The sequence below is a fragment of the Pseudomonas sp. B21-036 genome (assembly GCF_024748925.1).
Taxonomy (GTDB): Bacteria; Pseudomonadota; Gammaproteobacteria; order Pseudomonadales; family Pseudomonadaceae; genus Aquipseudomonas; species Aquipseudomonas palmensis.
In genome coordinates, this window is record NZ_CP087178.1 from 3,634,190 (window position 1) to 3,691,860 (window position 57,671).

38 protein-coding genes and 1 pseudogene (2 of these 39 running past the window's edge) are annotated in these 57,671 nt (G+C 66.1%); 22 read left to right on the top strand and 17 right to left on the bottom strand.

Annotated elements, in window-relative coordinates; translation table 11 throughout:
* Together treS and glcC are read right to left on the bottom strand one after the other, a co-directional pair.
* Positions 1-460 carry the start of a maltose alpha-D-glucosyltransferase gene (gene treS / locus LOY33_RS16345; protein WP_258659400.1) on the bottom strand. Its footprint begins 1,607 nt before the window's first position, so 460 of the gene's 2,067 nt are visible here — the first part of the coding sequence; its start codon is at positions 458-460; its stop codon lies off the left edge, out of view.
* A gap of 147 nt (positions 461-607) precedes the next feature.
* Complete coding sequence (glcC, locus tag LOY33_RS16350) at positions 608-1,366, bottom strand: transcriptional regulator GlcC (RefSeq protein ID WP_043861171.1); 759 nt, start codon at positions 1,364-1,366, stop codon at positions 608-610.
* A gap of 233 nt (positions 1,367-1,599) precedes the next feature.
* Here glcC and glcD point away from each other — a divergent pair, with 233 nt between their 5' ends.
* From glcD to LOY33_RS16375, 5 genes are read left to right on the top strand one after another with little or no spacing between them, the layout of a single operon-like run.
* Positions 1,600-3,099, top strand: coding sequence for a glycolate oxidase subunit GlcD (gene glcD, locus LOY33_RS16355; protein WP_043861170.1), 1,500 nt, complete (start codon positions 1,600-1,602; stop codon positions 3,097-3,099).
* Entirely contained in the window at positions 3,099-4,178 is a 1,080-nt protein-coding gene (gene glcE / locus LOY33_RS16360; RefSeq protein ID WP_258659401.1) for a glycolate oxidase subunit GlcE, read from the top strand. Before glcD ends, glcE begins: the two co-directional genes overlap by 1 nt.
* Before the next feature lie 13 nt (positions 4,179-4,191).
* On the top strand, positions 4,192-5,418 hold the full coding sequence (gene glcF, locus LOY33_RS16365) for a glycolate oxidase subunit GlcF (RefSeq protein WP_043861168.1): 1,227 nt from the start codon (positions 4,192-4,194) through the stop codon (positions 5,416-5,418).
* Positions 5,419-5,422: 4 nt separating this feature from the next.
* A complete protein-coding gene (locus LOY33_RS16370) occupies positions 5,423-5,830 on the top strand; it encodes a heme-binding protein (protein ID WP_043861167.1) in 408 nt (135 codons plus the stop codon).
* A 16-nt stretch (positions 5,831-5,846) separates the two neighbouring features.
* Positions 5,847-8,024 (top strand): malate synthase G, encoded by a 2,178-nt coding sequence (locus tag LOY33_RS16375; RefSeq protein WP_116054914.1) that lies wholly within the window; start codon positions 5,847-5,849, stop codon positions 8,022-8,024.
* Positions 8,025-8,089: 65 nt separating this feature from the next.
* Here LOY33_RS16375 and LOY33_RS16380 read toward each other — a convergent pair whose 3' ends face one another.
* Both LOY33_RS16380 and LOY33_RS16385 read right to left on the bottom strand, forming a co-directional pair.
* Complete coding sequence (locus LOY33_RS16380) at positions 8,090-8,776, bottom strand: 1-acyl-sn-glycerol-3-phosphate acyltransferase (RefSeq protein WP_210015277.1); 687 nt, start codon at positions 8,774-8,776, stop codon at positions 8,090-8,092.
* Between the two features lie 45 nt (positions 8,777-8,821).
* Complete coding sequence (locus LOY33_RS16385; RefSeq protein WP_043861164.1) at positions 8,822-9,406, bottom strand: acyl-homoserine-lactone synthase; 585 nt, start codon at positions 9,404-9,406, stop codon at positions 8,822-8,824.
* A 222-nt stretch (positions 9,407-9,628) separates the two neighbouring features.
* On the opposite strand from LOY33_RS16385, the gene LOY33_RS16390 reads away from it, so the two are divergent.
* Both LOY33_RS16390 and LOY33_RS16395 read left to right on the top strand, forming a co-directional pair.
* Complete coding sequence (locus LOY33_RS16390) at positions 9,629-10,342, top strand: LuxR family transcriptional regulator (protein WP_043861163.1); 714 nt, start codon at positions 9,629-9,631, stop codon at positions 10,340-10,342.
* Positions 10,343-10,478: 136 nt separating this feature from the next.
* Positions 10,479-12,374, top strand: a complete 1,896-nt coding sequence (locus tag LOY33_RS16395) for a sigma-54-dependent Fis family transcriptional regulator (RefSeq protein ID WP_258659402.1) — start codon at positions 10,479-10,481, stop codon at positions 12,372-12,374.
* 101 nt (positions 12,375-12,475) lie between these two features.
* Here the strand turns inward: LOY33_RS16395 and aldA are convergent, their stop codons facing one another.
* Positions 12,476-13,909 (bottom strand): aldehyde dehydrogenase, encoded by a 1,434-nt coding sequence (gene aldA / locus LOY33_RS16400; RefSeq protein WP_258659403.1) that lies wholly within the window; start codon positions 13,907-13,909, stop codon positions 12,476-12,478.
* 17 nt (positions 13,910-13,926) lie between these two features.
* Positions 13,927-16,083: a PQQ-dependent dehydrogenase, methanol/ethanol family gene (locus LOY33_RS16405; protein WP_258659404.1), complete on the bottom strand. Its 2,157-nt coding sequence runs from the start codon at positions 16,081-16,083 to the stop codon at positions 13,927-13,929.
* A 364-nt stretch (positions 16,084-16,447) separates the two neighbouring features.
* On the opposite strand from LOY33_RS16405, the gene LOY33_RS16410 reads away from it, so the two are divergent.
* On the top strand, positions 16,448-17,284 hold the full coding sequence (locus LOY33_RS16410; protein ID WP_043861160.1) for a bifunctional allantoicase/(S)-ureidoglycine aminohydrolase: 837 nt from the start codon (positions 16,448-16,450) through the stop codon (positions 17,282-17,284).
* A 66-nt stretch (positions 17,285-17,350) separates the two neighbouring features.
* Here the strand turns inward: LOY33_RS16410 and LOY33_RS16415 are convergent, their stop codons facing one another.
* The gene (locus tag LOY33_RS16415; protein ID WP_058541275.1) at positions 17,351-18,232 is read right to left on the bottom strand and encodes a LysR substrate-binding domain-containing protein; all 882 of its coding nucleotides are present in this window, start codon (positions 18,230-18,232) and stop codon (positions 17,351-17,353) included.
* Between the two features lie 281 nt (positions 18,233-18,513).
* Here LOY33_RS16415 and LOY33_RS16420 point away from each other — a divergent pair, with 281 nt between their 5' ends.
* Both LOY33_RS16420 and LOY33_RS16425 read left to right on the top strand, forming a co-directional pair.
* Positions 18,514-21,669, top strand: a complete 3,156-nt coding sequence (locus tag LOY33_RS16420; RefSeq protein ID WP_408980705.1) for a 3-keto-5-aminohexanoate cleavage protein — start codon at positions 18,514-18,516, stop codon at positions 21,667-21,669.
* 12 nt (positions 21,670-21,681) lie between these two features.
* A complete protein-coding gene (locus tag LOY33_RS16425; protein ID WP_116054926.1) occupies positions 21,682-23,115 on the top strand; it encodes an FAD/NAD(P)-binding protein in 1,434 nt (477 codons plus the stop codon).
* An 8-nt stretch (positions 23,116-23,123) separates the two neighbouring features.
* Here the strand turns inward: LOY33_RS16425 and LOY33_RS16430 are convergent, their stop codons facing one another.
* From LOY33_RS16430 to LOY33_RS16470, 9 genes are all read right to left on the bottom strand, one after another.
* Positions 23,124-23,375, bottom strand: coding sequence for a response regulator transcription factor (locus tag LOY33_RS16430; RefSeq protein WP_058541278.1), 252 nt, complete (start codon positions 23,373-23,375; stop codon positions 23,124-23,126).
* Positions 23,376-23,417: 42 nt separating this feature from the next.
* Positions 23,418-24,125: a sulfite exporter TauE/SafE family protein gene (locus tag LOY33_RS16435; protein ID WP_235593702.1), complete on the bottom strand. Its 708-nt coding sequence runs from the start codon at positions 24,123-24,125 to the stop codon at positions 23,418-23,420.
* A gap of 161 nt (positions 24,126-24,286) precedes the next feature.
* A complete protein-coding gene (locus LOY33_RS16440) occupies positions 24,287-25,234 on the bottom strand; it encodes a LysR family transcriptional regulator (RefSeq protein WP_238596472.1) in 948 nt (315 codons plus the stop codon).
* 237 nt (positions 25,235-25,471) lie between these two features.
* Positions 25,472-25,798 carry a DUF3325 domain-containing protein gene (locus tag LOY33_RS16445; RefSeq protein ID WP_116054932.1) on the bottom strand — a complete coding sequence of 109 codons (327 nt, stop codon included), beginning with the start codon at positions 25,796-25,798 and terminating at the stop codon, positions 25,472-25,474.
* Between the two features lies 1 nt (position 25,799).
* Entirely contained in the window at positions 25,800-27,323 is a 1,524-nt protein-coding gene (locus tag LOY33_RS16450) for a PepSY domain-containing protein (RefSeq protein ID WP_258659406.1), read from the bottom strand.
* Between the two features lies 1 nt (position 27,324).
* Positions 27,325-27,609 carry a hypothetical protein gene (locus LOY33_RS16455; protein WP_043861156.1) on the bottom strand — a complete coding sequence of 95 codons (285 nt, stop codon included), beginning with the start codon at positions 27,607-27,609 and terminating at the stop codon, positions 27,325-27,327.
* The gene (locus tag LOY33_RS16460) at positions 27,609-28,970 is read right to left on the bottom strand and encodes a cell wall metabolism sensor histidine kinase WalK (protein ID WP_088515198.1); all 1,362 of its coding nucleotides are present in this window, start codon (positions 28,968-28,970) and stop codon (positions 27,609-27,611) included. Before LOY33_RS16460 ends, LOY33_RS16455 begins: the two co-directional genes overlap by 1 nt.
* On the bottom strand, positions 28,967-29,677 hold the full coding sequence (locus tag LOY33_RS16465; protein ID WP_104572668.1) for a response regulator transcription factor: 711 nt from the start codon (positions 29,675-29,677) through the stop codon (positions 28,967-28,969). The genes LOY33_RS16460 and LOY33_RS16465 overlap by 4 nt, the downstream gene beginning before the upstream one ends.
* 106 nt (positions 29,678-29,783) lie before the next feature.
* Positions 29,784-32,000: a TonB-dependent siderophore receptor gene (locus LOY33_RS16470; RefSeq protein WP_058541284.1), complete on the bottom strand. Its 2,217-nt coding sequence runs from the start codon at positions 31,998-32,000 to the stop codon at positions 29,784-29,786.
* Positions 32,001-32,657: 657 nt separating this feature from the next.
* Between LOY33_RS16470 and LOY33_RS26110 the strand changes: the two are divergent.
* From LOY33_RS26110 to LOY33_RS16480, 3 genes and pseudogenes are all read left to right on the top strand, one after another.
* Positions 32,658-33,665, top strand: a pseudogene (locus LOY33_RS26110) (HAMP domain-containing protein); the annotation flags it as partial.
* A 102-nt stretch (positions 33,666-33,767) separates the two neighbouring features.
* Positions 33,768-34,523 (top strand): methyl-accepting chemotaxis protein, encoded by a 756-nt coding sequence (locus LOY33_RS26115; protein ID WP_370409154.1) that lies wholly within the window; start codon positions 33,768-33,770, stop codon positions 34,521-34,523.
* Between the two features lie 198 nt (positions 34,524-34,721).
* Positions 34,722-35,873, top strand: a complete 1,152-nt coding sequence (locus LOY33_RS16480; RefSeq protein WP_100633310.1) for a cysteine desulfurase family protein — start codon at positions 34,722-34,724, stop codon at positions 35,871-35,873.
* A gap of 105 nt (positions 35,874-35,978) precedes the next feature.
* Here the strand turns inward: LOY33_RS16480 and LOY33_RS16485 are convergent, their stop codons facing one another.
* On the bottom strand, positions 35,979-37,358 hold the full coding sequence (locus tag LOY33_RS16485) for an amino acid permease (RefSeq protein ID WP_043861150.1): 1,380 nt from the start codon (positions 37,356-37,358) through the stop codon (positions 35,979-35,981).
* A 529-nt stretch (positions 37,359-37,887) separates the two neighbouring features.
* On the opposite strand from LOY33_RS16485, the gene LOY33_RS16490 reads away from it, so the two are divergent.
* From LOY33_RS16490 to LOY33_RS16530, 9 genes are all read left to right on the top strand, one after another.
* Positions 37,888-38,292, top strand: a complete 405-nt coding sequence (locus LOY33_RS16490; RefSeq protein ID WP_043861149.1) for a hypothetical protein — start codon at positions 37,888-37,890, stop codon at positions 38,290-38,292.
* Positions 38,293-38,385: 93 nt separating this feature from the next.
* Positions 38,386-44,967 (top strand): SDR family NAD(P)-dependent oxidoreductase, encoded by a 6,582-nt coding sequence (locus LOY33_RS16495; RefSeq protein WP_258659408.1) that lies wholly within the window; start codon positions 38,386-38,388, stop codon positions 44,965-44,967.
* Positions 44,968-45,001: 34 nt separating this feature from the next.
* The gene (locus LOY33_RS16500) at positions 45,002-46,318 is read left to right on the top strand and encodes an NAD(P)/FAD-dependent oxidoreductase (RefSeq protein ID WP_258659409.1); all 1,317 of its coding nucleotides are present in this window, start codon (positions 45,002-45,004) and stop codon (positions 46,316-46,318) included.
* 28 nt (positions 46,319-46,346) lie between these two features.
* Entirely contained in the window at positions 46,347-49,886 is a 3,540-nt protein-coding gene (locus tag LOY33_RS16505; protein ID WP_258659410.1) for an alpha/beta fold hydrolase, read from the top strand.
* Positions 49,879-51,369: an NAD(P)/FAD-dependent oxidoreductase gene (locus tag LOY33_RS16510; RefSeq protein ID WP_258659411.1), complete on the top strand. Its 1,491-nt coding sequence runs from the start codon at positions 49,879-49,881 to the stop codon at positions 51,367-51,369. The genes LOY33_RS16505 and LOY33_RS16510 overlap by 8 nt, the downstream gene beginning before the upstream one ends.
* Positions 51,357-54,017, top strand: coding sequence for a beta-ketoacyl synthase N-terminal-like domain-containing protein (locus LOY33_RS16515; RefSeq protein WP_258659412.1), 2,661 nt, complete (start codon positions 51,357-51,359; stop codon positions 54,015-54,017). Before LOY33_RS16510 ends, LOY33_RS16515 begins: the two co-directional genes overlap by 13 nt.
* Entirely contained in the window at positions 54,014-55,831 is a 1,818-nt protein-coding gene (fabD, locus tag LOY33_RS16520) for an ACP S-malonyltransferase (protein ID WP_258659413.1), read from the top strand. Before LOY33_RS16515 ends, fabD begins: the two co-directional genes overlap by 4 nt.
* Positions 55,828-56,091: an acyl carrier protein gene (locus tag LOY33_RS16525; RefSeq protein WP_043860793.1), complete on the top strand. Its 264-nt coding sequence runs from the start codon at positions 55,828-55,830 to the stop codon at positions 56,089-56,091. Before fabD ends, LOY33_RS16525 begins: the two co-directional genes overlap by 4 nt.
* Positions 56,084-57,671, top strand: partial view of a fatty acyl-AMP ligase gene (locus LOY33_RS16530; protein WP_123752379.1) — the 5' portion only. Its footprint extends 143 nt past the window's final position; only the first 1,588 of its 1,731 coding nucleotides appear in the window; its start codon is at positions 56,084-56,086; its stop codon lies off the right edge, out of view. Before LOY33_RS16525 ends, LOY33_RS16530 begins: the two co-directional genes overlap by 8 nt.

Below are 57,671 nucleotides of genomic sequence, written 5' to 3' on the forward strand. Positions count from 1 at the left end.
GCGCCGGGATCGAGTCGTCGATGGTCACCGCGTTGTGCGCCGAGGCCACCTTGCTCAGGTGCACCAGCTCGGCCTCGCTGCCGTAGCGCGGGTCGATGTCGAAGCTGATGCGGTCGAAGTTGCCGTCCACGCTGGGGGTGAACTCGCGCTGGGTGATGCCGCCCGAGCGCTTCAACGGCCCGGTGTGCACGCCCTGGATGCCCAGCTCCGACAGCGCCTGCCACAGCTGCTCATGGGCCAGCGCCTGCAACACCGAACCGCCCTCCTCGACGATGATCGAGGCCGGGTACACCGTCAGCCACACCGAGGCGATGGCACTGGCGTCGCGGGCGCGGGCCTCGGCGTAAGGGTGCAGCCACATGCGCGCCTGCCCTGCATACAGCCGGGCGCGGTCGCGGGCGGCTTGCAGCATGGACTGGCCTTGCAGCCATTCGATGGTGTCCTGGCCTCGCTGGGTCATACGCTTGCTCCTTCGACGGGGGGCGTGGGGTCGTGCCCTCAAGGTGTGAGTGGGTTTGACTGCAATCGTTCGCATTTTTTGCTGCGACCAGCGGGCAGATGTGGCAGAGCTCCGCCGCACGGCGCGCCTACCCCGGCCCACACGCCCTCAAACCCACCCCTCCAGCCGCAACGTCGCGCGTACCAGCCGCTGCTCCTCCTCCTCGATCTCCTTGAGGTTCGCGCAGATGCCCTGGATATGCGCAATCGCCGCCTTGCGCGCCTGCTCCGGCATTCGCCCGGTCACGGCGTTGTACAGCCGCGCATGCTGGCGGTCGATCTGGCGCTTCTGCACATCGCGGTGGTACAGGTTGTTCACCGAGGCGAACACCGAGTTCAACAGCAGGTCGGTCAGCGAGCGCAGCGTCTGCACCAGCACCGGGTTGTGCGAGGCCTCGCAGATCGCCAGGTGAAACGCATGGTCCAGGTGCGCATGCTCCGAGGCCGTCAGTGGCTGCTCATGGGCCGCCAGCAACGCCTCGTAGCTGCGCCGTATGAGCACGAAGTCCGCCTCGGTGCCGCGCAGCGCCGCCAGGCGTGCCGACTCCCCTTCCAGCAGGCTGCGCACCTCGAACAGGTCGTACAGGGTGCGCGGCTGCGAACTGAACAGGTGCATCAATGCCGAGGTGCTGCCCTGCCCCGACAACTGCGCGACATATGAACCCTTGCCATGCGCAGTCTCGATGATGCCTTTGGCGCGCAGCAGCTTGAGCCCTTCGCGCAGGGCCGTGCGCGACACGCCGAGCTTTTCGGTCAGGCGCCGCTCCGACGGCAGCGCCTGGCCGACCTTGAGCACGCCATCGACGATCAGCCGCTCGATGCGCTCGCACACCACGTCTGCCACCTGCATTGAAAGCGCTTCGCCCATCGTCCCTCCAACTGGTATGACCAGACGCCATGGGTTTTATGACCCTTGGCAGATAAATACATAACTAACTGTATTTATTGAATATTCATGAAAAAGCCGGAAAAACCGCAGCAACAAACTGGTTCGACCAGTGATTTGAGCGATAGACACTAAGCCGCCGCCGGCCAATGATGCAAGTGAGCCGTGTTCCATCGAGCTTCCATAACAACAAGACAAGGGTCGTTAGCCTGCCCATGAATATTCTCTACGACGAACGCGTCGATGGTGCGCTGCACAGCGTCGACCGGGCCGAGTTCCTGCACACCCTGCAGAGCCGCCTGCCCGACCTGGATATCCTGCACGCCGCCGAAGACCTCAAGCCCTACGAGTGCGACGGCCTCTCGGCCTACCGCACCACGCCGATGCTGGTGGTGCTGCCGCGCCATCTGGAAGAGGTGCAGAGCGTGTTGCGCCTGTGCCACGAGCGCAAGGTGCCGGTGGTGGCACGTGGCGCCGGCACAGGTTTGTCCGGCGGCGCGCTGCCGCTGGAAAAGGGCGTGCTGCTGGTAATGGCGCGCTTCAACAAGATTCTTGAAATCGACCCGGCCGGGCGCTTTGCCCGCGTGCAGCCCGGCGTACGCAACCTGGCGATTTCCCAGGCTGCCGCGCCGCATGGGCTGTACTACGCACCCGACCCCTCCTCGCAGATCGCCTGCTCGATCGGCGGCAACGTCGCCGAGAACGCCGGTGGCGTGCACTGCCTCAAGTACGGCCTGACCGTGCACAACGTGCTCAAGGTCGAGATGCTCAGCGTCGAGGGCGAACGCATGACCCTGGGCAGTGATGCCCTGGACGCCCCCGGCTTCGACCTGCTGGCGCTGTTCACAGGTTCCGAGGGCATGCTCGGCATCATCACCGAAGTCACCGTCAAGCTGCTGCCCAAGCCGCAGGTGGCCAAGGTGCTGCTGGCCGCCTTCGACTCGGTGGAAAAGGCCGGCCGCGCCGTGGGCGACATCATCGCCGCCGGTATCATCCCCGGCGGCCTGGAGATGATGGACAACCTGGCGATTCGCGCCGCCGAAGACTTCATCCACGCCGGCTACCCGGTAGAGGCCGAGGCCATCCTGCTGTGTGAACTGGACGGCGTCGAGGCCGACGTGCACGACGACTGCGAGCGCGTGCGCGTACTGCTCGAACAGGCCGGTGCCACCGAAGTGCGCCTGGCCCGCGACGAAGCCGAGCGCGTGCGCTTCTGGGCCGGGCGCAAGAACGCCTTCCCCGCCGTGGGCAGGCTGTCGCCCGACTACTACTGCATGGACGGCACCATACCCCGGCGCGAACTGCCCCACGTGCTGGGGGCCATCGCCGACCTCTCGGCCGAGTACAACCTGCGCGTGGCCAACGTGTTCCATGCCGGCGACGGCAACATGCACCCGCTGATCCTGTTCGATGCCAACACCCCCGGCGAGCTGGAACGCGCCGAGGCGTTCGGCGGCAAGATCCTCGAGCTGTGCGTGAAGGTCGGCGGCAGCATCACCGGCGAGCACGGCGTGGGCCGCGAGAAGATCAACCAGATGTGCGCCCAGTTCAACAGCGACGAGCTGAGCCTGTTCCATGCGGTAAAGGCTGCGTTCGACCCGCTGGGCCTGCTCAACCCGGGCAAGAACATCCCCACCCTGCACCGCTGCGCCGAATTCGGCGCCATGCACGTGCACCACGGCCAACTGCCCTTCCCGGACCTGGAGCGCTTCTGATGAGCACCGTACTGTTCGACCCGGCCCACGGCAGCGACCGCAGCGCCGACCTGCTGGCCCGCGTGCAGCAGGCCATCGCCGAGCGCACCCCGCTGTTCATCCGCGGCGGTGCCAGCAAGACCTTCTACGGGCGCCCCGTCGACGCCCAGCCACTGGACCTCGCCGGGCACACCGGCATCGTCTCCTACGACCCCACCGAACTGGTGATCACCGCCCGTGCCGGCACGCCCCTGCGCGAGCTGCAGGCCGCGCTGGAGCGTGGCGGGCAGATGCTTGCCTGCGAAGTGCCGTGCTTTGGCGACAACGCCACGGTCGGCGGCATGCTCGCTGCAGGCCTGTCGGGCCCGCGTCGCCCATGGGCGGGTTCGGTACGCGACTTCGTACTGGGCACGCGCATGATCAGCGGCCTGGGCACGCACCTGCGCTTTGGCGGCGAGGTGATGAAGAACGTCGCCGGCTACGACCTGTCGCGCCTGCTGGCCGGCAGCCTGGGCTGCCTGGGGGTGATCACCGAAGCCTCGTTCAAGGTGCTGCCCAAGTACCGCTGCCGGGTCAGCCTGCGCCAGGCCATGCCGCTGCAGATGGCCCTGGACAAGCTCGGCGAATGGGGCCAGCAGCCGATCCCGCTGACCGCCGCCAGCCATGACGGCAGCACCCTGTACCTGCGCCTGGAAGGCAACGAGGGTTCGGTACGCGCCGCCGCCGAACGCCTGGGCGGCGATGCGCTGGATGACAGCTACTGGGACGACCTGCGCGAACAGCGCCTGGCGTTCTTCGACGACCCGCGCCCGCTGTGGCGCCTGTCGGTGCCGGCACTGACGGCGCCGCTGGCGATCGAGGGCGAGCAACTCGTCGACTGGGGCGGCGCGCAACGCTGGCTCAAGAGCGGCGCCGATGCCGACAGCATCCGCCAGCTCGCCGCCGCCGCCAACGGGCACGCCACCTGCTTCACCCCGGGCGTGGTGGACAGCCCCTTCCAGCCGCTGGCCGCACCGATCCTGCGGTTTCACCAGACGCTCAAGCGCAACCTGGACCCCCAGGGCATCTTCAACCCCGGCCGCCAGTACGCCGACGTCTGACCCAGGAGCCACCATGCAGACCAACCTGAGCGAAGCGGCCAAGCGCCTGCCCCACGCCGACGAAGCCGAACGCATCCTGCGCAGTTGCGTGCACTGCGGCTTCTGCAATGCCACCTGCCCCACCTACCAGGAACTGGGCGACGAGCTGGACGGCCCGCGCGGGCGCATCTACCTGATCAAGCAATTCCTCGAGCAGGACACCGTCAGCGAGAAGACCCAGCAGCACCTGGACCGCTGCCTGACCTGCCGCAACTGCGAAACCACCTGCCCGTCGGGGGTGGAGTACCACAAGCTGCTGGACATCGGTCGCGACGCCATCGAGGCCCGTGTACCCCGCCCGCTGGGCCAGCGCCTGCTGCGCAGCGGCCTGCGCGCCGTGGTGCCCCGCCCGGCCCTGTTCCAGGCGCTGGTGAGTACCGGCGAGCTGCTGCGCCCAGTGCTGCCCGAGGCATTCAGGACCCACCTGCCACGCAGCGTGGCACCGGCCCGGCAACGCCCCCAGGCCACCCATGCACGGCGCGTGCTGATGCTCGAAGGCTGCGTGCAGCGCAGCCTGTCGCCCAACACCAACGCCGCCACCGCGCGCGTGCTCGACCGCCTGGGCATCAGCATCACGCCGATTGCCCAGGCCGGCTGCTGCGGCGCGGTGGACTATCACCTCAACGCGCAGGACACCGGGCTTGAACGTGCGCGGCGCAATATCGACGCCTGGTGGCCAGCCGTGGAGGCCGGCGCCGAAGCCATCGTGCAGACCGCCAGCGGCTGCGGCGCCTTCGTCAAGGAATACGCCTACCTGCTGCGCGACGACCCGGCCTACGCGGCCAAGGCCGAGCGCATCAGCGCCCTGGCGCGGGACATCGTCGAAGTGATCCGCGCCGAACCGCTGGAGCGCTTCGAGGCCTGCTGCGACCAGACCCTGGCCTTCCACTGCCCGTGTACCCTGCAGCACGCACAAAAACTTGGCGGCGCAGTTGAAGCCGTACTCAAACGCCTGGGCTTCAACCTTACCGAGGTACCCGACAGCCACCTGTGCTGCGGTTCGGCCGGCACCTATTCGCTGACCCAGCCGGTGCTGTCCAGGCAACTGCGCGACAACAAGCTCGATGCGCTGGAAAGTGGCCACCCCGACGTGATCGCCACGGCCAACATCGGCTGCCAGACCCACCTCGACGGTGCCGGGCGAACCCCCGTGCGGCACTGGATCGAACTCGTTGACCAAGCCCTCAACCCAGGAGCCTGATTTCATGCAAAGCAAACCCGTAATGACCCTGAGCGACGTGCAGCAGATTCTCGCCGCCGCCCGTGCCGAGGCCCAGGCCAACCAGTGGGCCGTGAGCATTGCCGTGGTCGACGACGGCGGCCACCCGCTGGGCTTCGAGCGCCTGGACGGCTGCGCGCCGGTGAGTGCCTACATCGCCACCGAAAAGGCCCGCAGCGCGGCGCTGGGCCGACGTGAAACCAAGCTGTACGAAGACATGATCAATGGCGGGCGCACGGCGTTCCTGTCGGTGCCGGTGATCAGCGGCACGCTCGAAGGCGGCGTGCCGGTGATCGTCGACGGCCAGGTGGTCGGCGCGGTGGGTGTGTCGGGGGTCAAGTCCGAACAGGACGCCCAGGTGGCCAAGGCCGGCGTTGCCGCCGTTAAAGACTGATCAGGAGCAACCGAACATGAACGACCGTATTCAGCGTCAACGCCTGCAGGTCGCGAGCGCCCTGCAGCACTTCATCGAAACCGAGGCCCTGCCCGGCACCGGTGTGCCGGAGGCCAACTTCTGGCAAGGCTTCGACGCCCTGGTGCACGACCTGGCGCCGAAGAACCGCGCCCTGCTCGCCGAACGCGACCGCCTGCAGGCCGCGCTGGACACCTGGCACCGCGCCCACCCGGGCCCGGTGGCCGACATGCCGGCCTACCGCGCCTTCCTGAGCGAGATCGGCTACCTGGTGCCGGTGCCTGAACAGGTGGCGGTGAGCACCTCCAACGTCGACAGCGAGCTGTGCGAACAGGCCGGCCCGCAGTTGGTGGTGCCGGTGATGAACGCGCGCTATGCGCTCAACGCCGCAAACGCACGCTGGGGCTCGCTGTATGACGCGCTGTATGGCACCGATGCGATCAGCGACGCCGACGGCGCCGAGGCTGGCGAGGGCTACAACCCGCGCCGTGGCCAGAAGGTCATCGCCTTTGCACGCAAGGCCCTGGACCAGGCTGCACCGCTGGCCGGCGGCTCGCACGCCGAGGCCAAGGCCTACCGCATCGAGGACGGGCAACTGCGCGTCGAGCTCATCAGCGGCATGACCACCACACTCAAAGACCCCGCCAAGTTCGTCGGTTTCCAGGGCGATGCCGCCCAGCCGAACGCGGTGCTGCTGAAGAACAACGGCCTGCACCTGGAAATCCAGATCGACCCCACCAGCGCCATCGGCCAGACCGATGCGGCCGGGGTCAAGGACGTGCTGGTCGAAGCCGCCCTGAGCACCATCCTCGACTGCGAGGACTCGGTGGCCGCGGTGGATGCCGAAGACAAGACCCTGATCTACCGCAACCTGCTGGGCCTGATGAAAGGCGACCTGAGCGAAGCGATCAGCAAGGGCGGCAAGACCCGCGTGCGCCGCCTCAACCCGGACCGCGTCTACACCGCAGCCGATGGCGCAACACTGACCCTGCATGGCCGTTCGCTGCTGTTCGTGCGCAACGTCGGCCACCTGATGACCAACCCGGCAATTCTCGATGGCGATGGCGCCGAGATTCCCGAGGGCATCATGGACGCGGTGCTCACCGGCCTGATCGCCATCCACGACCTGCAGCGGCGCGGCAACTCGCGCAGCGGCAGCGTGTACATCGTCAAGCCGAAGATGCACGGCCCTGCCGAAGTGGCGTTTGCCGCCGAACTGTTCGGGCGTGTCGAAGACCTGCTGGCGCTGCCGCGCAACACCCTGAAGATGGGCATCATGGACGAGGAGCGGCGCACCTCGGTAAACCTCAAGGCGTGCATCGGCGCAGCGCACGAGCGGGTGGTGTTCATCAACACGGGCTTTCTCGACCGTACCGGCGACGAGATGCACAGCGCCATGGAAGCCGGCCCGATGCTGCGCAAGGGCGACATGAAGTCCACGCCGTGGATCACCGCCTACGAGCGCAACAACGTGCTGGTGGGGCTGGCCTGCGGGCTCAAGGGGCGCGCGCAGATCGGCAAGGGCATGTGGGCCATGCCCGACCTGATGGCCGACATGCTGGTGCAGAAGATCGGCCACCCCAAGGCCGGTGCCACCACCGCATGGGTGCCCTCGCCCACGGCCGCCACGCTGCATGCGCTGCACTATCACCAGGTGGACGTGCAGGGGGTGCAGAGCGAATTGCAGCGCATCGACCTGGCCGGCGAGCGTGACAGCCTGCTCAACGACCTGCTGACCATTCCGGTATCGCCGCGTCCGAACTGGAGCGATGCGGAAAAACTGCAGGAGCTGGAGAACAACTGCCAGGGCATTCTCGGTTACGTGGTGCGCTGGGTGGAGCAAGGAGTCGGGTGCTCCAAGGTGCCGGACATCCACAACGTCGGCCTGATGGAAGACCGTGCGACCTTGCGTATATCCAGCCAGCACATTGCCAACTGGCTGCTGCATGGCACGGTGAGTGAGGCCAAGGTACGCGAGGTGCTCGAACGCATGGCGGTGGTGGTCGACCGGCAGAATGCCGGGGATGCGGCATACCGCCCGATGGCGCCGGACTTCGCCACCTCGATGGCGTTCCAGGCCGCCAGCGACCTGGTGTTCAAGGGGCGTGAGCAGCCGAGCGGGTATACCGAGCCGCTGCTGCATGCGTGGCGCTTGAGGTTCAAGGCGGCGAACTGACGGGCCTCTTCGCCCGCAAGGCTGGCTCCTGCAGGAACCAGCCTTGCGGGCGAAGGCCCCGGCAACTACACGATGGGCAACCCATTGTTGACCACTTCCCGCGTATACGACGCCAGCTGCTTGGCATCCATGCTGGCCACCAGGTCGGCCTCGATGGGCCGGTGCGCCACGATACTCACATCGGTGCAGCCCAGGGCGTTGTGGCGGATCCGGCGCACCGCCGGGCTGATGGTCACGGGGATGATGCCGATGCCCATTTCCTTGGCGATGCGAAATGCACCGGTCTTGAACGGCAGCACGCCCTGCCCTGTGTTGCGCGTGCCCTCGGGGAAGATCCAGAGCGATGTCTTGCTGTCGGCCACGCGGGTGGCGATGCGCCGCAGGCTGGTGATCGACGCGCGCGGGTTGCTGCGGTCGATGAACAGGCTGCCGGTCAGCCAGTACAGCTGCCCGGCCAACGGCAGCCAGCGCAACGACTGCTTGCCCACGATCACCGTGCCTGGGCGCAGCGCCTGGGCCACGACAAATGCATCGTGGTTGCTCTGGTGGTTGGCCACATAGATGTAGGAGCGGTCGGGCGCGATGGCGTCGAAACCACCAACCTCGACGCGCACGCCAAAGATCCAGTTGATGGCCCTGTAGACCTTGCAGGCCAGGTAGAGGTTGTCCTGCTTGCGCGGGTTGAGCAACAGCACCAGGCACAGGAACGGAAACGTCACCACCACGAACAGCACGACCAACAGCCAACGCACACACGCAATCATTGCTTTACCACCTTCCCTCGACATGTTCACCCGTCACGCTGCCAGTTGCAGTGCGCGGGTCGTCTGGTCATCGATTTCGATCCAGAAGGCCAGCACCGGCTTGTCGTCAATCATCTGCGGACGCGCGATTCTTCGCGTGGTCACGCCCATGCGCTTGAGCAACCGCTCGTTACCCATTGCAGTAAAGGCAATCAGCCTGCGCGCCCCCTGGGCACGGGCCACATCGATCACCTTGCCGACCATCGCCACGGTATTCTGCCAAGCCTGTTCAGCCGACAGGTATTGGCCTTTGGGCGAACTCATGGCGAAGCGCGAGAGCTCCCATATGTCCTGCTGATAGGGGAGCGGCGCATCGCCAACCAGGTGCGGAAACACTTCTGCCAGCAGGTACGGGCGATGGGTGGGGATCAGGCGGGCACAACCGAAAATATTCTGTTGCTTGTCGCATGCCAGCACATACAGCGTATCGGGGCGGTCGAACTCATCCCACTCCTGACCCTCGGGACACTGCAATGGCCAGCCCAGCTCCCTTACAAACACCTGGTAGCGGTACTCGGCCAGTGCGCTCGCCATGGTGCGCGGAAAGTCTTTGATTGTCCCGGTTACAGCAGTGAACATGAAAACGCCCCAACTCAAAGAGCTGGGAGTACAACAAACCCTCCGGAGCCTATATAGCTGCCCGAAAGGGCAGGTTTATTCGTAGGAAAAACCTGAAATGCCAGCGCACTGATGGCCATTTGCTACAGAAGTTTTCCGCGAAAACTGTACCGTACGGTATAATTCGGGCCTGTTTGCACTCTCCATTGGCCGAGCACATTCCACCCATGAAAGGCACATTGCGTGAATGACTGGCGCGAGCACTTCATTGCCGTGGTGACGGGGTGCCGCAACGAAGGCGAGCTGTTCAGCGAGCTGACCCGACTTACCCGCGAGCTGGACTTCGAGTTCTGTTCCTATGGGCTGAAGAATCCGCTGCCGATCGCCGCCCCGCAGTTCATCCTGCGCTCCAACTACCCCAGCGCCTGGGAAGCCAGGTACGTGGCCGAGGACTATTTTTCCTGCGACCCGACGGTGGCCCACGGGCTGACCCGCACCACGCCCCTGCAGTGGGCCGCCGCGCAACAGCAGCACCAGCAGGCATTCTGGGAAGAGGCGCGGCACTACAGCCTGGACCACGGCTGGTGCCTGTCGGTGCAGGGCGACTACGGCACCATCGGCCTGCTGTCCCTGTCCCGCCCGGATGACCCGATCTCCACACTGGAACTGGACGCCAAGGAAGCCAAGCTCATCTGGCTGTCGCAACTGGCGCACAGTGCCATGACCGGCTTCTTTGCCCAGACCCACCTGCCCGAGGCCCAGAAGGCCCTGACCGCACGGGAGAAAGAAGTGCTCAAATGGACCGCCGTGGGCAAGACCTACAGCGAGATCAGCATCATCCTCACCATCGACAGCCGCACGGTGAAGTTCCACCTGGTCAACGCCATGCGCAAGCTGCAGGCCAGCAACAAGGCCGAGGCGACGGTGAAGGCGATTCTGCTGGGGATGCTTTTCTAGGCCAGGGCTGCATCAATAGCTGAAAATTCCCGACACAGCGACTAAGGTAGGCACAGATCGGTGCCCGCCCCTGGCCCGAGACAACAAGATGACGGTGAGCCGCCCCTGCGCGCGCCACGGTCGACGGGAGCCCAGCATGCAGCATACCCAGACCAGCCCGAGCGATCTCGCGGCCTTCGTCGACGATCACTTCCCCGAGCGCGGCATCCGCCCCGACCCTGTCATTGCGCAGTCCTGGTACCGCAGCGTGGTCGAGCATCGCCTCGACCCCGGCGCCGCCGGGCGTACCCATGTGCTGGGCGCCGACGCCATCCGCCAGCATCAACAGCAGCACCAGCAATACCTGGCCATCGCCAGCCAGGGCGTCAGCGGCCTGGCCAGGCGCGTGGTGCCGGCCGGGTTCGCGGTGCTGCTCAGCGACGAACACGGCATCACCCTCGACACCCGCCTGCCCGAAGCCAGCCACATCTATACCCAGGCCGGGCTGGTGGTGGGCGCGCGCTGGGACGAGTCGATTGCCGGCACCAACGGCATCGGCACCACCCTGGCCGCCGCGCAGCCGCTGATCATCCACCGCGAAGAGCACTTTCTGGCCTCCAACTTTCGCCTGAGCTGCTCGGTGGCGCCGATCTTCGACGCCCAGGGCCTGCTGCGCGGCTGCCTGAACGCCACTTGCCTGAACAGCAACGGGCCCAAGGAGGCGCAGTACCTGACCCTGCAACTGGTGATCCTGTATGCGCGGCTGATCGAGAACGCGCACTTTCGCGAGTGCTACCGCGACCGCCTAACCCTGTCGCTCAAGCCCATCGACGACATAGCCGACCTGGCCAACGAGCAGTTGCTGGCGCTGGACGACAACGGCCGCATCATCGGCGCCAACCGCGCCACCTTCGTTGCCCACCAGCGCGATGCGGCGCCGCTGCTGGGTGCGCGCATCGACAGCCTGCTGCCAACCTCGATGGATGAACTGCTGCACCTGACCCAGGGCGGTGCACGCGGCGTGCGCCTGCGCGGGCAGCAGGACGACGCCTTGCTGGATGTGGGCCTGCGCATACCGTCGCAGCGCCACCGCCCTGCCCCGGCCAGACCGCCGGTGCGCAGCAGCCACCCCGACCTGCAGCAGCTGGCCGGCGGCGATGCGCGCCTGCAACAGGCGGTGCAGCGGGTGCGCAAGGTGCTCGACAAGGACCTGCCGATACTGATCACCGGCGAGACCGGCACCGGCAAGGAGGCATTCGCCCGCGCCATCCACCAGGCCAGTGCGCGGCGCGCCGGGCCGTTCATCGCGCTCAATTGCGCGGCGATTCCCGAGACGCTGATCGAGAGCGAGCTGTTCGGCTACCGCGGCGGCAGCTTCACCGGGGCCGACAAGAAGGGCATGAAGGGCAAGCTGGAACTGGCCGCCGGCGGCACGCTGTTTCTGGACGAGATCGGCGACATGCCGGCGCACCTGCAAACCCGTTTGCTGCGGGTGCTGGCCGAGCGCGAGATCTTCCCGATCGGCGCCCAGGCGCCGGTGGCGCTGGACGTGCAGGTGGTGTCGGCGACCCACCAGGACCTGCACGGGATGATTGGCGACAAGCGCTTTCGCGAGGACCTCTACTACCGCCTGGGCGGCATGAGCCTGGCGTTGCCGGCCTTGCGCGAACGCAGTGACCGGGGCGCGTTGATCGAGCAGTTACTGGCGGCGCAGAGCAGCGGCGTGCGGCTGACCGAACAGGCCCGCCAGTGCCTGCATGCCCATGCGTGGCCGGGCAACATTCGTCAGTTGCTCAATGCGTTGCGCTACGCGGTGGCGTTGGCCGAGGACGGGGTGATCGACGTGGATTGCCTGCCGGCGGAGGTGGTGCAGGTGGTGCGCGACGAGCCGCTGCGCATCGACAGCCAGGACTCGGCCAGCGAGTTGCTGCAAAGGTTGCGGCGCCATCGCTGGAACATCAGTGCGGTGGCGGCTGAACTGGGGGTGGCGCGCTCGACGCTGTATCGGCAGATGAAGAAGTACGGGGTGGTGCAGCCCAATGATCGGTTGTGATGGCAGGGGTTGCTGTGCAACCCATCGCGGGTCGAGCCCGCTCCCACAGGCTGTGGGAGCGGGCTTGACCCGCGATGAGGCCCTAACAGGCTACCTGGGCCTCAGATCTGGATGTAGACCACATGGGTATGCGTGTACTCATACAACCCATGCTTGCCATCGGCCCCACCGATCCCCGACTTGCGCGTGCCGGCATGGAAGCCCTGCATGGCTTCGAAGTTCTCGCGGTTGATGTAGGTCTCGCCGAAATCCAGCGCGTTGCTGGCATGCATCGCTGCACTCAGGCTGCGCGTGTACAGCGATGAGGTCAGCCCGTATTCACTGTCGTTGGCCAGCGCAATCGCCTCGTCCAGACTCTCCACGATCTGGATCGGCAACACCGGCCCGAAGATCTCCTTGCGCATGATCTCCATGTCGGCCGAGCAGCCGGCCAGCACCGTCGGCTGGTAGTGGAAGCCCTGCCCGCGATCGGCCACCGCGCCCCCGGTCACCAGCTGCGCGCCCTGCCCGGTGGCGGTGCGCACCATCTGCCCGACCTTGTCCAGGGCGGCCTGGTTGATCAGCGGGCCCATGTCCAGGTCCGCCTCGGCCAGCGGGTCACCATAACGGGTGGCGGCCATGGCGCTGGCCAGTTTGTCGGTGAACTCATCCGCCACCTCGCGCTGCACGTACACCCGCTCGGCGCAGTTGCACACCTGCCCGGTGTTGATCACCCGCGACGCGGTGATCGACTTGACCGCCAGCTCCAGGTCCGCATCAGCCAGCACGATGGCCGGCGCCTTGCCGCCCAGCTCCAGGTTGAGCTTGGTGATGTTCGGTGCCGCCGCGGCCATGATCCGCGAGCCAGTGCCCACGCTGCCGGTGAAGCTGATCAGGTCGATGCCGGCGTGGCTGGTCAGGCGCTGGCCCACGGTCGCCCCGGTACCGCACACCACGTTGAACACGCCGCTGGGCAGGTCGGTCTCGGCCACCAGGCGGGCGAACTCGAAGCAGTTGATCGGTGTTTCCTCGCTGGGCTTGATCACGATGGTGTTGCCCGTGAGCAGGGCCGGCGCCATCTTGCGGGCGATCAGAAAGAACGGGAAGTTCCACGGCAGAATCCCGGCCACCACGCCCAGCGGCTTGCGCAGCAGAAAGATGCTTTCACCGGCGCGGTCGCTGGTGAGCACCTCGCCTTCCAGGCGTCGCGCCCACTCGGCCATGTAGTCCAGGTAGTCGGCGGTGAAGTTGACTTCGACCAGGGCCAGGCCGAGCACCTTGCCCTGCTCGGCGGTGATGATGCGCGCCAGGCGCTCGGCGTTGTCGCGCACCTTGCTGGCGATCTTGCGCAGGTAGCCGGCGCGCTCGATGGCCGGGCGCGTGGCCCAGCTCTTCTGGGCCTTGCGCGCGGCGGCAATGGCCTGCTCCACCTGCGCGTCACTGGCCTGGGGTACGCGCCCCAGCAGTTGTCCATTGGCCGGGTTGTGCACCTCGATCTGCGCGTCGCTGTCAACGAACGCATTGGCGATGTAGGTCTGGTAGATGACGTCACTCATGGGTCAATGGCTCCTTTTCAATGGGATGACTTGGCGCTGAACTGCTTCCAGGTATCGCCTTCCTGATGAAGGTCGTGGGCGCGCTTGATCAGGTACTGGTGGATCTGGTCGACCTGCTCGGGGGTGAAGGCGTCGGCGAACGACGGCATGCCATCCGGCACGCGGCCACCGAAGAGGATGCCGAGGAACATCTGGTGCTTTTCCGGGGTGAGCTTGCGCAGGTCGGGCAGCACGCCGCCGCTGACCGCGTGGATACCGTGGCACTGCGAGCAGTAACCGTCGTACAGCTTGGCGCCCGCCTCGATCGAAGCGGTGTCGTTGCTCAACGCGGGTGGTTTGGGGGTGTCCGGGCGTGGCGCCGGCTCTTGCAGCTTGGCGGTGCCGCCCAGCTTGTAGGTCAGCACCTGGGCGTACGGCTGCACGCCGGCCCGCAGCGACAGGGCCCCGGCAAAGGTGGAGAACGCACCGCCCCAGCCGGCCATGAATGTCACGTACTGCTCGCCATCCACGCTGTAGGTGACGGGCGCGGCCATCACGCCGCTTGCAGCCGGTTGCTCCCAGAGTTTTTCGCCGGTGTCGGCGGCATAGGCGATCACCCGCCCGTCGGCGCTGCCCTCGAACACCAGGTTGCCCGCGGTACTCAAGGTGCCGCCGTTGAAGATGGTCACGTAGGGCACTTCCCAGGCGGCCTGCTGCTTGACCGGGTCCCAGGCGATCAGCTTGCCCGACCAGCTCTTGGCCATCTCCAGCAGGCCTTCGGCGCCTTCGGGCATCATCCCGGTGCGCAGGCCCAGCTGGTACATGCTCTTGAACGGGTTGCGCTTGGGCGCCTCGGGGATGTGCTCGTAGTAGGCCGACATGATGTGCGCCGGGATGTACACCAGCCCGGTGTCGGGGTTGTACGACATCGGCTGCCAGTCATGCGCACCCCAGAACGCCGGGGTCACCAGGTTGCGCTTGCCGTTCTTCCAGTAGGCGGCGTTCTCTTCGTCCAGGATCGGCCGCCCGGTCTTCATGTCCATGCCCTTGGTCCAGCTCTGCGGCACGATGCCCTTGGCCGACAGCAGCTCGCCGGTGGCGCGGTCGATCACATAGAAGAAGCCGTTTTTCGGCGCCTGCATCAGCACCTTGCGCGGCTTGCCGTCGATGGGCAGCTCGGCCAGGATCATGTGCTGGGTGGCGGTGTAGTCCCAGGCATCGCCCGGGGTGGTCTGGTAGTGCCACACGTATTCGCCGGTGTCGGCATTGACCGCCACGATGGACGACAGGAACAGGTTGTCGCCCTTGGCCTGGCTACGCCATTTGGGGTCCCACAGCGAGCCGTTGCCCACGCCGATGTACAGCAGGTTCAGCTCCGGGTCGTAGGCGAACGAGTCCCAGGCGGTGCCGCCACCGCCCTGCTCCACATAGGCATCGCCGAACCAGGTCTTGGCGGCGATCTCCATGCCCTTGCCCTCGGGCGGCAGCTTGGGGTCGCCCGGCACGGTGTAGAAGCGCCACGCCTCCTTGCCGGTTTCGGCGTCGTAGGCGGTGACATAGCCCCGCACGCCGAACTCGGCGCCGCCGTTGCCGATCACCACCTTGCCGTTGACCACCCGAGGGGCGCCGGTGATGGTGTAGCTGCGCTTGTGGTCGGCGCGGGTGTCGACCGACCAGGCGCGCTGGCCGGTCTTGGCGTCGATGGCCTCCAGGCGCCCGTCGAGCACGCCCACGTAGACCTTGCCCTTCCACACCGCCACGCCACGGTTGACCGCGTCGCAACAGGCTTCGCCGGCGCGGTGGCGGTCCGATTGCGGGTCGTACTTCCAGATCAGCGTGCCGTCGCGCGCATCCAGCGCGTACACCACCGAGAACGGCCCGGTGGTGTACATCACCCCGTCGACCACGATGGGGGTGGCTTCCACGCCACGGTCCAGGTCCAGCTTGTAGCTCCAGGCCAGGCCCAGCTGGCCGACGTTCTGGTCGCTGATCTGCTTGAGCGGGCTGTAGCGCTGTTCGTCGTAGGTGCGCCCGGTGCTCATCCAGTTACCGGGCTCCTTGTCGGCGGCGATGATGCGCGCGCCATCGACGTTGGCCGGGATGTCCGCAGCCAGCGCCGGTGTACCCGCCAGGCTCAGCAGCACGGCAACGGCAAGGGATTTGAGGGGAAGCGAGGCGAGGCCAGTCTGTCTCATGGGAGTGTCCTGTTCTTATTAGTGGCGCAGTCTTCGCGCTGCGCCATCAGCTCATCGCAACCGCCATGCCAGCTGTGACATGAACCGCCACAACCGCTCTGGCACGCGGCTTTGCGCGCGCCGCACCGATGCCGCCCGCGCTGCAATCAACGCTACAGGTGTTGCATCACCCGCTACACAAGGCGCACACCTGTAGCGCAGTGCTGGCCCGGCGCACGCCACATTCACAAATCGAATGGCAGGGATTTCAACATTTAATTTGTGGATAGCTAAAGATGGTCATAACGTAGCGGTGCAATCCCTGAACGGGGCCGCCCGCCGCAGGCTGGCCCGGGGGACACAACAACAAACATCGAGACTGTCCATGTCCAGAACCACTTACTTCGCCCCCCACGGCGGGCACCCGGCTCAGACCGAGCTGCTGACAGACCGTGCCATGTTCACCGAAGCCTACGCGGTGATCCCCAAGGGCGTGATGCGTGACATCGTCACCAGCCACCTGCCCTTCTGGGACAAGATGCGCATGTGGGTCATCGCCCGCCCGCTGTCGGGTTTCGCCGAAACCTTCTCGCAGTACATCGTCGAAGTTGCCCCTGAAGGCGGCAGCGAGCGCCCGGAGCAGGACAAGAACGCCGAGGCGGTTCTGTTCGTGGTCGAAGGTGAAGTCGACATCACCCTGCAAGGCAAGCCGTACACCCTCAAGCCAGGCGGCTACGCGTTCATTCCGCCGGGCGCCGACTGGAGCCTGCGCAACAACAGCGCGGCCAACGTGACCTTCCACTGGATCCGCAAGCACTACCAGGAAGTCGAAGGCCTGGCGCACCCGGAAGCGTTCGTCACCAACGAACAGGACGTTACCCCGATCCCGATGCCGGGCACCGATGGCGCCTGGGTCACCACCCGCTTCGTCGACATGGCCGACATGCGCCACGACATGCACGTCAACATCGTGACCTTCCAGCCGGGCGGCACCATCCCGTTCGCGGAAACCCACGTGATGGAGCACGGCCTGTACGTGCTGGAAGGCAAGGCGGTGTACCGCCTGAACCAGGACTGGGTCGAAGTGGAAGCCGGCGACTTCATGTGGCTGCGCGCCTTCTGCCCGCAGGCCTGCTACTCGGGTGGCCCTGGCCCGTTCCGCTACCTGCTGTACAAGGATGTGAACCGCAACGTGAACCTGACGCTGAACCCAAAGCGTTAAGCAGGTAGCGATGCAGAAAGCCCGCCGTGACTGGCGGGCTTTTTTGTGGGGAAGTGACCCGCAGGCTCACACCGCCTGTGCTTCGAGCAGGCCGGTCAACACGCCCGCCAGCGCTCGTACCATCGGGTCGGCCGTCTGGCGATGCAGAATCAGAATCTCGTAGCTGTCGATCACCGGCAGGCCATCCGCCTCGCCGAGCACCCGGTGCTCGGCGGTGACGGCGCGTGGCGGCAGCAGGCTGATGCCCATGCCGTCGGCCACGGCGGCCTGAATGCCGCTGAGGCTGGAGCTGGTGAACGCGATGCGCCAGCGCCGGCCCAGGCTCTCCACTGCGCTGATGATTTCGTCGCGGTACAGCCCGCGTGGCGGAAAGGTCACCAGCGGGATCGGGTCCAGCGCCAGGGCCGGGTTGTGCGCGCTGTCGATCCAGCGCAATTGCTCCGGCCAGCTGGCCACCCCTTCGCGACCGTTGCGCCGCTGCTTGAGCAGCACCAGGTCGAGCTCGCCGTTGTCGTAGCTCTGGCTGAGGTCGCGACACAGGCCGCTGGTGACTTCGAGCTTGACCTGCGGGTGCTTGCGGTTGAACGCCGACAGCGCGTTGGTGGTGCGCCCGCCAACGAAGTCTTCCGGGACGCCCAGGCGCAGGGTCACGCCGACCGTGGCGCCGGCCAGGGCTTCGAGCATCTGGTCGTTGAGGGCGAGCATGTGGCGGGCATAGCCGAGCAGGGTCTGGCCGGCGTCGGTGGGCAGCACCTCGCGATTGCCGCGCTCGAGCAGGCGGTGACCGACCATCTCCTCGAGGCGCCGGACCTTCTGGCTGATGGTCGACTGGGTGGAATGCAGGCGCGTGGCCGCTGTGGTGAAACTGCCGCAGTCGGCCACCACCACGATGGCGCGCAGCAGGTCGAGGTCGAACAGAGACCTATTCGGTTTCAGACTGAGGGTCATGCGTAGATTCGATTCATGAATGGTGCAAGGGTTCTACCATGCGCCCCCCGGCGCGGCAACCAGTGACATGAACCCGCAGGCACCGGCCCTGTCGGCGAAGTGGCCGTCTATCGTCGATAGAACCAACTGTTGATTGAATAGTTTAAATACATCCAAACGTTAAACCGATTACTACCCGATCAGGTAGTTACGCAGTGCGCGCCAGTGGGATCTAATTCATGTGCGTGGAGGGCCCAACGCACATTGAACCTGTTGAACACGGAGTGTTTATGTCGACCCGCATGTTTATCACCGCCGCACCGGTGGGTGCAGTGTCTCGTTTCGTCTCACCGAAAGAGCCGAAGTTTCTCGATAACTCGGAACTCGCCGCCCAGGACGACTCACTTGAAAGTGTATTGTTGAATGCAGGTTGGAAACGCGTTGCGGCGGGCGGCCTGCGCACCCGCGTCAACCCCGGCGCCGGTACCCGGGCGCTTGTGGCTGTCAGTGCAACAACCCTCGAATGGCTCGAATCAAGGAAGACCCAGCAGGACATCGTGTTCACTCTGACCGGCAGCGGCTGGCAGCTGGATAACGACGGCGCGCTGGTTCAGCATGATCCCCTGCACCAGGGCTACCTGCCGCCAAGCCTGGTCGAAGCGCTGCGCAGCGACTCCCCCGCAGCCTATGAAACCTTGATTTCACAGGGCTGGGAGGTCTGCGCAGCCGGTTACTGGAACCCCATGCGGGCCGCGTCACCGTACCTTCCCATTACCCCGGACGCCATTATCGAAGCCAGCGTGCACGCCGCCGCCGAAGGCGCGGCGATCCTCCACCTGCACACCCGCGACCTGTCCGACAGCCTCACCCTGTCGATCCCCGGCAACACGCAGACCATCTCCCTGGGGGCCCAGCAAAACCATATCGATGTCGACCAGTACAACCAGATAGTACCGGCACTGCATCAACGTATTCCTTCGGCCATCATCAACCTCTCGACCAGTGTACGCGGCGGTCGCAACTTCGAAAGCCCGATACGCCGGGCGCACTTGCATCACTATGGCCTGAATAAACGCGGGCCAGATGTAAGTTCATTCAGCCCCGGCCCGGTTATATTCCAGGCCGGTGGCGGTTATGAAAACTCACCCCAGTTTCTTGAACAGCAACTTGAACACTTGAACACCTGCGCCATTCGCCCGGAAGTTGAAGTGTTCAACAGTTCGATACTTGATAATGCACTCGGCCCGAACCTGCGCGGGCTGTCCCAGGCAGGCAACCCGATACTGTTCATGCTGGTCGCCGGCGTGGATCAGTTCCGCCGAGCCGAAGACGGCAGTGTCAGCGACGATTCGCTGATTCCGGTAGCCGACCGGGAAGCAGTCTATGGGCTGATCAAGCAGGACACCCCGGCGTCTCTGGCGCACGCCATCGAACTGGCGTCGTCGCGCTTGCAGCCGTTTGTGCAACGCATCCGCCGTGAAGTGCCCGACGCGGTCATTTCAATCCTGGCACCCGGGCCGATGCTGAGGATACTGGCGGAGGTGGCGCTGAGCCTGCGCCTGGACGGTGTACGAGTCGGCCTGGAAGATGCGTTGCATGTACCGGATACGCTGGCGCCCGGCGGCTCGCGCAAGGCCACCACCGCCGATCAGGTGCGCTACGTGCGCAAGCGGCTCGAAGCACTGGGCGTGAGCCTGCAAGACGCCGAGCAGACCCGCGACCGGCTGAACATGCCGCTGGACCAGGTGAGACTGTTTCGCGAGGCAGCGGCAACGCTGAAAAGCCTGGAACTGGAAGGCCCCCCCACGGCGCCACGCCCCATCGCCCGGGCACTGCTCGATGCGCTCCAACCCCTGCAGCAGCGCTACCTGGAACGTGAGGCGGCGTTCATCGGACATGTATCGGCACGCCTCGCCGAAACCCTGGCCGGGCAGGCACCCGTCAGCGCAGAACGCCTGGCCGAGGTGGCGATCGAGACCATTTTCGACAGCGGCCTGTACGTGCGCTACTTCATCGAAGAGCGTGACCGTTACCGCCTGCCGCTGAACCAGTTCGGCAAGCGCCTGTATGCCGTGCAGGCGCTCAACTTCATTCGTGAATTGAACGACGAACACGGCGTGACGAACCTTGCCTGGGACCAGGCTCTGGACACCCTGGCGACGCAGGACCAGTTACCCCGCGACAGCTATCGAATCGTACCGCACCAGTACAAGGGCCAGGACCTGCGCTTTCTTGAATACCTGGCGTCGCTACCGTGTCGCTACAACAGCAGCAGAACCCTGGTGGTCAACACCGTACTGCGCACCGACCCCGACTACAGCATGACCATGGCCCTGCTGTTCGAAGGCATTCACCAACTGACCTCGCGCCTGCGCGGCGATTCGTCTGCCGAACGCAAGACACACGGCACGCGGCTTTACCACGTGCAGGCGCAGGACGTGCAGGATGTGCACGCAACTACCCTGCCCAACCCGATACGCCACTACCAATGGGCCGTACTGCCCAGCACACCCACCACCAATTACCCGCAAGGCATTGCCCTGGGCAAGGGCCTGGCTTCGACCTTCTCGAGTTTCCTGCAAGGCATCGGGCAATCGTCGGTGGCGCTGCTGGGCATTGTGCATTCGGGCCTTGATGCCCAGGACAACCCGATCATCGAATCGGCCATGCTGCACAACCGGTTCATCCTCGGCACGCAGTGGCACAGCCAGGTCGTCAGCCACTCGGCACGCCTGATCTATGAGCAGGTGATACTGCCCCGCATCATTGCGCAACCGAACGCCCTCAGGTTCTGCCCCGATGGCTTGGTGGCCCGCGATGACAACGGGTTGCCACTGGACCACGCCGGACGCCCCGCCACCCGGCTTTCCTTCCAGGGCATCGAAGACCTTCAGCGCCTGCACTTCTGTGCCCACAGCTCTGGCGCCGCCACATTGCAGCAACTGGACAATGCCATGCGCGAGGACATGCAGCGCCTGGGCTACTCCGTTCTGGAACAGGAGGAAATATTCAACCGTGCGGTGGCCATTTCGTTCGGCTCCGCCACCGACATCGACACCACCCTACAAGGCACGCCGGTCATCGATATCACCGCCTACAACGATATACGCAGCCTGGCCGGTACCACCACGCACGACTACATCCCGGCCAAGGCCTGCGCCAACACCGCGACCATCGCGCAGCTTCACGGCGGCGTGGCTGCACAGCACCGCTACGATCAGGCCAGCTGGGCGTTCTACAAGGAAGGCAAGGGACGCAAATTGCTGCGCCTCAAGGATGTGGTGCTGCGCCACGACCCGGTACGGGCCCATGACGGTCACTCGATCCGACGTTATCTGGAGGGTGCACCGGCCACCTTGCACGACCTGTTGAACCTGTTCCTCGAGGCGCCGTTGAACATCCGCGCCGACATGCTCATGCGCGAGTTCTACGCCACTCAACAGACCACCCGTCACTGAAGGGATGCCTGAATGAAAATCGCAATTGTGGGCGCTGGATGCAGCGCCGTTCTGCTCTGCAAGGAACTGGCACGCCAGGGGCATGACGCAGCGGTGTCGGAAATCACCGTGTACGAAACCACCGGCCACTTCGGCCCGGGGCTACCCTACGGCCAGGCCACCACGACACCGGAGTTCATTCTGAACATGGCCACTTCCACCCTGGGCACGGACGTCGAACATGCCTATGGGTTCCTGAAATGGCTCAAGGCCCAGCCTGGTTGCGAAACCACCGACCTGAACGACTATGTCAGCCGCCGGCAGATGGGCCAGTACCTGGCCAAGGAGCTGGAGCTTGCCCGTCACACCCTGGCCCGGTTCAACATCCGATTGCGAACCCTCGCGCAAACCGTCATCGACGTGAAGGCCGAGCACCCCGGTTACACCGTGACCACCGCACAGGGCGATGAACGCTTCGACAACGTTGTGCTGGCGGTCGGGCACTTGAAGAAGCAGACGCCCTACCCCGACCTGGCGCACTACTACGCCAACCCCTATCACGATCTGGAGCGCCTGAAGACGCAGGTCAGGCCGGGGGCCACCGTCGGCATCCTGGGCACCAAGCTGACCGCAGTGGACATGGCCCTCATGCTCAGCGGGCTGGGCGCCGGACATGTCGCGATCTACTCCAATTCGGGGCGTATCCCGCTGGTGCGCGGGGCCGTGCTCGACAACCCGGTGGGCACGCAGCGACGCTTGCCAGAGCGCGTCTCGATCAGTGGCTTCCTGAACAGCTTTCGCCGCATGCGCAGCTTCAGCGCCGAGTACAAGGGCCTGTTTGCACCGCTGGAACCGCTGGAACGCCTGCAGCGGGAGATCCAGGCGGCGGCCCATGTGCGTGACTGGCAGATCTGGCTGGACGCCACCAAGACCTGGATCGACGAGTTCTGGACACGGCTGGACAACGTGCAGAAGCGTCGCTTCCAGCGCAAGTACCAGGGCCTGTGGATGTCCTATCGCCACCCCATGCCGCTGGACAATGCACTCAAGCTCGAAGCGCTGATCAAGGCAGGCCGGATATCCATTCACCGCGGCTACAAAGCCACCCGCGCGGATGCGCAAGGCAACATCCTGATCGACCTCAGCGGGCAGACCCTGAGCGTCGACTACGCCATCGACGCCACCGGTTTTGCCGGCAACCTGGCGCGGCTGGACTCACCGCTGATAGAAAACCTGCTCGACCGCGGCCTGATCCGGCAGAACAGCCACGGCGGCATCGCGATCAACCCTACCACCCACCTGATCGATGGGCAGCGGGGGGTGTATGCGATCGGGCCATTGACCCAGGGCTCGCTGTTCTATGTGTCAGCGATCGAACGCCTGGCGGTGCATGCGCGCAACCTGGTCACTCACCTGATGACCAACAACAGCCGCGTGCAACCGTCGTTGTCGAGCCTGCAGCAATAGGCATCTGCTCACGACAGCAGGCCCAGCGCGAACGCGCGGGCCACCGCTGCCGTGCGGTTCTTGCCGCCGAGCTTGGCCACCGCATTCTTGGTGTGGAACTTGACGGTGTTGACCGAAATGCTCAGTGCCAGCGCCACCTCCTTGCAGTTCTTGCCGGCGGCATAGTGCTTCAAAGCCTCGCGCTCGCGTGCGGTCAGCCTGTCGTCGCCAGGGCTTGCAGAGGGGTCGAGGTGATCACTGTCCAGCGGGGTATGCGACATGACTCATTCTTCCTTAAAGAGTAAGTGCATCAGCAGTGCTATTCAGCCGATGAGGTTGGGTACCGAGGAAATCAGCAGCGAAATGCCGGAGACCGTGAGCAGGCTCAGCACGACGCGGCGAAACTGCACGTCGCTGATGCCGATATACAGGCGTGTGCCGAGGAACGTCGGAATCAGCATCGCCGGCGCGACAATGGCGAAGTAGGGCAGCATCTCGCGCGTGGCAATGCCGGTACTGAGGTAGGTGCCCATGGTGACCAGCAGCATGGACAGGTTGAAGTTCTGGATAATCGAGCGCTGCACGTCGCGGTCGTACCCCTTGAGGGTGCACCACAGGGTCGGCACAGTGCCGGTGAAACCGCCCAGCCCGCCCATGATGCCGCCGGCCATGCCGATCACACCGTCGGCGATCTTGCCCTCGGCAGTGATTTTCGGCAGGTTCTTGGCAAACAGCATGGCTGGGCACCAACTCACCAGCAGGGTGCCCAGAATGGCCTTGAACCAGTTCATGTCCAAGCTGGGCAGCAGCGCGACGCCGAGTGGGATGCCGGCCAGGCCGCCAAGCACGAAGGGCAGCAGGCGCTGCATGTTGAAGCCCCGGCGTACCGAAATGGCCGCCACCACCTGGCCGGTCAGCGCCCCGAACACCGCCAGTGTGGCAGCCAGCTTCGGGTCGAGTACCCAGGCCCAGAACGACATGGCCACCAGGCCGAATGCAAAACCCGAGAGCCCCTGAACAAAGCCGGCCACCACTGCTCCGACCGTTACAATCAAATAAACCGTAAGCACCTGATATCCCCCTTTCCCTGGCGCACCCTCATGGTGCGCCTGGCGGGAAGTATGGTACCGGGTCTGTAAAGTTGGAAATTTGAATCCTGTATCAGCCTATAAAACAATGTTATTGCGACACTTCAATCTGTCGTGACCAGCCACTGTTCATTGACCGGTGACGTCGATAAAACAGCAACTTTTGCGGCGCGTTTGAGTGCCCGTGCAAAGAGCGCCTGTTCGACCGCATTGGCACCATTGATACGCTGAAACAGGCTCATGGGTGACAGCCGCCAGCCAAGGCGATGGCGCACCCTGCCGACATTGCACAGGCGCACGAGCTCTTCGGCAACATCTGCCGGCACGATGGCCACGGCCTGCTCGTTGGTCGCCACCAGCTCACCGATGAACCTGGACGACAAGCTCTCGACCATGGGTGAAGGGGGGGTGATGCCGGCATTGAGGAAGAAGTCGATGAGTTGCTCGCGGATCGGCGTCTGGCGTGGGCCGAGCACCCAGTCCAGCCGAGCCAGTGCCTGCAGGTCGAGTGGCCGCTGGTTGAGGTGCGTCGCCAGGCGTTCGTGGGCAATCAGCCGGGGTTCCTGGTGATACAGCACCTCGTGTTGCAGATCGGGCACGTCCGGCAGCGCGGACGTGCGGCCGATCACGCAGTCGAGTTCGTGGGCCTGCAGGCGCTCCAGCAGGTGGGCGCTGGAGCCCTCGTGCAAGGTCACCGATATGCGCTTGCCGCAGGAGCGGGTCTGGTTGATGGCGGTGGCCAGCAGGCGCCCGGGTAGAAACGGTATGACGCCCACGTTCAAGTGTGCTGCACGACCCTGGGTCATGGCTTCGATGTCCATCGCCCAGTGATCGAGGTCGGCCAGCATCCCCCTGGAGCGGGCGACGATCAGGTTGCCCAGTTCAGTGGGCAGCATGCCGCGCGGTGAGCGTACAAAAAGGGGGGCGCTGAACAGGCTTTCGAGGTCGGCGAGGATCTGAGTGATCGCCGGTTGGCTGGTGGACAGCCGCAGCGCAACCTGGGTCAGCGAGCCATGCGCCTGAATGGCCTGAAGCACCAGCAGGTGTTTCATTTTCAGGCGGCTGGCAAGTCGTCGTGACAGTGAGGTTTCAAAGGGTAAGCGAGTCCTTTCGGTTTTCATACAATTCCATCATAAGAAAGTTATTATCCGTTCTATGCAGAACGTACACGCCCGTATGAGGTTAGTACGAAACACGCGCAATGATTGGCCGCAATTAAAACTTCCCAATTATTTAAATTGCACACTTCCCGACACTGTTTGCAGGTATAAGTTCGCCACAAAAAACCGTCAAACCAACACTACCCCTACCCCCCATATCGGTAAAACGCCCAGCAACCACACCGCCAGACGCGGCCAGTACGGCAACAGCATCGCCACCCCGAACCCGGCCAGTGAAATACCGCCAAACCAGGCTACCGGCCCCATCGCCCAGCCCCAGGCCACGCCACTGACCCACAGGCTGATGGCCAGCGCCGACCAGCCCGCCGACCGCAGGGCCACCCTCAACCAGGGTGCAGGTGCCCTGCCCCACACCTGCTTGTAGTGCCGCTCCAGCCCCAGGCACAACGCCAACATGCCCACATAGGCAAACACCACCACGCCGATCATCAGCATGTCATTGCCCCTCCACCGCTACCGTCGCACGCTTGCGCGCAGGTTTTTCTTCACGCGGCGCCACGCAGCGCCATGCCGCATACGCCAGCAACCCACCCAGCACCACGCTGGTGGCCTCCAGCACGCGGTGCGCCGGGTCGTGCTGCGCGGTCAACGCGCCCAGCACCGGCAGGCCGATGCACAGTACCGCGGTCAGCCCCAGCTGCTCGGCCCAGGCGCGCTGCGCCGGACGCAAACCGGCATGCAGCAGCGACAGCAACCACACCGCGAAGAACGCCTTGACCTCCCAGTTGGCCCGCTGCGCCAGCTCCACCGGCAGCAGGCGGTTGGCCCACAGCAAGCCTGCGCAGGCCAGCATCAGGCCGGCGACGAACGCCACGTTGAAGCTCTCGGCCACCTTGTACCAACGCTGCGCCGACACCGAGGCACTGGCGTATTTGCGCCGGCGCTTGACGCAGAACAGCACCAGCCCGGTGCCGATCATCGCGGTGCTGACCAACGCACACACGAAGTACAGCCAGCGCATCGGATAGCCGCCGAACTGCGCGAAGTGCAGCCCCGCCATCACCCGCTGGGTGAGCACGGCAGGCCGCATGTCGGGCACATCGCGCAGCAGCTCGCCGCTGACGCCGTCGAACACCATGGCCTGCCCCTTGCTCAGGGCGATGCGATAGCCCAGGGTCGGGCGCACCTCGATCCGCGCGGCCGCCGTACCGGGGTTGGAGATACCGATGCTGCTGATGGCGCCCAGCCGCTCTTGCGCGCTGGCCAGTACCGGGGCCAGGTCGACCAGCGCGGCTGGCTGCTTGAGCGCCGCGCGCGGCGTGGGCAGACGCTGCTCGCCCTGGGCCTTGTAGTACGCCTGGTTGTCACCCTCGAACAGCGCATCCACCGCCGCCGGCATGTAGATCAGCAAAAAGATCACCAGCCCGGTGTAGGTGATCATCAGGTGAAACGGCAACAGCAGCACCGCGCTGGCGTTGTGAAAATCCAGCCACGAGCGCTGGCCCTTGCCGGGGCGGAAGGTGAAGAACTCCTTGAAGATCTTCTTGTGGATCACGATGCCGCTGACCAGCCCCACCAGCATCACGATCGCCAGGGCGCCGACCACGAAGATGCCCCAGTTGCGCGGCAGGTTCAGGGTGAAGTGAAAGCGGAAGAAGAAGCTGCCGCCGGCCGTTTCGCGCACCTCGATCGGCTCGCCGGTATGCGGGTCGAGCGGGGTGCCGCCACCGCGTCGACGCTCGCCGGACGCTACCTGCAAACCGGGCGAACGCGCATCCGGCAGGCTGATGTTCCAGTTGCTGGCGCCCGGTGCATGCTGGGTCAGGTAGGCCAGCCCGCGTTGCGCGGCCTGCAACTGGGTGAGGTCGTGGCTGCGCACCTCGGGGCGCATCCAGTTGTCGATTTCGCTGTCGAACACCGCCAGCGTACCGGTGGCGAATATCGCGAACAGCAGCCAGCCGAAGATCAGGCCGGCCCAGGTGTGCAGCCACGCCATGGATTGGGTGAAGGTATTTTTCATCTCACAGGCTCCACAACTGCGGCCAGAAGCCGACCGCCGCCAACGGCACCGCCAGCGCCGCCGGCCACCACGCACGCAGGGCATCGCGACTGGCGAAGGCCCACAGGAACGCGCAGGTGTAGAACGCAAAGGACGGCAGGCTGGCCACGATCACCGCATCCACCGCAGGCATTGGCAGCACACGGGCCAGAAAAGCCGTGGCCGCATAGCTGAATGCATAGCCGCCCAGCAAGGCGGCCGCCGCGCGCGACACAATCAACAACCAGACCGGTCGGGTGTTGCTCATCAGGTTTCTCCTTGTGCTGCCGCTGGCAGGCGCAGGTTCACGCGCAGGCCCGGCTTGAGGTTCTGTGCCCATACCTGGCCGCCCTGCAATTGCACCCGGCAACGGGCGATCGTCAGGCCCAGGCCGAAGCCATCGCCGCCCGGGCGTGCGGCGTCGAGTCGGGTGAAGGGTTGGAAGATGGTCTCCAGCGCAGCCTCGGCCACGCCGGGGCCCTGGTCGTCGATCCACAGGTGCCAGCAATCGCCATCGCGCCGGCCGCCCAGGCGCACCTGCCCGTTGGCAGGCGAATGGCGGATGGCATTGCGCACGATGTTTTCCATCGCCTGGGCCAGGCCGTTGAGGTGGCCGCGCACCAGGCAGTCTTCGGTGAGCGCCATGGGCAGTTGCCCCTCGCGCCAGCCGGACTCGAAACAGGCGTTCTCGCGTACCACCTCCCACAGGGTCTGCACCTCGACCGTGTCCAGCGCCAGTTGCGGGCGCTCGGTGCCGAGCCACACCAGCTCCAGGGTGTCGTCGACCAGCTGGCGCATGCACTGCACCTCGCGGGTCAGGCGCTCGCGCAACACGTCATCGTCGGGCTCGTTTTCGGCGGCCATGTGCAGGCGCGTCAACGGCGTGCGCAACTCGTGGGACAGGTCGGCGAGCAGGCGCTGCTGCAGCGACACGGTCTTTTCGAGGCGCTCGGCCATGTGGTCGAAGGCCCGCCCCAGATCGCCCAGTTCGTCGCTACGCCGGGAAATCGCCGGGTCGACCCGGGTGTCCAGGCGGTCGGCACGCAGGGCATTGGCCTGGGCGCGCAGGTGCGCCAGCGGGCCGATCAGCACGCGGTACAGCAGAAAACCCGCCAGCAGTGCCAACAGCGCCGGCAGCAGCCCGTGGATCAGCAGTTGCACCAGCAGCGGACGCATCGACGGCATGAAGCGCTCGGGCAACTGGATCACCAGCCTGCCGGCCTGGGGCGCCTCGGGGAACGGCACGCTGATCGCCGGCAGCTCGGTGGAACGCTTGCTCATGGGCCAGTCGAGCTCGCGCATGAACGTCACGTACTTCTGCTGCTCATCGGTCAGCGTCTGGCTGCTCAACGAGCGCAGGTCGCTGCCCAGCACCAGCGCCCAGCCCGGCTCGCGGATCTTCAGGTCGGCCAGCCACCGGTCGACGCCTGGCGTACCGCCGCTGCGCCACGCCGCGTGGGCCTCCACGGCGTAGCCCTTGAGCACCTGGCGCGCCTCCTCGCTCAGGTGATAGCTCCTGCGCTCCAGGTGCGCACCGCCCGAGCGGCTGAACCAGATGATCGACAGGCACAGCACCACCAGCAGCGCGCACAGTTTCCACAGCAGCGAGTGACGTCCGGGCAAGCTCATGCCGGCACCTGTGTCAGCACGTAGCCCTTGCCCCATACCGTGGCCAGGCGGCCGGCATAGCCGATGGCGGCCAGCTTGCGGCGCACGTGGCTGACGTGCATGTCCAGCACGCGGTCCTGCTGGGAGAACGGCCTGTGCAGCACCTGCTGGTAGAGGAACGGCTTGCTCAGCACTTCCTCGGGGTGCGCCAGCAGCACTTGCATCAGGCGGTACTCGATGGGGGTGAAGCTGGCCACCGCGGCGCCCAGCTGCATGTCCTGGCGCATGTCCTTGCGCAGCGCCGCCGGCTCGCCCTGCGCGCCTTCCGGCGCGGCCCGCTCATAGGCGACCCGGCGCAGTACCGCATCGATGCGCACGTCCATCTCGTTCATGCTGAACGGCTTGGGCAGGTAGTCGTCGGCGCCCTGGCTGAAGCCGACGATGCGGTCCTGCTCGGCACCCAGTGCCGACATCAGGATCACCGGCACCATGAACCGCTCGCGCAATTCACCCAGCAGTTGCAGGCCGTCGCGACCGGGCAGGAGGATGTCCATCAGGATCAGGTCGAAGGCCGTCCAGGCCTGCAGGTCGGTGCTGTCGTCCACGCCATGACAGACGCTCACATCGAAACCGCGGCGACGCAGGTGCTGTTCCAGATGGGCCGCCAGCAGCGGATCGTCCTCGACGGCCAGAATCTTCGTGGCAGGTTGTGCTGATAGATAACTCACGCTTCACCTTGGGTAGTACGGGTGTAGAGGGCCTGAAAACACAAAAAAGCCGCCCCGGGCCGATCGATGCGCGATCGACCCGGGGCAGCCTGTAGGCAATGGCGGCTCAGAACGAGATGTTCAGTGCCGCGAACAGCGCCCGGCCCGGCTGGTTGTAGGTGTTGGCGCCCGAACTGCTGGCGTTGCCACCCCGGTGGATCTGCTTGTCGAACACGTTGTTCACGCCAAAGCGCACGTCGTAGTTCTTGGTGATCTTGTAGCCGGTGCTCACATCGACCAGGCCGTAGGCTTCGACGTCCTGCTGGGCATCCAGGTCGTAGTTCTGCTGGGTGCGGTAGTTGTAGGTCGGCGACTTCTGCTTGCCGAAATAGGTACCGGCGACCTGGAACGACAGCTTGTCGGTGGCACGCCAGTCCAGGGTGCTGTTGACCGTGTACTTGGGAATCACGCTCAGCGGCTCGCCGGTGTCGCGGTTGTCGTTGTTGAGCATCAGGGTGAGGTTGGTGTTCCAGTCCAGCGACGGGGTCAGCTCGACGAAGAAGTTGCCTTCCACCCCTTCCACCAATGCCTTGTCGGCGTTTTCCCAATGGGTCACGCGGCGACCGCTGTTGATGTCGTAGATCACGTCGGTGCCACCGATGATCTTGTTCTTGTAGTCGTTGCGAAAGTACGTCGCGCTGGTGCGCCAGGTGCCACGGTCGTAGAGCAGGCCGATTTCCTTGTTGACGCTGGTTTCGGGGTCGAGGTTGGGGTTGCCCTGCAGGTAGCAGCCACCGTTGTTGGTCTGCTGGGTGCTGCAACCGTTGCCCCGGCTGTAGAGCAGGTAGTTGGGGTTGGCCTGGTACAGGTTCGGGGTCTTGTAGGCCCGTGCGATACCGCCCTTGACGGTGAGGTCGTCGGTGAGCTTGTGCGCCACGTTCAGGCTCGGGCTGTAGTTGTCGCCGAACTCTTCGTGGTGGTCCAGGCGCAGGCCCGGGGTGATGGTGGTGTCGCCGATCACGATGTTGTCTTCGGCGAACAGGGCAAAGCTCTTGGCCGACATCTTCGAGTCGCTGCGATCGAAGCCTGCGATTTCATTGCCGGCACCACCGCTGGGGTCGAAGCTTTGCGGACGCAGCGAGCCCTTGTCGTTGAGCACTTCGTACAGGTACTCGCCACCCAGGGTCAGCACATGTTCGCTGCTGTCGAGGCTGAACGGCAGGTTCACTTCGCTGGACAGGCGCGTGTTGCGCAGGCGCGACATGTCGGCACCGGTGTCGTTGATCGAGCCTTCCGGGCCACCGGCCAGACCTTCGTTGAGGCGCCAGTTGCGCACGTATTCATACGACAGCGACGACTTGGTCGAGCCCCACTGGAAGTCGCCCAGGTGCGTGAGGTCGTAGGTGCTGCGTTGCATCACGTTGGTTTCGTGGCCGTACAGGCTGGAGATGCGCTCCACGTCACCGCCGCCGTTGCTGTTCATGGTGTCGCCGGCGTAGATATTGCCCTGGCGGCTGTAGCCGCTGCCCAGCTCCAGGCGGTGTTCATCGTTCAGGCGCCAGCTGAGCAGGCCGTTGATGTCCTTGTTGCGCACGCCTTCGCGGCCGGCCACCAGCGCGCTGTTGGCGCTCTTGGCGTTGATGTCCAGGTCATCGGCGTCGGTCTTGGCCAGGCCGCCATACACACGGAACGCCAGGTCGTCGGTGAGGCCGCCGCTGAGGCTGAAGTTGGTGCGCTTGCTGGCGCCTTCGGCGTGGTCTTCGGGCAGCGTGGTGAACAGGCTGACGTTGCCCTGCAGCTCCTGGGTGGGGCGCTTGGTGATGATGTTGACCACCCCGCCCATTGCGCCGGAGCCATAGCGTGCAGCAGCCGGGCCGCGCAGGATCTCGATGCGCTCCACCGCCTCGGCCGGTACCCAGTTGGTTTCGCCACGGGTGTCGCGGTCGCCGTTCCAGCCGTAGCGCACTGCGTTGCGGGCGCTGGAGGGCTTGCCGTCGATCAGGATCAGGGTGTTTTCCGGGCCCATGCCGCGCAGGTCGATCTGGCGGTTGTTGCCGCGCGCGCCGCTGGCGCTGTTGCCGGTGAGGTTGACCCCCGGTTCGCGACGGATGATGTCGGACAGGTCGTTGGCGGGCGGGTGACGCTTGATGTCCTCGGCGGTGATGATCGAAGAGCCCAGTGCCTGCTTGGCTTCCTGCTCGGCGGTGACCATGGTGTTCTGGATCACCAGGGTGTTCTCGCCGTTCTGCTCGTCATCGGCCTGGGCCGAGGTGGCAATCAGGGCCGGCGATGACAGCGCGACAAAGGCCCAGGCCAGGCTGTTGTGGGTACTTCTGGACTGCATTTCACGTCTCCGTCACATCAAGCACAAGGGCAGCCTGCACGGCAGGGCTGCCACAAAGAGACGCCAAATATAATGATTCTCAAATGGGTTTAAATCTTATTTACGAAATTTACACATGGTTTCGCCTGGGCTGATAACCGATCTGTCTAATTTAATAAACAAACCATCAGTCATCACCCGCGAAAAAACGGAAAAATCGGCAATTTTGCGTTTTATCTGCGAACACCCCGCCTCAAAGTGGAAATATTAATTGACACTTGTCTGTCAATTTTCTTATGGTCCGTGCCTCCTGTATGCCATCACTGCGCCACCCCTGCCGAGCACCGCCCAACGATGCCTACCCGCGATCCAGAGCGGGCCGTTGCTGCTCGACACCGTGAAATCAAGGACCTGATCATGTTGCTGCGTCGCCTGCGAATTCAATGGAAGATCACCTTGCTGGCGGGCCTGTGCCTGCTGGCCGTCGTGGTGGTGCTGATGGTGGCGACACGGGTGCAGTCCTCGCGCAGCGCCACGCTGGTGAGCAGCGCCAGCACCCAGATGCTCGACCAGAACGCGCGCCTGCGCCTGCACACCTACGCGCAGCTGCAGGCGGCGCAGATCCAGCGCTACTTTCAGAGCGCCTACCTGTACGGCAACGGTTTTGCAGACCTGGTGATGTACCTGCGCGCCCAGGGCAATGGCGACCTGCGCCAGGTCCTGACCCGCGAAACCGAACGGGCGCTGGGCAACAACCCCGAACTGCTCGGGCTGTACCTGGTGTTCCTGCCCGATGCGCTGGACGGCAAGGACGCGGCCTTCGTCAACCAGGCCGGCGCGGGCAGCAACGAGGCCGGACGGTTCTCGTTGTACTGGTCGCAGCCCAGCCCCGGCACCCTGGAGCGCGAGGCGATGCCTGAATCGATGCTCGCCGACACCAGCGTCTCGGCCAATGGCTCGGTCTCCAACCGCTGGCTGACCTGCACCCTGGAGAGCGGTGACACCTGCATGGTGGAGCCCTACTTCGACACCGTGGGCGACCGCACCCCGCTGACCACCAGCATCTCCATCCCGCTCAAGCACAACGGCAAGCTGATCGGCGTGCTGGGTGTGGACATCAGCCTGGACAACCTGCAGCTGCTGAGCCTGGAGGGGCGCAAGGACCTGTTCGACGGCAACGGGCAGGTGAGCATCGTCAGCGCGACCGGCCTGCTGGCCGGGCACAGCGAGGACAGCGGCCAGTTGAGCAAGCACTTCGAGCAGGTGTTCGGCACCGGCTCCAGGGCCCTGGCCGAACAGATGCGTGCCGGCAAGGCGGCCGAATTCAACGACAACGGCCTGCTGCAGGTGAGCCAGTCGTTCGCCCCGGTGCCCGGTGCCCAGCCGTGGAGCGTGCTGCTGGAGGTGCCCGAGCGGGTGCTGCGTGCGCCGGCCGTGGCACTCAACAATCGCCTGGACACCTACAATGCCAGCGCCAACCTCGGCAGCCTGTTGATGGCACTGGTGGCCGCGGTGGTGGGGTTGCTGGTGATCTGGCTGACCGCGCGCGGCGTGACCCGCCCGATACTGGACGTGGCGGCGATGCTCAAGGACATCGCCAGTGGCGAGGGCGACCTGACCCGGCGCCTGGAGTATGCGGGCAAGGACGAGCTGGGTGAGCTGGCGGGCTGGTTCAACCGGTTTCTCGACAAGCTGCAGCCGGTGATTGCCGACGTGAAGGCCTCGGTGCACGACGCACGCGGCACCGCCGACCAGTCGGCGGCACTGGCCAGCCAGACCAGCGCCGGCATGCATCAGCAGTACCGCGAGGTGGACCAGGTGGCGACGGCGTCGCACGAGATGAGCGCGACTGCGCAGGATGTGGCGCGCAACGCCGCGCAGGCCGCCGAGGCTGCGCGCGGCGCCGACCATGCCAGCCGCGAAGGCCTGGAGCTTATTGGCGACACCACCCGCGCCATCGAACAACTGGCCGGCGAGATGACCACCAGCATGCAGGAGGTGGAACACCTGGCCACGCGCAGCGAGCAGATCGGCTCGGTGCTGGACGTGATCCGTTCGATTGCCGGGCAGACCAACCTGCTGGCATTGAATGCCGCCATCGAGGCAGCGCGGGCGGGGGAAGCCGGGCGCGGCTTTGCAGTGGTGGCCGATGAAGTGCGCAACCTGGCCAAGCGCACCCAGGACTCGGTGGACGAGATTCGCGTCGATATAGAAGGGTTGCAGCAAGGCACCCGCGAGGTGGTGGAGGCCATGCACAACAGCCACCGCCAGGCGCAGGACAGCGCGGCGCGTGTGGAGCAGGCATTGCCGGCCCTGCAGCGCATTGGCGATGCGGTGGCGGTGATCACCGACATGAACCTGCAGATCGCTTCGGCGGCGGAGGAACAGAGTGCCGTGGCCGAGGAAGTGAACCGCAACGTGGCGAGCATTCGCGACGTGACCGAATCGTTGTCCGGGCAAGCCGAGGAATCGGCGCAGATCAGCCAGACACTCAACCGGCTGGCCAATCATCAGCAGGGGCTGATGGCGATGTTCAGGGTGTGATGGGGTTGGCGAGGCGCAACGGTTTAGGCATGAATACGGTCGGCGGCGCGCCATAACGAAAAAAATACTAACTCTTTGGATTCAAATAGAAGATTTTTTCTATAAAAACCAAACAAACCGAACAACAGTCAAAAATTTTCTCCGTCATCGTCGGTAGGCTACCTACCTGCCCTTCACGTGCACAAAAAGACGATGACCATGCCAGAACTACCGCTGTACCTCGACTACGCCGCTACTACTCCGGTCGATGACCGGGTGATCGAAGCCATGCTGGCCTGCCTCGGCCGCCAGGGCAATTTCGGCAACCCCGCCTCCACTGGCCACGGCTATGGCCAGGCCGCCCGACAGGCCGTGGACCACGCGCGCCAGCAAGTGGCCGACCGGGTTGGCGCTACCGCACACGCCCTTGTATGGACCTCGGGCGCCACCGAGTCCAACAACCTGGCCCTCAAAGGCATTGCCCAGGGCCAGCCTGGGCGCCGTCACCTGATCACCAGTTGCCTGGAGCACAAGGCGGTGATCGACACCGCCCATGAACTGGAGCGCCAGGGCCACACGGTCACCTGGCTCAAGCCCGATGCACAGGGGCTGATCCAGCCCGAGGCCGTGCAGGCGGCCTTGCGCGAGGACACCGCACTGGTGTCGTTGATGTGGGTGAACAACGAACTCGGCACCCTCACCGACATTGCCCGCATCGGCGACATCGTGCGCGAACACGGCGCACTGCTGCACGTGGACGCGGCGCAGGCGGTGGGCAAGGTGGCCATCGACCTGGGCACGCTGGCGGTCGACCTGATGTCGTTTTCGGCGCACAAGGTCTATGGGCCCAAAGGCATCGGTGCGCTCTACGTCGGCCCGCGTGCGCGCCCCGTGCTGCAGGCGCAGATGCATGGCGGCGGGCACGAGGGCGGTATGCGCTCGGGTACGCTGGCCACGCATCAGATTGTGGGCATGGGCGCGGCGTTCGAGCTGGCGGGCGTGCAAGGTGATGCGCAAAGCATGCGCATCGAGCAACTGAGCCAGCGCCTGCGTGAAGGCTTGCTGGCCCTGCCGGGCGTGACCCTGAATGGGTGCGCGCAGCAGCGCATCCCGCACACCTTGAACCTGTGCATCAGCCGCAGCGGGTTCAACAGCGCGCAGGTGGCCGGCAGCCTGGCGCTGTCGTCGACCTCCGCGTGCAGCTCGGCCACCCAGGCCCCTTCGCATGTGCTGCTGGCACTGGGGCTGGATGCCGGCCAGGCGCTGAGCAGTGTGCGGGTGAGCGTGGGGCGGTATACCGAGATGGCGGATGTGGAGCGGGCGATCGAGGTGTTCAGGGCTGCGCTGCAGGCGCCGGCAGGGTTCTGGTAAAGCGGCTGCAGGAGCCGGCCTTGCCGGCGATGGTGCGTATAGCACCCCTGGCCCGGCATGGCCGGGCATCGCCAGCAAGGCTGGCTCCTACACCCTTGCCACGGCTTACTCGGCTTGCACGTAAGCCGCCGGTTTGTCGGCCACCCGATTGCGCTTCACGAAATAGGCCACCACCACCAGCACCGTGGTGGCCGCGATGAACCACAGTTGCAGGCGCGATGCCGGGTCGATGGCCTGGCTGCCGATCACGGCGAGCAGCGCAAGCAGTGCCACGACGTTGGCATAAGGGAAGAACCAGGCGCGGAAGGCCTTGGGGTCGACCGGTTCGTGACGGGTTTTCAGGCGCATGGCCAGGTGGGCAATGATGATGAAGATCCACACGATCATCACGAAGGTGCCGCTGCTCTTGGCCAGGGTCATGAACAGGTCGCCGCCGCTGAGAAAGTGCACGGTCAGAATCGTCAGGCAGATGCACAGGCTGAGCAGCAAGGCATTGAGCGGCACGCCCTTGGCCGTGGTGTGCGAGAACAGCTTGGGCGCATGCCCACGCTGGCTCAGGGAGAACAGCATGCGCGAGTTGGAGAACATGAACGAGTTCATCACCGACATGAACGAGACGAACAGCACGATCTTCATCGCCACCGCCGCGCCGCCGAACCCGGCCAGGGTGAACAGCGACACATAGGGCGACGCCAGGTTGGCCTTGTCGGTCCACGGCAGGCACAGGATCAGGATCGACACCGAGCCCACGTAGAACAGCATCACGCGCAGGATCACGCTCTTGATCGCGCGGATCACGTTGCGGCGCGGGTTCTCGGACTCGCCAGCCGCCACGGCGGCGATTTCACTGCCGCCCAGCGAGAAGATCACCACGATCACCCCCGCCATCACCGGCGACAGGCCATTGGGCATGAAGCCGTCGTGCGCGGTCAGGTTCACCAGGCCAGGGGACGGGATGTCGCTGTGCAGGCCGAGCAGTATCGACACGCCCAGCAGCATGAAGATGAGGATGGTGGCGACCTTCAGCGCGGCCAGCCAGTACTCCACTTCGGCGAACGACTTCACCGAGTAGGCGTTGCTCGCCATCAGGGTCACCAACATGATGAACGCGCCCGCCCAGATCGGCAGCCAGGGCAGAAAATCATGCAGGATGGCGCCCAGCAGCACGGCCTCCAGGGTGATCGTCATCATCGACTTGAACCAGTACAGCCAGCCGACGGTAAAGCCGGCCCACTCGCCCAGGTACATGTTGGCGTAGGTGGAGAACGACCCCGCATCGGGGGTGCGGCAGGCCATCTCGCCAAGCATGAACATCACCAGGGTGACCACGATGCCGCCGATGAAATACGACAGGATCGCGGCGGGGCCGGCCGACGCGATCAGCGAGCCGGAGCCCATGAAAAGCCCAGCCCCAATCACGCCCCCCAGCGCGATCATGGTGATGTGACGTTGCTTCAGGCTCTGCTTGAGACTGTTGGATTGCATTTCCTTTACCTCTCTTATTATTGGGAGAAGACGGCAACGTTCTGCAGCGAGATGACGCGTCACGCTTGCAGATTGCCGCTCCTCACGCAGGCATCGTCATGTGCCTGCGCCGCACGCTTCAGCCTTTTTCAGGCAATGGCTATCAGGGTGGCACCTTGGACGGCAAGGCCGGCCACCTCAAGCGATTTCTGCGCACAACATCCTGCATTTTTTTCCTGAGGGGCTGCAGCGGGTTTGTGGTAGGCGGCGAGCGAGTGGGCCCTGACGGTCATGTGCCGGCAGGGCTCGCAACTATCGGATAAATAAAACTTTATTCACCCGGTTATTACTTGATAACTTCACCTGCGGTGAAGCGGTTGATAACGTTTTAAGTCTCGCGCCCTAAGTAGTACGACTCTCGACCCGGCTCCCCTTCTTTGGTATTCCCCCACCGCGGCTTGCTTGACACACAAGTACCGCCCTCGTAATGCTTGCCCCGCAAAACCCCACGATGAATAACAACAATAACAATTGAACAAGGAGTTCGCCGATGCTTGGCTACTATGCGCAATACAGTAGTGTGTACATCACCACCCTGATGATCGTGACCACGCTGTTCTTCGCCCTGCCGATCTTCATTGCGCCACTCACCTGGGCGCGCCTGATGCAATGGACCATCCCGGAACATACCCACCTGGCCATCTATTTCGGCCGCTGCCTGGGCGCGTTCATTCTGGTGGTTGAAGTGGCCATGTTGCGCTCGGCCACCACCGGCACCAGTTTCAGTTATGCCTTCGACATACTCTTCGTGGTATTCACCCTGATGTTTGTGGTGCATGTCTATGGCGCGATAAAACGTATTCAGCCTATTACCGAAACACTGGAAATCGGCTTCTGGATGATTCTGTTCGTATTGAACATGCTGTTCTACCCCACCACCAGCATTACCCTTTAATACCTGACCCAGCCACTTGAAGGCTGACGCCACCGCGGCGTCGGCCTCTGTGTGCCTGCCCGTCGCCTGTCAACTTTTATTCAGGAATTGAAGATGCTCGATACCGAGGAAGCCCGTTCGCACGCCGCCTTGATGGATCTGGTGCGTCAACTGCTGGAGCAGGCGACCGGTGTCGAGGCCCACACCCTGTACAACGATGCGCCCTTCCACGAGATCGGCCTCACGTCGCTGGCCATCCTGAATTTCAACGAGCTGATCCAGCCCCTCTTCGCCGACCTGAACAAGACCCTGCTGTTCGACTGCCGCTGCATCCGCGACGTTGCCACGCACCTGCTGCGCGAGCATCCGCAGGCCAGCGCCAGCTACCTGCAGGGCCGCCCGCCCAGCCCGCCCCCACCAGCCGCAGGCGTCGAGGCCTGGCCCTCGATTGCCCCCCTGGCGCCGTGCAACGAGGAGCCCGCTGGCGATATCGCCATTGTCGGCCTGCATGGCCGCTTCCCCGGTGCCGACGACCTGGATGCGCTGTGGCGCAACCTGCTGGCGGGTGTCGACTCGGTGAGCGAGATACCCGCCGAGCGCTGGCCGCTGGACGGTTTTTTCGCCGCGGGCACCGACGCCCGCAGCAGCGGCCTGAGCTATGCCAAATGGGGCGGTTTTCTACCCGATATCGATCGGTTCGATGCGCAGTTCTTCGCCATCGCCCCGCGTGAAGCCGCCTGCCTCGACCCGCAGGAGCGGCTGTTTCTCGAATGCGCCTGGCATGCCCTGGAAGACAGCGGCCACCTGGGCGAGCGCGGCCAGTTGTTGCGCGGCGCCCAGGGTGCGCTGGATGTCGGCGTGTTCGTCGGGATCACCAGCAACACCTACCCCCTGCTCGGCCCTGCCCTGTGGCAGGCCGGGCAACCGGCGATCCCCAGTGGCCTGCCGTGGTCGGTGGCCAACCGGGTATCGTTCGCCCTGGACTTGTGCGGGCCGAGCCTGGCCATCGACACCGCCTGCTCGTCATCGCTCACGGCATTGCACAGCGCCATCGACAGCCTGCGCAAGGGCGAGTGCCGGGCAGCGCTGGTAGGTGCGGTCAACCTCTACACCCACCCCGCCAAGTACGTGCAGTTGTGCCAGCAGCACATGCTCTCGCCCACCGGACGTTGCCATGCGTTCGGCAGCGAGGCGGACGGCTTCGTGCCCGGTGAAGGGGTTGCGGCCGTGGTGCTCAAGCCGCTCGAGGTGGCCCGGCGCGACGGCGACCGGATACTGGCAGTGATCAAGGGCAGTGCGATCAACCACAGCGGGCGCACCAACGGCTACACCGTGCCCAGCGCCGGTGCCCAGGCCGCGCTGATCGAGCGGGCGCTGGCCGATGCCAGGGTACCGGCCGCCAGCATCAGCTACATCGAAGCCCACGGCACCGGCACGCGCCTGGGCGACCCCATCGAGTTGCAAGGGCTCAGGCAGGCACTGGGCGGGCAACACTCGGCGACCTGCCATGTCGGCTCGATCAAGGCCAATTTCGGCCACCTGGAAGCGGCCGCCGGCATGGCCGGGCTGAGCAAGGTGGTGCTCCAGTTGCAGCACCGGCGCCTGGCGCCGTCGCTGCATGCCAGGGTGCTGAACCCCGACGCCGGGCTCGAGCACAGCCACCTGCAGATCGTCCACGACACGCGCGATTGGACCAGCGACAACGGCCCGCGCCGCGCCGGCATCAGCTCGTTCGGCGCTGGCGGCGCCAATGCCCATGTGATTGTCGAACAGGCCCCCGAACCCACACCGTCGAGCGCCAGCACGGGCCCGGCGGTGTACCCGCTGTCGGCGCGCAGCCAAGCGCAAGTGCGCGAACAGGCCACCGCCCTGCTGGCCTGGTTGCAACGCCACCCCGACGCATCGGCCAACCAGCTCGCCTACACCCTGCAATGCTGCCGCCCGGCGTTCGACCATCGCTTCGCGCTGGTAGCTGCCGACTTGACGCAGTTGCAGGCTGGCCTGGAGCGCTTCGTGCAATCGATGCCGGGGGGCTATCAGGGCCGGCTGCTGCCCGGCACACCAACGCGCGAGCTGAGCGCCAGCGCCCCCGATGAACTGGCAGCGGCCTGGGTAGACGGCACGCTCGCCCGCTGGGGCCGCTTCTGGCCGCAGCCGCCCAGCCCACTGGCCGCGCCGCTCTACCCCTTTGCCAGGGACCGCTACTGGGTGCCGCGTGTGGAGTCGGCCGCGCCCCACGCCAGCACCCAGCTGCACCTGGATGCCGGCCAGTTCTTTCTGCGCGACCATGTGGTGCAGGGCCAGCCGGTGCTGCCCGCCGCCGCCTACATCGACTTGTGCTGCAACCAGGCGCGCCGCCACGGCCTGGACCTGCCGCTGACCCTGCACAAGCTGACCTGGGCCAGCCCGATCCGCGTCGAGCCCGGCCAGCAGCGCAGCATCGAATGCCGCAGCGAACGCACCCACGACGGTGTGCGCCTGGCGTTCCAGCCGCTGCCGGCCAGTGACCCCACCCCGAGCTTTCGTGGCGAGTGCCGCGCCGTGCAGGTGCCCGCCGACAGCCTGCCAAGCCTGGCGCAGGTGCGCAGCGAGTGCACCCGGCCGCTGGCCCTCGACGCGCTGTACCCCACCCTCGAGCGCCTGGGCATCGCCTACGGCCCCACCCTGCGCTGCATTGCCGGCGCGTGGCTGGGCGAGCAACAGGCGCTTACCGAACTGCACTGGCGCCCCGAGCAGCGCCCGGGCGAACCGCTGAGCACGCTGGACCCGGCGTTGCTCGATGCGGTGCTGCAAAGCGCCTTCGTCACCGCCGCCCAGGGCAATGCACAGATCGACACCACCTTCGTGCCCTACGCCTGCCAGGCCCTGCACGGCTACCGGCCCTTGACCGAGCGCTGCTTCGTGCACGTGCGCCCGCGTGCTGCCCAGGGCAGCCAGATGCGCCTGTACGACTTCCGGGTGTTCGATGCAGACGGCCAGGTGCTGATGGACATCGAGGCCTTTGCCTTTCGCGAGTACCGCGTCGACCCCGAGCATGCCGTGCATCTGCTCGAACCCTACTGGCAGCACCAGCCCGCCACCCCGGCCGCGCCCGGGCCGATGCCCACCACACTGCTGCTGTGCGACGACCCGCAAGCCTTCGCCCAGTTACCCTCGCAACTGCGTGACGCCGCCTGGCGACTGGTACCCGCGCAGCAGTTCCACTACACCTCACCACGCACCGTCGAGGCCGACCTGGGCGATGCGCGCCACATCGACCTGTTGCTGCGCCTGCTGACCAGCCAGCAGCAGGTACCCGCACGCCTGCTGATCGACCTGCGCAGCACCGGCAGCCAGGACGCCGGCCTGGGCGAAGGGCTGGACGCCGCCCTGGCCACCGCAGACCTGCTGCGCCACCTGTGCCAGGGCCAGAGCACCCCCGCGCTGCATACCCGGATCGTACTGCACCCCGGCCCTGTCAGTGCCCTTGAAGGGCTGCTGCGCTCGGTGGTGCAGGAGATCCCCAGCCTGAGCGCCAACCTGATCGAAACCAGCCACCAGCCCGGCAGCGCAGAGCGTGAAGCGCTGGCGCACGAACTGCTTGCGGCTGCGCAGCCCGGTGTCAACCGGGTATCGCTGTGCGAAGGGCAACGCCGCGTGGCGAGCCTGCGCTTTGTCACCCCGGGTGCCGGCACAGCGCCGACGCAACTGAGCGCCGGCGATGTGCTGGTGATCAGCGGCGGGCTGGGGGCCGTCGGCCGTGCACTGGGTGAAGCGCTGGCGAGCCTCGGCGGCCTGCGCCTGGCCGTGCTGGGCCGTCGCGCCCTCGATGCAGACGCTGCCCGATGGCTGCAGCGCCTCACGCACCTGGGCGCCGACGATGCCGCCTACTGGCAGGCCGACTGCGCCGATGCCGACTCGTTGCACGCTGCCCTGGCCAGCATTCGCCAGCGCTATGGCGCCTGCCACGGGGTGATTCACTGTGCCGGGGTTCTGCAGGACGGGTTCTTCCTGCGGCAACCTGCCCAGGAGCGCGCCAGCGTACTCCAGGGCAAGACCCTGGCCGCCCGCCATCTGGATGCAGCCACCGCCGATGACCCGCTGAAACTGTTCATGGTGTGCTCGTCGCTGGCCGGGGTGTACGGCAATGTCGGGCAGAGCGCCTACGCGCTGGCCAACGCCTGGCTCGACCGCTTCGTGCAGGCCCGCCAGCAGCGCTGTGCCAGCGGCCAGCGCCAGGGCCGCTCGCTGTCGATTGCCTGGCCACTGTGGCAGACCGACAACGGCATGCAGGCCCCGGCGCCGGTGCGCCAATGGCTGGCTCGCCATGGCCTGGCCCTGTTGCCGAGCGATCAGGGGGTGGCCACGTTCCTGCGCTGCCTCGCCTTGGCGCAAGCGGTGTTGATCCCGGTGTGCGGCAAGCGCGACGCGGTTGCGCGGTTGTTCGGCATCGAGGCGCCGCCTGCGACGCCTGTGCAGGTCGCGCCGCAGGCGGCCAGCGACGCGCCCTGCCTGCTCGACTACCTCACCCGTCAACTGGCCGAGGTGACGGCCACACCGCTGGACAAGGTCGACCCCGACACCTCGCTGGAGGTATTCGGCCTGGACTCGATCCTGGTGATGGAACTCAACGGCCGGCTTGAACAGCACTTCCCCACCCTGTCGAAGACCGTGCTGTTCGAAGTGCGCAGCCTGCGCGAGCTGGCCGCCCTGCTCGGCGACGAGCACCCGGCCGAAGTCGCCCGGCTGGCACCGGGCCCCGTGGTGGTCGAGCCGCCAGCACCCGCGCTGTCGGTGGTCACGCAGGGCACTGCCGACACCCAACGCCAGGACATCGCGATCATCGGCCTGGCCGGGCGCTACCCCGGCGCACGCGATGCCCAGGCGCTGTGGCAGCACCTGGCGGCCGGCGATGACCTGATCAGCGAAGTGACCTCGCGCTGGGAGCAACCGGGCGGCGACGACCAGCTGTATGCACGCTGGGGCGGCCTGGTGGATGATTTCGACTGCTTCGACCCGCTGTTCTTCGGCATCTCGCCGCGCGACGCCGAGCGCATGGACCCGCAGGAGCGCCTGTTTCTGCAAACCGCCTGGCATGCCGTGGAAGACGCCGGCTACACCCCGCAGAGCCTGTGCGGGCCGCGCCAGCCGGGCGTGGAGCGACGCCGCGTGGGGGTGGTCGCGGGGGTGATGTACGGCGAGTACCAGTTCTATGGTGCGTCGAGCTGGCCCGCGCGGCCGGCGACCCTGACCAACTCCTCGTATGCCTCGATCGCCAACCGCGTGTCGTTCTGCCTGGACCTTGAAGGCCCCTCGTTCGCCGTCGACAGCATGTGTTCGTCGTCGCTCACCAGCCTGCACCTGGCCTGCGACCTGATTCGCAGCGGCAGTTGCGAGCTGGCCCTGGCCGGCGGGGTGAACCTGTCACTGCACCCGTACAAGTACCGCATGCTGTGCGAGCTGAACTTCGCCTCCACCCAGGGCCAGTGCCGCAGCTTCGGTGCCGGCGGCGACGGCTATGTGCCGGGTGAAGGCGTGGGCGTGGTGCTGCTCAAGCCGCTGGCCCAGGCCCTGCGCGACGGCGACCACGTGTACGGGGTGATCCGTGGCAGCGAGCTCAACCATGGCGGGCGCACCTCGGGCTATACCGTGCCCAACGCCGAAGCGCAGGCCCAGGTGATCGGCCGCGCCCTGCAGCGCTCGGGCCTGCCCGCCGCCAGGCTGGGCTATATCGAGGCCCACGGCACCGGCACCAGCCTGGGCGACCCGATCGAGATCCGTGGCCTGGGCAAGGCCCTGGCCGCCCAGGTACCCAGCGAGTGGCGCTGCCCCATCGGCTCGATCAAGGCCAATATCGGCCACCTGGAATCGGCCGCCGGCATGGCCGCGTTGACCAAGGTGCTGCTGCAGTTCAAGCACCGGCAACTGGCGCCGTCCATCCATGCCCAGCCGCTGAACCCGAACATCGATTTCAGCAACACGCCCTTCGTGGTGCAGCAGCGCCTGGCCGACTGGCCGGACCCTGCGGATGGCCTGCCCCGGGTGGCCGCCATCAGTTCGTTCGGGGCCGGCGGCGCCAATGCCCATGTGCTGATCGAGGACGCCCCGCTGCAAGCGCCACCCGCACCCACCGGCCCCCAGGCCTTTGTATTCAGCGCGCACAGCGCCGGGCAACTGCGCAGCTACCTGCAGCGCTTTGTCGACTGCCTGGAGCATGAACACGCCCTGGCACCGCAGCACCCCGAGCACTACCTGGGCCTGCGCTGCTTCACCACGCGGGACGTCGCCAGCACCCTGCTGCACGGGCGCCAGGCGTTCGAGCAAGCACGGTTGGCCGTGGTGGCCGACGACTTCGACGCGCTTCGCCGGCAGTTGAGCGAATGGTTGATGAACCCGCCGGGCGACGACGCACGGGTGCTGCTCAGTGGCCCGGCCCCTGCGCCCGAGTGTGCGGCGCTGGCCCGCACCTGGCTCGATGCGCACCTGCCCGCGACGCCGCCAGCGGCGACCCAGGCGTGGCGAAAGGTGCCGCTGCCCGGCTATGAGTTCTTGCGTCGTCGCTACTGGATCAGTACGCCGCCCACGGTGAGCAGCCCACCGCTGCCGGCGCCACCGCACGCTGCGCCCGCGGTGACGCCACAAGACATTCTCGACCGCCTGGCCCGCCGGGAAATCAGCCAGCAACAGGCCCGCGACCTGCTGCGTTCGATGCTCTGAATTCGCCTGTTTCCACCTTCAAGGGAGTGATGCAATGCAGCAGCCGACTATCGCCATCATCGGCGCCGGGGCCAGTGGCCTGGGCGTGGCAAAGGCCCTCGGCGAAGTGGGCCTGGCCTTCGAGATCATCGAGGCCACCGCGCGTTTCGGCGGCAACTGGCAGCCCGACGGCCCGGCCTCGAAAATGTATGAAGCGGTGCACCTGATCAGCTCCAAGCGCAACACCCAGTTCGCCGACTTCCCGATGCCCGAGCACTACCCGGACTACCCGCGGCACACCCAGGTGTTCGACTACCTGACGCAACTGGCCGAGCATTGCCAGCTGCAGCAGCACACCCGCTTCAACACCCGCGTCACCCACATGGACAAGACCGCCGACGGCTGGCTGCTGAGCTTCGACGACGGGCGCCAGGCCCGCTACGAGGCGGTGGTGGTATGCAACGGCCTGCTCGGCACGCCCAAGGTTCCGCAGTACCCCGGCACCTTCAGCGGGCAGACCCTGCATGCCAGCGCGTACCGCAGCTCGGCACAGTTTCGCGGCAAGCGCGTGCTGGTGGTGGGTGGCGGCAACTCCGGTTGCGACATTGCCGTGGACGCCGCGCAAACCGCCAGCCTGGCGCTGCACTCGACCCGGCGCGGCTACCACTACATGCCCAAGTTCATCGATGGCCAGCCGACCCAGGAATGGCTGATGGACCAGGCGCCGAAATTTGCCGACGAGGACCAATACTGGGCGCACGTGGAGCGCAGCTTCAAGTTCGCCGGCTATGACGGGCGCGACTATGGCCTGCCCGCACCGGACCACGGCATTCGCGAATGCCACCCCATTCTCAACTCGCAGATTCTCTACTACATCGGCCATGGCGATGTGCAGGCCAAGCCCGACATCAGCCATTTCGACGGCCAGCAGGTGCACTTTTGCGACGCCAGCGTAGCCACCATCGACCTGATCGTATGGGCCACCGGCTACGGCATCGACCTGCCGTTTCTGCCGCTGCAGACCTTCGACTGGCAGCGCGATTTCGACTCGCTGTTTTTGCGCATGCTGCCGGCCGAGTACGACGACCTGGTGTTCGTCGGCTACCTCAACACGCCGTCGGGCATCGGCAACCTGGCCAACATGACCGGGCGCTTCGTGGCCGCCTACCTGCAGGCCCGTGCCTTGCGCAGCCCGGCCTGGCACACCGTGCAGCAGATCAAGCGTCAGCCGCAGCTGCTCGACCTGGGCCAGCAGCGCTTCATGCAGACCCAGCGCCACGCCCACGAAGTGGACCTGTGGAAGTTCATCCGGGCCGTGAACTTTCTGACCGCGCGGCTGCAGCCCTCGCCACCCTTGGCGCGTAGCGCCTGACCATCGACGACACGCCGGGGAACCGACCATGAACCAACCGACCCACCTGCCCCTGACGGGCGACCCGGATGCCGGCGCGCTGAGTGCGCGCCAGGCGCTGCTGCTGCTCGACAGCCTGGATGCCGGCGCCGCGCCGCCGCTGGAGCAGCGCCTGCTGGAGGACCTGCGCGATCTGCTGCTGGGCGTGCTGAAGATCGACCCGGCGGACTTTTCGCCCACGCGTGCATTGATGGACTATGGCCTGGACTCCATCGCCTCCACCGAAATCGGCACGCTGTTCACCCAGCGCTTCGGCATCAGCGTGCCACCGACGGTGTTCTTCGAATTCCAGAACCTGCAGAGTTTCTGCGGCTACCTGCTGGCCAACCATCACGGGCAGTTGCTCGAGCATTACAGCGACAGTGCGCCCTTGCCCGCCCCCGCACCGGTTGTGGCTGCGGCGCCACCGATGGCGCAGGTGGTTGCGCCCGTGGCTGCCGGCGCAGTGGCCACACCCGCTACGCAAGGCCCCTTGAGCATCGAGGCGCTGTGGCAACGCTATGAGCACCTCGCCCCCGCTGCCCCGGCGGTGGTCCAGGGCACGCAAGCGAGCAACGAGTACGAGCCCAGCCAGGCCCTGCTCGACGAACAGCTCAGCCTGTGCCAGCAGGCCACGCGGGTGCAGATCCACCGACCCGGCGCGCCGCGCCTGGAATGCGCGACCTATGGCAGCGGCACGCCGGTGCTGATGCTGGGCGGGCTGGTGATGCAGTACGACGTGATGTGGCGCCTGCAACTGCAGGCGCTGGGGCGCGGGCACCGGTTGATCATGCTGCACCTGCCCGGCTGCGGCGAGGCCGAGCTGCCGCCTGCGTTCGACATTGCGCACCTGGTGGCCGATATCGTGGTGCTGCTGGATCAGCTGGGTATCGACCAACCGCTGCCGGTGATCGGCTATTCGTTCGGCGGCGTGCTGGCCCAGGCCTTTGCCCTGGCCCACCCGCACCGCTGCGCAGGGCTGTGCATCAGCGTCAGTTCGCCGTTCAGCGAAGGCGCGTCGAACTTCCCGGTACTGATGGGCGAGCTGCAGAAAAGCCCGCGCTTCATGACCCTCAACCGCGGCTGGAACATGGCAGCGCTACCGGCCTACCAGCAGGTGATCGGCGACTTCGACCTGCGCCCGCAGTTGGGCAACCTGCACTGCCCGTGCAGGATCATCTGCGCCAGCGACGATGCCTATCAGCCGCCGGCCTATTCGGCGCTGATCGCCAACGCCGTGCCGCATGCCGAACTGATCGAGGTGCAAGGCGCCGGGCACCTGCTGGGCTTTACCCATCACCAACGCTACAACCAGTTGCTGCTGGAGTTCCTGCACAACCTGCCAACCCCCGAAGGCCCGGCCCGGCACCCCGTGCCCCCGGTGTTTCAGCCGGCCACCGCGCACACCCTGCAGACGCTGGAAGACTACGTGCGCCAGGGCGAACAGGGCCACTGCGCGATCCTGTCGGCGCCCGCCGCGCAGACCGCCCTGCTGCTCAATCACCTGGCCAAGCGCGGCAAGCGCGAGCCTGCCGATTACCGCAGCTACTTCATGACTTCGCTGGAGGAAGCCCTGGATGCGGCCCTGCGCCTGGCCCGCCACCATGCACGCAACCGCACCCCCGACGGCCAGGGCGAACTGCTGCTAATCGACGACAGCGGCTACTGGGCACGCTACTTCAACCCGCTGCAGCGCGCCGATGCCAGTGCACTGGTACCCGGCATCCGGGTGGTGGCGAGCCTTGCCCAGGCGCTGGCCTACCAGCGCCAGCATGGGCCCGAGCAACTGGCGGCGGTGGCCTGCATCCAGGCCGCCGACGCCAACGCCGAGGCCTGCGATGCCTGGCTGCGCGAGCTGGCCGGCAGCGGCATTCTCAGCCTGGTGGTGGAGCCTGCCCGGCAGGCCGGGCACTGGCCGTTGCTGGCGTTGTGCGAAAGCCCCGACCTGATCGTGCTGGGCGAGGGCCTGAGCGGGTTCCAGGCGCCGCTGGGCGCCTGCCTGGTACATGAACGGGTGAAGAACCCGTGGCTGATGACGCCCAACGAAAGCTATGTACGCCATGTGATGAGCAACTTCGGCCTGCCGTTCAAGCTGGCCTTCGAACACCTGATGGCGCAGTTCGCCGCCGGGCTGAGCGTGGATGAACAACGCGAACTGCGCCGCATCGCCAGCAGCAGCGAAGCGACCTACCAGGCGCACCTGTGCTACGGCAACCGCGGTTACGCGAAGATCGCCCGCATGCACGGCTTCGATGGGCGCTTCCACGAGGCTCGCGGGGTGCGCTCACGGCTGATGCACGATGGCGAACCCTCGCGGGAAATCATCGACTGCTTCGTCAACGTGGGCACCTGCCCGCGCGGCCTCAACCCGCTGGATGTGATCGAGCAGGTCGCGCGCCAGCACGACACCCGGCGTGACTACTGGGGCGAGCTGCAAGGCCTGCTGCAGCACAACACCGGCCTGCCGATGGCGCTGCCGGCCTCCAGCAACGTCACCGCCGTGGAGGCCGCGCTGACCCTCGGCCTGCTGGCGGCCAGGGGCGAGCGTCACAAACTGCTGTGTTTCAGCGGCGGGCTGGGGTTCTCGATGCTCAGCGCCGCGGCCTCGCACACGCTGGGCTTCGATATCTTCCGCGCGCCGTTCGAGCCACTGCATGCGCATACCGTGTTCATCGACCCGCTGGCCGAAGACGCCGAGGCGCAGTTGCAGGGCCACCTGCTGAGCGGCGAAATCGCCCTGGTGTGGTTCGAGACGATCCAGGTCGATGCCAATGCCTCGCGCCCGGTGCCGCCCCACCTGATCGCGATGATCGAGCGCCATCGCGACGCCGGCGGCTACCTGGTGGGCATCGACGAAACCCAGACCAACCTGATGACCGGGCGCTTGCTGCACAGCCAGGCACAGGTGCCGCAGCCGGATATCGTGGCACTGGGCAGCGCGCTGTGCGACAGCCTGCTGCCGATGGGCGTGGTGCTGTGCAGCGAGGCCGTGACCCAGGCTGGCGCCCAGCGACAACCGCAGCGCGTGGCCGACCTGCAGGGGCGCGGCATCAGCCAGCTGAGCGCGCACCTGGCGCTGAACTGCCTGCAGGCACTGGAGCGCGAGGGTGCGCTGGCCCATGCGCGAACGCAGGGGGAGTACTTCCACCAGCGCCTGCTGGAGCTGCAACGGGCGTTCCCGCTGATTCGCGCGGTGCGCGCCGAGGGCCTGCTGCTGACGGTGGAGCTGGAGCTGGCCGGCACCCCGGCGTTTGTCGAGCGCAGCTTCGGCTACCTGCTGTGGGGCAGCCTGCTGCGCGACCCCGAAGGCGGGGTGGCGGCAGCCGTGTGCCCGATCCACAACCACTGCCTGCGCTACCTGCCGCCGCTGAACATCGACCGCGACAGCATCGACCTGATGGTCGCCAACCTGCGCCGGGCCCTGGCCCGGGGCGTGGACGGCGTGCTGCAGGACTGCGCCGAACACAACCGGCACCTTGGCGATACGCGCACTGCGCAGTTTCTGTCGAGCCTCACCCACCCTAAAAAAAAGGACCCAACCTGTGACTGAGCACACTCGCGTCAACTCGCCAAGCCACGCCGCACCGGGTGCGGCCGCCATTCGCCCGCTGACCGGGCCAGGCCCCAGGGTGTGCATCGTCGGCGCCGGGGTCGGCGGCCTGTCGATGGCCCGCGCGCTCAAGCGCAAGCACATTGCCTTCGACTGCTTCGACAAGCGCGACCGCATCGGCGGTATCTGGGCCTTCGACCACACGGGCGAGCACACCTCGGTGTGGCACAGCATGAACATGAACACGCCCAAGGGCCTGTACCAGTTCAGCGACTTCCCCATGCCGTCGCATTACCCGGACTTCCCCTCGCACCGCCAGGTGCATGCGTACCTGGACAGCTTCGTCGAGCACTTCGCGCTGCGCGACAGCATTCACCTGGAGTGCCCGGTGCAGCACACCGAGCGCCTGGCCGACGGCACCTGGCGGGTGACCCTGGGCTCGGGCGAAGTACGCCACTACGACGCGCTGGTGGTCGCCAACGGGCACCACAACACGCCCAACCTGCCGGACTACGCAGCCACTGCCCGGATCGACAGCATCCACTCCAAGCACTATCGCTATCGCCACCCCTACCAGGACAAGACCGTGATGGTGGTGGGCGTGGGCAACAGCGGCGCGCAGATTGCCGTGGACGTGAGCCACGATGCACGCATGACCTACCTGTCGCTGCGCCGTGGGGTGTACGTGCTGCCGCACTACCTGTTCGGCATTCGCGTGGACAAGGTGATGGGCCCACTCAACGACTGGTGGGTGAAGAAGCTTCTGCCCTACCCGCTGACAGGGCTGATGTTCACCGGCCTGTACAAGCTGCTGATCGCCAAGCGCAAGCAACTGGGCATGCCCAAGCCCGACCACCTGATGATGTCGAGCCTGCCGACGCTGTCGGAGAACTTCGCCAACCGCGTGGGCGACGGCAAGCTCAAGGTGGTGCCGCAGGTGCAGCGCATCGACGGCAACACCGTGCACTTCGTGGATGGCAGCAGCCTGGAAGTGGACGCGGTGATCTACGCCACAGGCTATCACACCGACTTCCCGTTCTTGCCCCAGAGCCTGTTGCAGATCGAGGAAAACCGCATTCCGCTGTACCAGCGGATCTTTTTGCCCGAGGTGCCGAACCTTGCCTTCATCGGCGTGTTCCAGGCCGTGACCTGGGGCTTTCTGGACATGATGGAGCGCCAGGCCGAGGTGGCCGCCGACTACTTTGCCGGTGCGTACCAGCGCCCCGGTGCCGAGGCCGAGCGCGCGCACATTGCCGCCGAGCGCAAGGTGATCGAGCGCGAGTTCCTGGCCACCCCACGCAACAACTACGAGATGCACGGCCCCACCTACCTGCACTACCTGGCCAAGGAGCTGCGCCAGGGCCGCGAGCGGGCCCAGGCCGGCAATCGCCAGAGCCCGTTGCTGAGCATCGCCCACACCTATGACGCCAGCAGCGCCGCACACCACGTCCAAGAGCGGGAGCCGGTCTCATGCCCGTCGTGACGCCGGTCGCCGTGGTCGGCATGAGCGCTCGCCTGCCGGGGGCGCCAGACCTGCGCGCGTTCTGGCAGCTGTTGCGCGAAGGCCGCGATGCGGTCGGCCAGGTGCCGGCCGAGCGCTGGAACTGGCGCGACCACGACAGCGCGCTGAACCCCGGGGAAGAGACCACCTACTGCCAGCGCGGCGGCTTCATGCCCTGGGTCGACCGCTTCGACGGGCGCTTTTTCGGCATTCTGCCCCGCGAAGCGCAAGGCATGGACCCGCAGCAACGGCTGTTCTTGCAGGCGGCCTGGGCGGCGCTGGAAGATGCCGGCTACGCGCCGGGCCAGCTGGCCAAACGGCGGGTGGGGGTGTTCGTGGGCGTGGGCCATGCCGACTACCCCACGCTGATGCGCCGCGACGGCGTGCCCAGTGATGCCTGGCGCGGCACCGGCATTGCGCTGACGGCCATCGCCAACCGGGTGTCGTACTGCCTGGACCTGCACGGCCCCAGCGAGGCCATCGACACCGCCTGCTCCAGCTCGCTGGTGGCACTGCACCGTGCCCGGCAGGCACTGCAGGACGGTGAATGCGAGCTGGCGATCGTGGGCGGGGTCAACCTGCTGCTGGGGCCGGAGCTGTTCATCGCCTTCGGCAAGGCCGGCATGCTCAGCCATGCCGGACATTGCCAGACCTTCGCTGCCAGTGCCGACGGCTATGTACGCGGCGAAGGGGTGGCCGCGCTGGTGCTTGCGCCGCTGGCGGCAGCCCAGGCCAACGGCGACTTCATCTACGGCCAGGTGTGCGCCAGCGCGCAGAACCACGGCGGCCGTGCCCACAGTTTTACCGCGCCCAACCCCAAGGCGCAGACCGAGGTGATCACCCGGGCCTGGCAGCAAAGCGGCCATTGCCCCAGCCAGGCGCGGATGATCGAGACCCACGGCACCGGCACGCCGCTGGGTGACCCGATTGAAATCAATGCGCTGAAGAACGCCCTGCCCACGACCGAGGCCGGCACGCCCATCGCACTGGGCGCGCTCAAGAGCCAGATCGGCCACCTGGAAGCCGCGGCCGGGATTGCCTCGGTGATCAAGAGCCTGCTGTGCCTGCAGCATCGCCAGGTGGTGGGCAACCTGCACCATGACGCGCTCAACCCGCAGATCGAGCTGGCGGGCAGCCCGTTCTATCTGCCCGATGCCACGCATTCCATGGGCGAACAGGATGCACCGCTGCTGGCCGGGGTGAGTGCGTTCGGGTTTGGCGGGGTGAATGCGCATGTGGTGCTCAAGGCTGCCGACAGGGGGAGCGACAGCCCTGGCGTGCCCGACGGCCAGCCGTATCTGGTGCTGCTGTCGGCCAAGGATGAAGACGGCCTGCGCGCCCGTGCGCGGCAGTTGCTGGCGGCCTTTGGCGAGCCCTTGCCCGATGCCGGCGGCGCGCTGCGCCAGGCGCTGGACGAACGTCTGCGCGACCTGCTGGGGCTGATGCCAGGCAACGGTGTGGCCACCCGGCTTGCCGAGCTGAAGGTGGACGCCGAGGATTTTGTAGGTTGCCTGGAGCAGGCGCTGGACGCCCTGCAACTGGACGTACCCATCGATGCATGGCGCGGTGCGGTAAGCCTTGAAGAGGTGGTGGAGCGGCTGGTGGGCGAAGCGGCGGTGCAGCCTGAAGAGGCGGCACGGCTGGAGAGCTTGAATGCGTTGCCGGGCGACCTGTCGGCCAGCCTTGCGGCCATCGCCCGCAGCCTGCAGGAGGGGCGCGATGCGATGGTGCGGCGGCTGGCGGTGGTGGTCGATAGCCGCGAGGCGTTGTTCGAACAGCTGCGGGCGTATCTGGGGTCGTCTGATTGCCCCTCGGATACCCGGTGGCACAGCGCTGATGGGCTGACCGGCAAACCGGCGCCGGAGGCAGGCAGTGGCCGGGCCGACCGTGCACTGCTCGAGCAATGGGCTGCGCATTGGGTGGCCGGCAAAGTGCCGAGCCCGGGCTGGGCCACGCTGTATGGCGACGAACCGCGGCCACACAAGTATCCCTTGCCGGCCTACCCTTGGCGGCTGGAGCGGGTGTGGTACAGCGCAGCCGTCGCAGCACCTGCGCCGGCCACGCCGGCACAGGCGTGGCTCGACTGCTGGGCGCCTGGCGCGGCGCTGCCGGGTTCATGCATGGCGCTGGCCGCCCTGGTGGACCATGTGGCCCAGCCAAGCAGCGTGCTGCACTGGAACGATGTGTGCTTTGGCCCGCCGGTTGCCCTTGCGGCAAGCGACACACTGCACTTTACCCGCGCCCCACGGCATTGGCAGGTGAGTGTGGGCGGGCAGGTGCTGCTGCAGGTCGAGACCGTGGCTGCGGTTGCTGCCCCGCCCGTGTTGCAGGCGTTGCCCGTCACGGCAGAGGGTGTGCAGGCGACACTGCCCCAGGGGCTGGACGGCTACCGGCTGTGGGCTGCGCTGTTGACCCACCTGAGCACGGCGGCGGGCACCAGCCTGCCCTATCGCGTTCGCACGCTGACGCTTGATCCCCAGGCGTTGCGAGACGCGCGGCAGCTGAGTGTCGAGCGCCAGGGCATGACCTTCGATGTGGCCCTGTGCACGGCCGATGGCCGCTGCGCACTGCGCCTGGCGGGCATGCAGATGCGCGCCTTCGACCTTGTGCGCCAGCAGGTGAGCGCATGAAGGCGTGGCTGTTTCAGGGCCAGGGCAGCCAGCGCAAGGGCATGGGCGCGGCGTTGTTCGCGCGTTTTCCGGCGCTGGTGGCCGAAGCCGATGCTGTGCTGGGTTACTCGATCGAGCGTCTGTGCCTGGAAGACCCCGAGCAGCAGTTGAACCTCACCACCTTCACCCAGCCGGCCATCTATGTGGTGTCGTGGCTTGGCTACCTGGCGGCACGTGAGGATGGCGCCGTTGCCAGCGTTGCGGCCGGGCACAGCGTGGGTGAGTACGCGGCGCTGACCGCTGCCGGCGCGCTGGACTTCAGCCTGGGCCTGCGCATCGTCATCGAGCGGGCGCGGTTGATGGCCCAGGTGCAGGGCGGCGGGCTGGTGGCGGTGCTGGGCCAGGACCGGCAGCGGGTGCAGGCGCTACTGGACGAACGGCCGGATGCAGGCCTGGCCATCGCCAATATCAACAGCCCCACACAGATCATCGTAGGGGGCACGCTGGCAGCCCTTGAACAGTTGCTGGAGCACTGCACAGCGCGGGGGATTCGGGCCATTGCGCTGAAGGTGAGCGGGCCCTTTCATACCGAGCACATGGCCGCTGTGGAGCAACCGTTTCGGGAGTTTCTGCAACGCATGAGCGGAGCGTTTCGCGAACCGGCATTCCCGGTGATCGCCAACGTGCACGCGCGCCCGCATACCCGCGACGGGCTGGTGGAGGCACTGTCCACACACCTGACCCACCCGGTGCAATGGCAGCAGGTGATCGAGCGGATGCTGGCCGAGGGCGTCGAGGATTTTGTCGAGATCGGCCAGCCTGCGATTCTGGGTGGGATGCTCAAGGCTATTCGTGAGCAGCCTGCCATTGAGCGGTCGAATGCCCCTGCGCGCCCTGTGCTGGTGATTGCGCCTGACGCCCCCGCGCTGCTGAGCGAACTGGCGCGCCACGGGGCCATGGGGCTGATCGACAGTCACGGCCTGGACAAGAAACAGTTGAAGGCCCGTGTGTTGCGCCTGAATGCCGAGCCGCAGGTGGGCGGCCGTTTCGGTATCCGCCTGCATGGCCGCGCTGATCCGGCACTGATTGATTGGCTGGCGGACCAGACACTGGCCTGCATCGAGGTGCCGGCCCACTGGCAGCCCCTGCGTGAGCGCTGCCCTGGGGTGCGTTGGCAGGTGCGGGTCGAGTGCATCGATGAGCTGGAGGCTGACGCCGATGCGCTGGTGATTGCTGCCGATACACACCTGCCCCTGCTGCTGGCAGCGCTGGCCCGGCGCAAGCCTTGCGGGCCGAAGATCGGCGCCAGCGGCCTGATCGGCAGCCCTGCCAGCGCCCAGGCGATGTTCGATATGGGGGTGGATTTCGTGGTGTGCGGCAGCGTGTTTCTGCTGGGCAGCGAGGCCGGCCTGCCCGTCGAGCGTCAGCAGCAGCTTGCCGGCATGACACAGGCCGAGCATCGCCCGTTGACGGACTGGCGCTACCCCGAGTTCGCCAGCCGCACGCCCGGCTACGTGCTCGACAGCTTGCGCAACGAACAGGCCGAGGCGCTGCAGGCCTTCTACCTCAGCGACAGCGGCGGCGATCAGGCCGCGCTGCGCGACCGCCTTGGCGACGCTGCCAACCCCGCGACCCAAGCCACCTGCGCACGCCGCGCACTGCAGGCCCACATGCTCGCCGGCCTCAACCAATGGCAACAGCCGGGCGATGCCTCGCTGTGGCTGTTCAATCGCTGGCGCCGGCGCTGCCGGCCCGAGCTGCCCATTCCCATGCCCACGGAGCAATTGCTCAACCTGCTCTGCCCTCCCCTCTGCCCTTCAAGGACAACGCCATGACCCTGGTCGAGACGCTGCAAACGCGCATCAGCGAATTCATCTGCTGTGAAATGGACCTGCCGCCCGAGGACATCGACCTGGATACGCCCCTGGGTGCGTTCGGGCTCGGCTCGTTGGCGGGCATGAAACTGATCGGCAGCCTGGAGCAGCAGTTTGGCTTGCGCCTGTCGCCGACCCTGGTGTTCGAGCACCCGACCATCGCCGAATTGGCCCTCGCCATCGCGGCGATTGCCGCCCGTGGGGAGGCCGCGCATGTTTGACAAGAGCTGCCTGAGCCCACAGGAACTGGCCAGTGCAACCGGCCTGCTGGCGGTGCACGATAGCCTGGCGCTGCGCGCCTGGGTGCACCCGCACAAGGTGCTGTTCACCCTGCTCGACGACCAGGGGGAAGAACAGCAGCAGGTCAGCTACCAGCAGTTGCTGGGGCGGGCCAACGCCATCGCCCGCCAGTTGCAGGCCGTGAGTGAACCGGGTGATCGCGTGGCGCTGTTCTTCCCGCAGGGCCTGGACTTTATCGCAAGCTTTCTGGCCTGCCTGATTGCCGACCGCATCGCCGTCCCCGTCAACCTGCCGAACCGGCGCCGGGTGGAGCGTTGCCTGAGCATTCTGCATGACAGCGGCAGCCGCCTGCTGCTGGTGGCCGCAAGCGAACAGGCAATGCTGCAGCAGGCATTTGCCGGCACCCCGGCGGCGGCGCTGGCGATGCTGAGCCCTACCGACGATTGCGACGCACCGTTGGCGTTCGCCCGGCCTGCGGAGCGTGACCCGCAGCGCGTCGCCTTCTTGCAGTACACCTCCGGCTCCACCTCGGCGCCCAAGGGCGTGAGGGTGAGCCACGCCAACATCACCGCCAACCTGCGCATGATGCGCGACAGCTGGGCGCTGGACCACACCAGCGACTTCGTCACCTGGCAGCCGCACCACCATGACATGGGCCTGATACTCGGGCAGCTGCTGCCCATCGTGCTGGGCAACCACACGGTGATCATGGCGCCGGCGACCTTCGTGCGTCAGCCGCTGATCTGGTTGCAGGCCATTGCGCGGTACAAGGCGCGGTTGGCCGGGGGGCCGAACTTTGCCTACAACCTGGCGGTGGAGCGTTACGACGCCGAACGCCTGCAGGGCCTGGACCTGTCCCACTGGACCCACGCCCTCAACGGCGCCGACGTGGTACGCCCGGCAAGCCTTGCGCGCTTTGCGCAGCAGTATGCGGGGCATGGCTTCAGGGCCAGCGCGTTTGTGCCGTGCTATGGGCTGGCGGAGGCAACGCTGTTCGTGAGCGGCGGGCCGCAAGGGCGGCCGGTGTGCTCGGTGGTGGTGCCCGTGGATGCGGGGGCATCGCAGGAGCTGGTGGGGTGTGGCGAGCCTTCGTGGGAGGTGGAAATCGCAATCGTCGACCCGGCCAGCCGACAGCGCTGCACGCCTGGGCACATCGGCGAAATCTGGCTACGCGGGCCGAGCATTGCACAGGGCTATTGGCAGAACCCGGCGGCGACCGAGGCGGGTTTCAAAGCGCGGATCGACGATGGCAGCCCCCTGGATTACCTGCGCACCGGCGACCTGGGTTTTGTCGGCCCCGACGACCGCCAGCTGTACGTGTGTGGCCGGCTCAAGGACCTGATCATCTGCGAGGGCCGCAACCTGCACCCCGAAGACATCGAGTACACCGTGATCGAAGCCCTGGACGAGGTGCGCCCGCAGAGTTGCGCGGTGTTCAGCCACGACAACGAGCAGCAGCGCCAGACCCTGGTGGCGGCCATCGAACTGAACCGCGAGATCAAGCGCTGGCTGCAGGACAACCCGCGTCAGCTCAAGGCGGTGGTACGCAGCGCAGTGGTGG

Excerpts from the sequence above, each read along its gene's own strand:
- glcC (WP_043861171.1), bottom strand. The coding sequence starts at position 1,366 with ATGGGCGAAGCGCTTTCAATGCAGGTGGCAGACGTGGTGTGCGAGCGC.
- glcD (WP_043861170.1), top strand. The coding sequence starts at position 1,600 with ATGAATATTCTCTACGACGAACGCGTCGATGGTGCGCTGCACAGCGTC.
- glcE (WP_258659401.1), top strand. The coding sequence starts at position 3,099 with ATGAGCACCGTACTGTTCGACCCGGCCCACGGCAGCGACCGCAGCGCC.
- glcF (WP_043861168.1), top strand. The coding sequence starts at position 4,192 with ATGCAGACCAACCTGAGCGAAGCGGCCAAGCGCCTGCCCCACGCCGAC.
- LOY33_RS16370 (WP_043861167.1), top strand. The coding sequence starts at position 5,423 with ATGCAAAGCAAACCCGTAATGACCCTGAGCGACGTGCAGCAGATTCTC.
- LOY33_RS16375 (WP_116054914.1), top strand. The coding sequence starts at position 5,847 with ATGAACGACCGTATTCAGCGTCAACGCCTGCAGGTCGCGAGCGCCCTG.
- LOY33_RS16385 (WP_043861164.1), bottom strand. The coding sequence starts at position 9,406 with ATGTTCACTGCTGTAACCGGGACAATCAAAGACTTTCCGCGCACCATG.
- LOY33_RS16395 (WP_258659402.1), top strand. The coding sequence starts at position 10,479 with ATGCAGCATACCCAGACCAGCCCGAGCGATCTCGCGGCCTTCGTCGAC.
- aldA (WP_258659403.1), bottom strand. The coding sequence starts at position 13,909 with ATGAGTGACGTCATCTACCAGACCTACATCGCCAATGCGTTCGTTGAC.
- LOY33_RS16405 (WP_258659404.1), bottom strand. The coding sequence starts at position 16,083 with ATGAGACAGACTGGCCTCGCCTCGCTTCCCCTCAAATCCCTTGCCGTT.
- LOY33_RS16410 (WP_043861160.1), top strand. The coding sequence starts at position 16,448 with ATGTCCAGAACCACTTACTTCGCCCCCCACGGCGGGCACCCGGCTCAG.
- LOY33_RS16415 (WP_058541275.1), bottom strand. The coding sequence starts at position 18,232 with ATGACCCTCAGTCTGAAACCGAATAGGTCTCTGTTCGACCTCGACCTG.
- LOY33_RS16420 (WP_408980705.1), top strand. The coding sequence starts at position 18,514 with ATGTTTATCACCGCCGCACCGGTGGGTGCAGTGTCTCGTTTCGTCTCA.
- LOY33_RS16425 (WP_116054926.1), top strand. The coding sequence starts at position 21,682 with ATGAAAATCGCAATTGTGGGCGCTGGATGCAGCGCCGTTCTGCTCTGC.
- LOY33_RS16430 (WP_058541278.1), bottom strand. The coding sequence starts at position 23,375 with ATGTCGCATACCCCGCTGGACAGTGATCACCTCGACCCCTCTGCAAGC.
- LOY33_RS16440 (WP_238596472.1), bottom strand. The coding sequence starts at position 25,234 with ATGAAACACCTGCTGGTGCTTCAGGCCATTCAGGCGCATGGCTCGCTG.
- LOY33_RS16445 (WP_116054932.1), bottom strand. The coding sequence starts at position 25,798 with ATGCTGATGATCGGCGTGGTGGTGTTTGCCTATGTGGGCATGTTGGCG.
- LOY33_RS16450 (WP_258659406.1), bottom strand. The coding sequence starts at position 27,323 with ATGAAAAATACCTTCACCCAATCCATGGCGTGGCTGCACACCTGGGCC.
- LOY33_RS16455 (WP_043861156.1), bottom strand. The coding sequence starts at position 27,609 with ATGAGCAACACCCGACCGGTCTGGTTGTTGATTGTGTCGCGCGCGGCG.
- LOY33_RS16460 (WP_088515198.1), bottom strand. The coding sequence starts at position 28,970 with ATGAGCTTGCCCGGACGTCACTCGCTGCTGTGGAAACTGTGCGCGCTG.
- LOY33_RS16470 (WP_058541284.1), bottom strand. The coding sequence starts at position 32,000 with ATGCAGTCCAGAAGTACCCACAACAGCCTGGCCTGGGCCTTTGTCGCG.
- LOY33_RS26115 (WP_370409154.1), top strand. The coding sequence starts at position 33,768 with ATGCATCAGCAGTACCGCGAGGTGGACCAGGTGGCGACGGCGTCGCAC.
- LOY33_RS16480 (WP_100633310.1), top strand. The coding sequence starts at position 34,722 with ATGCCAGAACTACCGCTGTACCTCGACTACGCCGCTACTACTCCGGTC.
- LOY33_RS16485 (WP_043861150.1), bottom strand. The coding sequence starts at position 37,358 with ATGCAATCCAACAGTCTCAAGCAGAGCCTGAAGCAACGTCACATCACC.
- LOY33_RS16490 (WP_043861149.1), top strand. The coding sequence starts at position 37,888 with ATGCTTGGCTACTATGCGCAATACAGTAGTGTGTACATCACCACCCTG.
- LOY33_RS16495 (WP_258659408.1), top strand. The coding sequence starts at position 38,386 with ATGCTCGATACCGAGGAAGCCCGTTCGCACGCCGCCTTGATGGATCTG.
- LOY33_RS16500 (WP_258659409.1), top strand. The coding sequence starts at position 45,002 with ATGCAGCAGCCGACTATCGCCATCATCGGCGCCGGGGCCAGTGGCCTG.
- LOY33_RS16505 (WP_258659410.1), top strand. The coding sequence starts at position 46,347 with ATGAACCAACCGACCCACCTGCCCCTGACGGGCGACCCGGATGCCGGC.
- LOY33_RS16515 (WP_258659412.1), top strand. The coding sequence starts at position 51,357 with ATGCCCGTCGTGACGCCGGTCGCCGTGGTCGGCATGAGCGCTCGCCTG.
- fabD (WP_258659413.1), top strand. The coding sequence starts at position 54,014 with ATGAAGGCGTGGCTGTTTCAGGGCCAGGGCAGCCAGCGCAAGGGCATG.
- LOY33_RS16525 (WP_043860793.1), top strand. The coding sequence starts at position 55,828 with ATGACCCTGGTCGAGACGCTGCAAACGCGCATCAGCGAATTCATCTGC.